This is a genomic window from Sphingobium sp. 3R8, assembly GCF_020166615.1.
In the GTDB taxonomy this organism is placed as follows: Bacteria; Pseudomonadota; Alphaproteobacteria; order Sphingomonadales; family Sphingomonadaceae; genus Sphingobium; species Sphingobium bisphenolicum.
In genome coordinates this window covers 1-53727 of the sequence record NZ_JAIQXR010000021.1, presented here as the reverse complement: position 1 = coordinate 53727, position 53727 = coordinate 1, and the positions used below count along the sequence as shown (strand labels likewise).

Below are 53727 nucleotides of genomic sequence, written 5' to 3'. Positions count from 1 at the left end.
GGATGCGGACCTCATCGGCTTCGCGCCGCTGGGTGGTGAATTTGGAGGTGCCGGGCTTGCGCAGGTCGAGCCAGGGCTGGATGTCCGCTTCGCTTAAGGGGAGGCCGGGAGGGCAGCCATCGACGACTGCGCCGATGGCAGGACCATGGCTTTCGCCCCAGGTGGTGAAGCGGAAGACGCGACCGAAGGAATTGAAGCTCAAAACATCACCAGATTATTCCTGAAAATCTCTTACGGCACCCTTCTGATTCATTAGCGCGTGCTTACCCAGAAATTTGATCAAAATTATTTCGATCTTATCACACATTTCGGGATCAGAAACTGCTAGAAAAGCTCCCCTTACTACCAAAGGATACTTAAACCAGAAACGAGTTTGGTGATCTTTTACTCGGCCTTGAACACTTTTATTGGACTTCCCAACGTAAACAGGACGATCAGTTATATCATAGAACACATATATCCCGCTTTCTGATGGAACTGTTAGCAGATCAGACGGAGTAAAATCTACCCATTCATAACCTGGGATTGGAGTAGATTGCTCAGTCGCTTCTTTTTCGATCTGCTCTGGGACCACCGCACCTAGCGCTAAAGCAATTTTTTCCCGAGTATCTTGCCTCGGTGAGGCAGTATTACCTTTAACAATATTCCAAATACCAGTGTAAGTGATACCTGTACGATCCGCCATTTGCTGGATCGTTACCCCTTTACTTTTCATTTCACGGTCTAGCCAAACTGAGAATGCCTCAATCTCGCGTTCTGTGATTGGCCTTGCAGTGTCTTGTTCGCGTTCAACTTCTTCCATGTCACTTATCCAGCGCGATGTCCGGTGCGTCTTCGGCCTTCATGCCGATGACATTGTAGCCCGCATCGACATGGTGGATTTCGCCGGTCACGCCCGACGCCAGATCCGACAGCAGATAGAGGCCCGCGCCGCCGACATCCTCGATCGTGACATTGCGGCGCAGGGGCGAGTTCAGTTCGTTCCACTTCAAGATGTAGCGGAAGTCGCCGATGCCGCTGGCGGCCAGCGTCTTGATCGGGCCAGCCGAAATCGCGTTGACGCGGATATTTTCCGGGCCGAGGTCCATCGCCAGATATTTGACGCTGGTTTCCAGCGCCGCCTTCGCCACGCCCATGACATTATAATGGGGGATGACCTTTTCCGCGCCATAATAGGACAGGGTCAGGATGCTGCCGCCGTTCGGCATCAGTGCGCGGGCGCGCTTCGTGACTGCCACAAAACTGTAAGCAGAGACGTTCATGGTCAGCAGGAAATTGTCCAGGCTGGTGTCGACATAGAGGCCGCGCAGTTCGTTCTTGTCGGAAAAGCCGATCGCGTGAACCACGAAATCGATCGTGCCCCAGCGCGCTTCCAGCTCGGCGAACGCCGCATCCAGCTTGTCCATGTCGGTGACGTCGCAGTCGATCAGGAAATCCGAGCCGACCTGCTCCGCCAAAGGCCGCACACGCTTGGCCAGCGCGTCGCCCTGATAGGAAAAGGCCAGTTCCGCGCCCTGCGCGTGCAATTGCTGGGCAATGCCCCAGGCGAGCGACTTGTCGTTCGCCAGCCCCATGATGAGCCCGCGCTTTCCTGCCATCAAGCCGTTCATATCGTCGTTCCGTTCCCTTGGTCCTTCGCCGCCGCGTCCAGTTCCTCTTCGGGAAATTCCGCCAGCGCCGCATTCAATTCCGCGCCAATTACCACGCCAAGCCCGACGAGAAAGAAAAAAATGAGGGTGATCATGACACCCGCCAGACTGCCATAGGTCCGGCCATAGCCGCCGAGCAGCGACAGGGTGGGCGGCAAGAGCAGCACGGTGCCGTACCACCAGAGCGATGTCGCGACCGCACCGGGCCATTTGGGAAAGCGGCGCGGCTTATAGGCGGTGGGGGTCAGGGCCGCGAACAGCGACCATAAGGCGAGGCAGGTTATCGCCATCGGCACCAGCCTGGCCGAAGCGACCAGACCGATCGCTTCGTCCGCCCAGGGCAGTATCTGATGGAGAAACTGGTCGAGGCCGGTGATCGCGACCTGCAAAGAAAAAGCGAACATCAGCGCGAAGACGCTGACCAGGGTGATGCCGATCGCGCCCAGCCGATAGCGCCAGAAGGGCTTGGTGCTTTTGGTGCCATAAGCGCGGCGCAGGATGTCGCGGATCGTCTCGATCAGGCTGCCCACCGTCCACAGCCCGACCAGGCCGCCCAGCCACAGCAGCGGGCCGCTGCGCGCGGTCAGCACGTCGCTGATCGGTTGGCGCACCACATCGGCGACGCCGCGCGGCACGGTGTAAAGGAAGGCGTTGACTGCCTGCACCCCGTCCTGCGTGCGACCGAAGATGCTCGCCACCGCCGCCGCGACGATGAAGAAGGGAAAGAGCGTCATCAGCGACAGATAGGCCAGATTGCCGGCATGGATGAAGCCGTCGCTATAGGTGCCGACCGCGACCCGCTTCACCACCTCGAACAATTGGGAACCGGGCCGCACCCGGTCCATCTGCCGATGGAAATGCGCCCGCGCCTCCTGCGCCACCTGGCGGCGGGATTCGGGCGACAGGGGCGATGGCATCGGCATGGGCGGGTTAACGCATCACACGCCCAGATGGGCGCGCACCGGCCGTTCGTCCTGCCAGCTTTCGACCAGCGCCTTGATCGCCGGGTCGTCGGACGGCACGTCGATCTGGATCGTCACCAACTGGTCGCCGCGCTGGCCGTCCTTGCCGGTAAAGCCCTTGCCGCGCAGGCGCAGCGTCTTGCCGGAGGATGCGCCTGCGGTCACGCCCAGCATGACCGGTCCGTCGACGGTCGGCACCTTGACCTTGCCGCCCTTCACCGCTTCGTCGAGCGTGATGGGCAGGTCGAGCAGCACATTGTCGCCGTCGCGGGTGAAGAAGGGGTGCGACTTGACCTCGATCGTGACGATCGCGTCGCCCGCACCGCCCGGCCCGGCCTGCCCCTTGCCCGACAGGCGCATCTGGGTGCCGCTTTCGACCCCGGCGGGCAGCTTCAGGTCGATGGTCTTGCCGTCCTGCAAGGTGATCCGCTGCGGCGCGAGGGTCGCCGCGTCGGTGAACTGGACCGCCAGGCGATAGGCGACATTTGCGCCCTTTTGCGGCGGCGCCTGTCGGCCGAATCCGCCACCAAAGCCGCCGCCCCCGCCCGCGCGGCGACCGGCGCCGCCGAACAGCCCTTCGAAGATATCGCCGAAGTCTGCCCCGCCCTGATCGAAGCCGCCACCCGGCTGGCCGCGAAAACCGCCGCCGCCCCCGCCGCCATAGCCGAAGGGCGCGGCCGGATTGCCGTCGCCGTCAATCTCCCCCCGGTCGAAACGGGCGCGCTTGTCCTTGTCGGACAGCAGATCATAGGCGTTGGTGACGGCGGAGAATTTGTCCGCCGCCTGTGGGTTATCCTTGTTCTTGTCGGGGTGAAGCTCCTTGGCGAGCTTGCGATAGGCGGATTTGATCTCCGCATCGGTCGCGCTGCGCGTCACACCCAGAAGGGAATAGGGATCGGCCATCATTCTACCTGTTGCACAAAAGCATCACTTGCCGACTATGTGGACGATGCCGCGCCGACATTCAAGCCGTGCGTGGCTTTGATGCCGTCGGATACCCCTGCCGGGGTATGTGCGCGAAAAATCGCGCTGCTAGCGGCAGGCAGTCCGCCCCGGGGTGGCGGACCTATCATTTGGGGGTTGTAAAACATGCATAAATTCGGATGGAGCGCGGTTGGCGCGATGGCCGCGCTATGGGCGATGGCGCCCGTCGCACAGGCGCAGGTCGGGCCGCCGCCGCCTTCGCCGCAACAGCTGGACGGCATCCAGAGCCTGTTCCGTATCGGCGTGACGCTGGGCGTGGGCGGCGGGGTGACGATCACCGACAGCTATGGCCTGGACATCGCCAATGACGGGCAGGATTTCATGAATCCGCAGCGACTGCGCGAACGCTATGGCGCGCGCTATAACGACCTGCTGCCGGTCAGCGGCCTGATCGATTTCCGGGGGCTGCCCATCTATGGCTATTATGACGTGAACAGTTCGGTGTTCCGTATCTCGATCCCGGCGCTCGACGCCGCGGGCGAAGTCTATCAGAATCGCTTCAACGGCACGTCGCGACAGGCCTCCTACGACCTGTTCGACAGCTATCTCAACGATATCGATAATGCAGAGGCCGAACGGCTGGTCCGCCTGCTGCTCAAGTCGCTGGCGCGCTATTCGCCGGTCGATCCGCTCGCGGGCAATCCGGGATCGGTGCAGAGCGGCCTCATTCGGTCGAGCCTCGACCTGACGTCGGGCGATTCGGCGATCGAACAGGATGCGGCCAGCGGCGGCACCAACACGGCGGGCGATCCGTGGATCATGGGCGCCAGCTATAATGGGGGGTCTTCGAACGGCGGTCGTTACGACTTCATGCGGATCGACGGGCGCGTCGCCCGCAGCTTCCGCCTGACCGAAGGCGGCCGCGCGCTGCTGAAATTCGACCTGCCGGTCAGCTATTCCGAAGTGAACGGCGCGCGCGCCGCCACCGCCCAGTTCGGCGTCGGCGTCGAATTTCCGGTCATCGCCCGCCGCTGGTCGCTGGAACCGCGCGTCGGTTACGGCATCACGGCGTCGGACCAGCTCGGATCGGTCGGCAACATGCTGTCCACCACCATCGCCAGCCGTTACGTGTTCGACGGCCTGGGTCGCGGCCGGCTCGTGATCGGCAACATGGTGGGCTATACCACCACGCTGAGCACCGGCATCACCGGCTATAACGTCAATCCGGGCTTGAAGAACTGGGCGTTCCGCAACGGCATCGCCTATGACCTGCCGCTCAAGTTCCGGGGGCTGGGGCGCAACACGTCGGCGCGGGTCAGCTATGCCATGACCAATTATGCGGGCGACAAGCTCTATTACAACACATTCCATGAAGTGACGCTGTCGCTGGGCCTGCGCGGTCGCGAGGAAAGCGCGCGCAACGCCCGCGACCTCGTCCGCCTGAACATGAACCTGATCAAGGCGGGCAGCTATACCAGCTGGTCGGCGGGCCTGGGCTTCCGCTTCTGATCCACCCACGCGATCCGGGGCGGCCATGCGCCGCCCCGGATCCTGCTTCCCCTTATCGACAGCGGCGTATCGACAGGGGCGGGGCCGCCGCTTAAGGATCGGGCATGACCGATCCCTTCGCCCTGTTCGACGAGTGGTACGCCCAAGCGCGCGATACCGAAATCAACGATAGCAACGCCATGGCGCTGGCCACCGCCGATGCGCGCGGGCGGCCGGCCGTCCGCATGGTCCTGCTCAAGGGCCATGGGCCGGACGGCTTCGTGTTCTACACCAATTTCGAGGGGCGCAAGGCGGGCGAGTTGCTGGAAAACCCGCATGCCGCCCTGCTCTTCCACTGGAAATCGCTGCGCCGCCAAATTCGCGTCGAGGGCGCGGTCGGCCCGGTCGACGACGCGACCGCCGACGCCTATTTCGCGACCCGCAGCCGCGACAGCCAGCTCGGCGCCTGGGCGTCCGACCAGTCCCGCCCCCTGCCCGACCGGCAGACCTTCATGGACCGTTTCGATACGGTCAGCGCCCGCTTCGCAGAAGGTCCGGTGCCACGCCCGCCGCACTGGTCGGGCTTCCGCCTCACCCCCGAACGGATCGAGTTCTGGCAGGATCGCGAACATAGGCTGCACGAGCGCCGCCTGTTCGAACGGGCCGGCGTCGGCGCGCAAGCGGATTGGCGCGAAGGACTGCTTTACCCCTGAGCGCACACATCCAGGGGCGTGGAAAGGCGGCGCTGCTTCGTCTTCCCTGATGCGCGGGGACGCGCCGCGATTGCGGGTGGCCCATGCGCCTGTTAGGTGTCGGCCTGACAGACGTACAATAGGCGGGGGCTGCGCACGGGCAGCCTAAAGGGATTTGATGCGAAACAGACTGACAGCCTTCATCCTCATCGGCATGGTCCTGGGGGTGTTGACCGGCTTCGTGGCCAATCTTTGGGTCGGCGGCGACGAGACGCTGGCGAAGGATGTGGCGGGCTATTTCCACCTGCTGGCCGACATCTTCCTGCACCTGATAAAGATGATCATCGCGCCTCTGGTCTTTTCCACGCTGGTCGCGGGCATAGCCCATATGGGCGACAGCGCGGCGCTGGGGCGGATCGGCGGGCGCGCGCTCGCCTGGTTCATCATCGCCAGCCTGATTTCGCTGACGCTGGGCCTGATCTTCGTCAATTTCTTCGCGCCGGGCGAGGGCCTGAACCTGGTCCGGTCCGGTGCGGACGCGGGCGTCAGCACCGAAGCGCTCAACTTCCGCGACTTCATCCTCCATGTCTTCCCGACCTCCATGATCGGGGCGATGGCGGACAACCAGATCCTCCAGATCGTCGTCTTCTCGCTGTTCGTGGGCGTTGCGCTGACCGCCATCGGCGACAAGGGCAAGCCGATCATCACCGTCATCGAATCGATGGTCGAACTGATGCTGCAGGTGACGGGCTATGTCATGCGCGTCGCGCCGTTCGCGGTGTTCGGCGCGCTGGCGTCGTCGGTGACCGTGCAGGGGCTGGGCGTCCTTAAAACCTACGGCGCGCTGGTCGGCGAATTCTACATTGCGCTCTTCTGCCTGTGGCTGCTGCTGTTCGGTGCGGGATCGATTTTCCTGGGCAAGCGGATGTTCAAACTGATCCGCTATGTCCGCGAACCGATCCTGATCGCTTTCTCCACCGCGTCGTCCGAAGCCGCTTACCCCAAGATGCTGGAGCAGCTCGACCGCTTCGGCATTCCGCGCCGCATCTACAGCTTCGTGCTGCCGCTGGGCTATAGCTTCAACCTCGACGGGTCGATGATGTATTCGACCTTCGCCACCATCTTCATCGCCCAGGCCTATGGCATCGACCTGCCGATCGCGACGCAGATCACCATATTGCTGGTGCTGATGGTCACCAGCAAGGGCATCGCCGCGGTGCCGCGCGCGAGCCTCGTGGTGGTCGCCGCGACGCTGGGCCAGTTCGACCTGCCGGTGGAGGGCATCGCCTTCATCCTGGCGGTCGATCACTTCATGGACATGGGCCGCACCGCGACCAACGTGCTGGGCAACGCCATCGCGACATCCGTCATCACCAAATGGGAAGGGATGCTGGAGGTCGAGGAACCGATCGACGTAGAACATCCCAAGGCACCGGCGCATGGCGCGGCCCATGGTCGCGGGGGACTGGAACTGGCGCCGGACATGGTGGACGACGGGCAGAAGGGGTAAGCAGAGGCTGGCGTGTTCCCGCGCAGGCGGGAAAACGAGCCTCCTTCACCACAACACGCCGCGCACCGGCTGCGCCGGTTCGGGCGCGGGGTCGCCGATCGACTGGAGCAGGTCGATCTCGATCGTCCGGCACATCGCCGACAGCGGGACGTCATGCACGCTGTTGTCGAAGGGATCGACCAGATCGTCGCCGATCCGCAACACCGCCAGGAACATCAGGCCCGCCACCGTCGATCCCAGCGGGGTCGCGAAACCCAGCGATTCGACCAGACCGATCGGCAGCAATATGCAGAAGATATGGGCGAACAGCGTCGGCAAGAACCGATATTGCATCGGCAACGGCGTGTTCTTGATCCGCTCCATCCCGCCTTGCGCATTGGCGATATCGACCAGCACCGCCTCCATCTGCGCCTGCTGGATGGTGTCGATCCAGCCTTCGCGTCGGGCGATGTCGATGCGCCGGCCGGTGCTGTCGAGCAGGCCGTTGGCGGGATTGGCGCGGGCCAGCGCCTTGCCCCTGTCCTCTTCCCGCAGGAAACTGGTCACATCCTCGCTGATCGGCTGGCGGCGCAACTGGCAACGCAGCGCGTTCACATAAGCGATCTGGCGCATCACGATCTCGCGCTTCAGGTCGCGGGCCTGCGGATCGGGCAGGAAGTTGCGAGCCGCACGGGCCAGGCTGCGCGACGCATTGATCATCGCGCCCCATAATATCCGCCCTTCCCACCAGCGCTGATAGGCGCTGTTGGATCGGAAGCCCAGGAACAGCGCGAGCGCCGACCCGAAGATGGTCAGCGGCAACGAGGGCGCCTTGAAGGGCAACACATAATAAGTGATCGTGACCGCGCAGTCCCAGACGAACAACAGGGTCAGCGGCTTCCAGACTTCGGCGGCCAGCCGGCGCAGGCTGGGAACGGGATCGACGATCATGCAGGTCTCCGGAAACAATCGACTGCGGTAACGCCAGCGTCGCGGAAATGCTCCCTTGATGCCATAGCGAAACGAAATATCGGGGCCGACGCAACTCGCGCCGCCGCGACTCGTTGAATTGGGGATCCAGCGGAGAAGCCTGTGACCAGCGACGCGTCCGACAGCAGCGGCAAGAAGGCGGCGCTATCGCTCCAGTGGCAGATGCTGGCCGGGTTCCTGACCGGCCTGATCCTGGGCCTGGCCGTCTATATGACGGCCCCTGAGGCGCGCTGGGTCGATATCGTCACCACCTATGTCACCGGGCCGATCGGGCAGGTCTTCCTGCGGCTGCTGTTCATGCTCGTCATCCCGCTGCTCGTGTCGGCGCTGATCGTAGGCATCGCCGAAATGGGGGAGATGCGATCGTTGCGGCGGATCGGGGTGCGCACCCTCCTCTATACGCTGGTCGTATCGGGCATCGCCGTCGTCATCAACCTGCTGCTCGTCGACCTGCTGCGGCCGGGCGGCGGGGTCGACCCGGCGCAGGCGCAGGCGATGCTGGCCGATGCGGGTTCAGGCGCCAAGGCGATCCTGGCCCGCAGCGGCGACACGCCGAGCGGCATGCAGGCGCTGATCGCGATCATTCCCGACAATATCATCGGCGCGATGGCCGATAACGACATATTGGCGGTGATGGTCTTCGCCCTCTTCTTCGGCATTGGCCTCGTGCTCGTGCAGACCGAACAGTCGAAGATATTGCTGACCGCGATGGAGGGGCTGTTCAAGGTGACGATGCGGCTGATCGGCATCGTCATCCGCCTCGCCCCGATCGCCATCGCCTGCTTCATGTTCAATCTCGCCGCGCAGTTCGGCTGGGACTTGCTGATCCGCCTGTCCGCCTATGTCGGGGTCGTGCTGCTGGCGCTCGTGATCCAGATGTTCGTCATCTATCCGCTGCTGATCGCCTTTCTGGCGAAGCGGTCGCCGCTCCGCTTCTTCGCCGCGGTGCAGGAGGCGAGCGTCATGGCCTTCGCCACCGCCTCCTCCAACGCCACCCTGCCCACCGCGATCCGGGTGGCGGAGGACAAGCTGCGCCTGCCGCGCCGCATTTCGCGCTTCGTCCTCACCATCGGCGCCACCGCCAACCAGAATGGCACGGCGATGTTCGAAGGCATCACCGTGTTGTTCCTCGCCCAGTTTTTCGGTGTCGACCTTAGCCTGACGCAGCAATTTATGGTGATGCTGGTGTGCATATTGGGTGGGGTCGGCACTGCAGGCGTGCCCGCCGGATCGCTGCCGGTGGTGGCGATGATCCTGGGCATGGTCGGCGTTCCGCCCGAAGGGATCGGGTTGGTGCTGGGAGTCGATCGTTTCCTCGACATGTGCCGCACCGCGCTTAATGTGGCCGGCGATCTGGTGGCCGCGACCGTGATTGCGGCAGGCGAAGAGGATGAACGGGGGAGGATCGCCACATGACCGGCTATCGTATCGGCGCAGCGATCGTCATGCTGGTCAGCCTGACCGGGCTGGCGGTGCAGTTCGACGCCACGCTGGCGCAGACCGGATCGATCGGCGAGACGCTGTGGACCATCCTGCGCTTCTTCACCATCTGGGCCAATATCCTCGTCGTGCTGACGCTGGGCGCGATCGCGCTGGGGCGCAGCGTGTCGTCCCGGCTGGTCGGCGGGATGCTGCTGTCGATCCTGCTGGTCGGGATCATCTATGGCCTGCTGCTGCGCGGTCTGTTGTCGCTCAGCGGCGGGGCGTTGCTGGCGGATACGCTGCTGCATAAGGTGACGCCGGTGCTGGTGCCGCTCTGGTGGATCGGCTTCGCGCCCAAGGGGCAGTTGGGCTGGGGTGATCCGTGGATCTGGGCGATCTTTCCCGCGCTATACCTGCCCTATGCCCTGCTGCGCGGGATGGCGGAAGGCAGCTACGCCTATCCCTTCATCAATGTGACGAAATTCGGCGTGGGGCAGGTCGCGATCAACGCGGTGCTGATCGCGATCGGCTTCGTCGTGGCGGGCTATGCGCTGGTGTGGATCGACCGGCGGTTCAGCGCTTCGCCTGCGCCGCCTCCGCCCACCAGATGAGGCTTTTCGCGAAACCGGCGAAACCGCGCGCCAGCGCCGCGCCGCCGTCGCCCTGCGGCTGCGCATTTTCATCCAGCGTCTGGCCGATCTGGCCGACGCTCAGGCGCTCCGGCACCACCGCCATACCCATGGCCGACAGCGTCACCGTCCAGTCGGCATGGCTGTTGACCCCGGCGAAGCGGCCCATCGAATAGCTGGCGATGGCGGCCGGGCGGCGGTCGAATTCCTTGAGATAATGATCGACCAGATTTTTGAGGCCCGGCTGCATCCCGCGATTATATTCGCCCGCGACGACGATGAAGGCATCGGCCGCGGTCAGGCGATCGGCCAGTTGGGCCATGGCGGCGGGCGCTTCACCGGCGGGATAGTCGCTGTAGCGCAGGTCGAGCATGGGCAGATCGACCGCTTTTGCGTCGATCAACTCGGCCTTGTGGCCGAGCGCTTCGATTTCCCGGACGATATAGTCGGCGAGGCGGATGCCCAGCCTGCCGCGTCGATAGGAGCCGTAGAGAACGAGAATGTCGAGCGCCATGCGAGGCCTTCCCTGTTGGTGCGGGGCGGTCTTCGCATGACTGTTCGATAGCGTCCAGACGCGAAGCGCATGCTATCCGTTTCTCGACTTCGCTCGAAACGAACGGATGGTTTTCACCGCAGCTTGGCGATGTTCAGGCTGTCTTCCTTGGCGCGGGCCTTGACCGATTCCTCGGTGCGGGTCAGCGCCTTGGCGATGGCCTTGAGGCCCATGCCCTTCTTCGCGAGCGTGTGCAGCTTCTGGATTTCGTCCTGGGTCCAGGCCTGCTTGTGGCGTTCGAAACGTTGCTCGGCCATGCCCTTTAATCCGCGAAGGGATCGCGGACGAGGATCGTGTCGTCGCGTTCCGGGGACGTGGACACGAGCGTGACCGGGCAACCGATCAGTTCTTCGATCCGGCGGATATATTTGATCGCCTGCGCCGGAAGGTCCGCCCAGCTGCGCGCGCCGGCCGTCGTGTCGTGCCAGCCCTCGATCGTTTCGTAGATCGGCTGCGCCTTGGCCTGGTCCTGCGCATGGGCGGGGAGGTAGTCGAACCTCTGGTCGCCGATCTGATAGCCGACGCAGATCTTCAGTTCATCGAAGCCGTCCAGCACGTCCAGCTTGGTGAGCGCGATGCCGGTAACGCCCGACACGGCGACCGACTGGCGCACCAGCACCGCGTCGAACCAGCCGCAGCGGCGCTTGCGGCCGGTGACGGTGCCAAATTCATGGCCCCGCTCGCCGAGCCGCTGGCCGGTGGCGTCCTCCAGCTCGGTCGGAAACGGGCCGGAGCCGACGCGGGTGGTGTAAGCCTTGACGATGCCCAGCACGAAGCCGGCCGCATTGGGACCAAGGCCGGTGCCGCTCGCCGCCGTGCCCGCCACCGTGTTGGACGAGGTGACGAACGGATAGGTGCCGTGATCGATGTCGAGCAAGGTGCCCTGCGCGCCTTCGAACAGGATGCGCTTGCCCGCCGCCTTGGCCTTGTTCAGCGTCAGCCAGACCGGCTTGACGAAGGGCAGGATGAAATCGGCGATTTCGGTGAGATCGGCCATCAACTGGGCGCGGTCGATCGGCGCTTCGTTGAAGCCGGCGCGCAGCGCGTCGTGATGGGCGGTCAACCGGTCGATCTGGAGGTCGAGGTCGTCCAGATGGGCGAGGTCGCACACGCGGATGGCGCGGCGGCCGACCTTGTCCTCATAGGCCGGGCCGATGCCGCGGCGGGTGGTGCCGATCTTGCCCGCGCCCGATGCGTCTTCGCGCAGGCCATCGAGGTCGCGGTGGAAGGGCAGGATCAGCGGGCAGGTTTCCGCGATCTGGAGATTGTCGGGCGTGATGGTGACGCCCTGCCCCTTGAGCTTGGCGACCTCGTCGCGGAAATGCCAGGGATCCAGCACCACGCCATTGCCGATGACCGACAGCGTGCCGCGCACGATGCCCGACGGCAGCAGCGAGAGCTTATAGACCTTCTCGCCCACGACCAGCGTGTGACCGGCATTATGGCCGCCCTGGAAACGGGCGACGACGTCGGCGCGCTCCGACAGCCAGTCGACGATCTTGCCCTTGCCTTCGTCGCCCCACTGAGCGCCGATCACCGTTACATTTGCCACAGATACAGTCCTCCGCCCGCCGCGCGGACCGGCCATGCCCTTCGACGGGACTCGGCATGCCGGTGGGATCAAGCGGGCGCATGTCACGCCCCGTTCGGGGCGCGCGTTAGCCGCGCTGCCCCGGCGAAGTCAAGTCAGTAGGCGCGCGGGCCTGTTCCGTCCAGCCAGTGCGAGCAGCGTTGCGCCGCGCCATCCTCGTCCCCGGACAAGGCGGCGACGGTGTGCCAGCCTTGTGCGCGCAGCTCTGTCGCGCGCGTGGCGTCATGGCCGAGCGGCAGGAACAGCCGCTTAGGGCTTTCGCCGCCGAAGCCCGCGTCGATCAGCGGGTCGGGATAAAGGGAGAAGCCCATGGCCGGTTCATCCGCTCCGTCGGCGCGGGCGATGGCGTAGCTGCCGCCGCGACCGATCTCACCGATGAACCCTTCGGCGAAGATCGAGAAGCCGAACCAGTTCTGAAATTCGAAACCATGCCGCTCGGTGGGGTCGAGCGTCAGCGTGATGTCCCAGCCGATCGGCTTGGCGATCGCGCGCAGGCCGGCAATGCGGCTGTCGATCGCGCCGCCCAATTGTGCGCTGAACGCCTCCAGTCGCTCCATAGCGGCGTGGAAAGGCCCGGTCGCTTCGATAAGCGGCAGATAGGCGGCGGCCGCGGGGCTGATCGCAGCCAACGCGCCGGCGTCCTTGGCATCCAGTTCGGCGCGGACCGCCTCGATCTCCTGCGGATCGAGCGGCAGCGGGCCAGCGGCCAATGCATCGATCAGATCGGGCAGGGTGAAGTCGATGGTGATGCCGGTGACGCCCGCGGCGGTCAGCGCCTCGATCGCGATATTGACGATCTCCACCGCGGCGGCGGCGCTGTCGCTGCCGATCAGTTCGGCGCCAAGCTGCATCTTTTCGCGCTCAGGGCGGAGCTGGCTGGCCTTCTGGCGGATCACCGGCCCGGCATAGGAGAGGCGCAACGGGCGCGGCGCGGCGCGCAGCCGGGTGGCGGCGATGCGGCCGACCTGCGCGGTCATGTCCGGGCGGAACGCCAGGCTACGCTGCGACACCGGATCGACGGCGCGGACCAGATCCTGCGCGCGCATGGACTTGAGACGCTGGGTCAGCGTGTCCTCGAACTCGGCGAGCGGCGGCATGACGCGCTCATAGCCATGGGTCGCGACCGTATCGAGCACGCGGCGCGCCAGCCGCGCGGAGGCTTCGGCCTGCGGCGGCAGGCGATCGGACAGGCCCTCGGGGAGGAGGCTTGGCGGGATGGTGGTCATGGGACAGGCCCTTTAGCGGAAATTTTGGGCTAGGCCATCCCCATCCGCTGTTCGGTTCGAGCTTGTCGAGACCTGTTCTCGACGACGCTTCTCGACTTCGCTCGAAGCTGCCCGAACCGAACGGTTTCCGTTCCGACTTAGATCAGGCAAAGCGCAGCAGCTTCACCTGCTTCACGCCGGTCAGGTTGCAGATTTCCCAGCGCAGCGGTTCGGTGACGGTGCCGTCGACCGACAGCAGCAGCACGGCTTCGCCGCCCTGGTTGCGACGGCCAAGGTGGAAAGTGCCGATATTGACGTCCGATTCGCCCAGCTTGCTGCCCAGTCGACCGATGAAGCCCGGCGCGTCCTGATTGACGATGTAGAGCATGGTGCCGTCGAGATCGGCCTCCACCTTGATGCCGAACAGTTCGACCAGGCGCGGCTGGGCGTGGCCGAACAGCGTGCCCGCGACCGAGCGCTCGCCATTTTCGGTGGTCACGGTGACGCGCACCAGCGTCTGGTAATCGCCTTCGCGGTCGTGGCGGACCTCACGGACGTCCAGGCCGCGCTCCTTCGCCAGGAAGGGCGCGTTGACCATGTTCACCGTGTCCGAATAGACGCGCATCAGGCCGGCCAGCACGGCCGCGGTGATCGGCTTCTGGTTGAGTTCGGCCGCATGGCCTTCCACCTCCACTGCGACGCCGGTGATCTGGTCGCCTTCCAACTGGCCCACGAGGCTGCCCAGCTTCTCCGCGATCGCCATATAGGGCTTGAGCTTGGGCGCTTCCTCGGCCGACAGCGACGGCACGTTGAGGGCATTGGTGATGCCGCCGTCGAGCAGATAGTCAGAGAGCTGATCGGCGACCTGGAGCGCCACATTGACCTGCGCTTCGTCGGTCGACGCGCCCAGATGCGGGGTGCAGATGAAGTTGGGCGTGCCGAACAAGGGCGATTCCTTGGCCGGTTCCTGCACGAACACGTCGAGCGCGGCACCCGCGACATGGCCCGAATCCATCGCCTCCTTGAGCGCGGCTTCGTCGATCAGCCCGCCGCGCGCGCAGTTAATGATGCGCACGCCCTTCTTGGTCTTGGCGAGATTGTCCTTGCTCAGAATGTTGCGGGTCTGGTCGGTCAGCGGCGTGTGCAGCGTGATGAAGTCGGCCTTGGCCAGCAGCGTGTCGAGATCGGCCTTTTCCACGCCCATTTCGATGGCGCGTTCGGGCGTCAGGAACGGATCGAAGGCGACGACCTTCATCTTGAGGCCCAGCGCGCGGCTGGCGACGATCGATCCGATATTGCCCGCGCCGATCAGGCCCAGCGTCTTGCCGGTGACTTCCACGCCCATGAAGCCGTTCTTGGGCCACAGGCCCTGCTGCGTCTGGGCATTGGCCTCTGGCAACTGGCGGGCCAGTGCGAACATCAGCGCGATGGCATGTTCGGCGGTGGTGATGGAGTTGCCGAACGGCGTGTTCATGACGATCACGCCCTTGGCCGAGGCATAGGGGATGTCGACATTGTCGACGCCGATGCCGGCGCGGCCGATGACCTTGAGGTTGGTGGCGGCGTCGAGGATCGCCTTCGTCACCTTGGTCGAGCTGCGGATGGCGAGTCCGTCATAGTCGCCGATGATGGCGATCAGCTCTTCCGGCGTCTTGCCGGTGATCTCGTCGACTTCCACGCCGCGCTCACGGAAGATCGCGGCTGCGCGGGGGTCCATCTTGTCGGAAATAAGGACTTTGGGCATGTGTGTTTCCTTTGGAAATATATCCGTCATCCCCGCGAAGGCGGGGATCCATCTCCCGACATTGCCTATGTCGATAGGACCGGAGATGGATTCCCGCCTTCGCGGGAATGACGGTAAAAATAGAAGTTAAGCAGCAGCCTTGGTCTGGGCGTAGGCCCAGTCGAGCCATGGGCCGAGCGCCTCGATATCCGCCGTTTCGACGGTCGCGCCGCACCAGATGCGCAGGCCGGCCGGGGCATCGCGATAACCGGCGATGTCATAGGCGGTGCCTTCCTTTTCGAGGAGGGCGGCGAAAGCCTTGATGAAGGCTTCGTCGGCGCCTTCGACGGTCAGGCAGACGCTGGTCTTCGACCGCGACGCTTCGTCGACGGCGAGATGGCCGAGCCAGTCGCGCTCCGCGACGATCTTGCTGAGCGCCGCCGCATTGGCGTCGCTGCGCGCGATCAGGCCGGCCGAACCGCCCAGCGACTTGCCCCATTCCAGCGCGAAAATCGCGTCTTCGACCGCCAGCATGGACGGCGTGTTGATGGTTTCGCCCTTGAACACGCCTTCGGCCAGCTTGCCCTTCGCCATCAGGCGGAACACCTTGGGCAGCGGCCATGCGGGGGTGTGGGTTTCCAGACGCTCGACGGCACGGGGGCCGAGAATCAGCACGCCATGGCCGCCCTCGCCGCCCAGCACCTTCTGCCAGGAGAAGGTGGCGACGTCGATCTTCGCCCAGTCGATGTCATAGGCGAACACCGCGCTGGTCGCGTCGGCGAAGGTCAGGCCCTCGCGGTCGGCCGGAATCCAGTCGGCATTCGGCACGCGCACGCCCGAGGTGGTGCCGTTCCAGGTGAACAGCACGTCATTGCTGAAATCGACCTGCGTCAGGTCAGGCAACTGGCCATAATCGGCGCGGATGACGGTGGGGTCGAGCTTTAGCTGCTTGGCGGCGTCCGTCACCCAGCCTTCGCCGAAGCTTTCCCAGGCCAGCGTGGTGACGGGGCGGGCGCCCAGCATCGTCCACATCGCCATTTCGAAAGCGCCGGTGTCGCTGCCCGGCACGATGCCGATGCGGTGCGTGTCGGGCAGGTTCAGCAGCTCGCGCATCAGGTCGATGCTGTAGGCAAGGCGGGTCTTGCCGATCTTGGCGCGGTGCGAACGGCCAAGCGACTCGGTCGCCAGCTTGGCAGCATCCCAGCCCGGAGGCTTGGCGCAGGGACCGGAAGAGAAAAAGGGGCGGGCCGGACGGGTTGCGGGCTTTGCGGCAGGCGCAAGGGTGGCGTCAACGGCAGTCAGATCAGTCATGTAGCGTCTCCTTACAGAGAGCAGCGCGGCGTTGGGACCGCGTGGCCCGTCGGCGGCACTAGAGATTTCGACACGGCTGTCAAGCGACACATGAAAATCGGACGAAGCGAATGCGCCGTTAACCTTCGTAAAGATTCTGCCTGTTAGCATCCCGACTCATGAGCGAGTGGGCGACAAGGATAGGGACGGCGCACGGCGTCGCGCTGGCCGCGCTGTTGGCGCTGGGATTGAGCGGATGCAGCGGCGACCTGGTGCCGCGCGGTCGGGTGGCGCGCATGCCGACGCCCCCGTCCCAGCCGGTGCGTGCGCCCGCACAACCGGCGCTGGAAACGCGCCAATGTTTCGCGAAACTGCAATCGCAGGCGGTCGCTTTCACCCCCCTGCCCGACCGGAATTTCGGGGGCGGATGCAGCGCGGTGAACAGCGTGAAGCTGATCGACATCGGCGTGCCCGCGACCAATCTGGGCGCGATGACCTGTAACCTGGCCGCCAATTTCGCCGCCTGGGCGCGCTATGGCGTGCAACCGGCCGCACGGGTGATCTTCGGCGCGGAGATCGAGAAGATCGAGACGTTCGGCACCTATAATTGCCGTCCGATCGCGGGCAGCGGCAAATTGTCCGAACATGCGCACAGCAATGCGATCGACGTATCCGCCTTCGTCCTGTCCGACGGGCGGCGCATCAGCATCCAGAAGGACTGGGACGGCGACAGACAGACCCGCCAGTTCCTGCAACTGGTCCACGCCAGCGCCTGCAAGCGGTTCAACACCGTCCTTAGCCCCGACTACAACGCCGCCCATCATGACCATTTCCATTTTGACATGGGCGGCCGCGGCGGCTTTTGCCGCTAACGGATTATGGGGTCGAGCATTGCGTCCGAACCAAGCAGACTTGGATTTGTCATTGCGGCACACTAAGTTGGTGCAAATGACGAAAAAAGAAATCGAAGAACGCAAATTCCGTCCGGCCCGCGAAGAGGCCCATGACGCCAGGAAGCAGCTCGACACGCCCCAGACCCAGAGCGCGGCCTACAAGCTGGCCTTCCAGGATACCGAATTCCTGCTGCGCGAAGATCTGCGCCCGGTGCGCTTCCAGCTCGAGCTGCTGAAACCCCAATTGCTGATGGACGAAGCGAAAATCGAATCGACCTTCGTCTTCTACGGTTCGGCGCGCATCCCCGAACCGGATCAGGTCCAGGCGCGGATCGACGCCGCGACGACGCCGGAGCAAAAGCGAATCGCGGAGAAGCTGGGCGCCAAGGCGCGCTATTATGAAGAAGCGCGCCGTCTGGCCCGGATCGCCGCGCAATATCCGGTGAACGCGGCGGGATGCCGCCATTTCGTCGTCTGCTCGGGCGGCGGCCCCTCGATCATGGAAGCCGCCAATCGCGGTGCGCAGGATGCCGGCCAGACCACGATCGGCATGAACATCGTCCTGCCGCACGAACAGGCGCCCAACCGCTTCGTGACCCCGGAGCTGAGCTTCCAGTTCCACTATTTCGCGCTGCGCAAGATGCATTTCCTGCTGCGCGCCCGCGCCCTGGCGGTCTTCCCCGGCGGCTTCGGCACGTTCGACGAGATGTTCGAGCTGCTGACCCTGATCCAGACCGGCAAGATGAAACCGATCCCGATCCTGCTGTTCGGCAAGGATTTCTGGAACCGCGTCGTCGATTTCGAGGCACTGGCGGATGAGGGCGTAATTTCGCACAGCGACCTCAATCTGCTGACCTGGGTGGAGACGGCGGAGGATGCGTGGGATGCGGTGCAGGCTTTCTATCAGGACAGCGAAGCGCTGGGATGTTGAGGAGATAGGATATAGGCCCGTCCATTTCCGCGAAGGCGGGAATCCATCTCCAGACCTTGCGGCGGGATTACAGGGTGGGAGATGAATCCCCGCCTGCGCGGCGATGACGATAAGGGCGTATGGGGAGAAGGGTTAGAGGCCTTGCCCTTCCCCCCGCACCGGACTAGGGCGCGGCCATGCGCGCGGATATGGCCCATATCGATAGCTGGATCTTCGATCTGGACAATACGCTCTACCCGGCGAAGGCGGACCTGTTCGCGCTGATCGACGTGAAGATGGGCGAATTTATCCAGGGGCTGCTCGGTTGCGACCCGGTGATCGCACGGGAAACGCAGAAGCGCTATTTCATGGAGCATGGCACCACGCTGGCGGGCCTGATGCATCATCATGGCATCGAACCGCACGCCTATCTCGACTATGTCCACGACATATCGATGGACCGGCTGGAGGTCGACCCGGCGCTCAACGCCCATATCGCCGCCCTGCCCGGTCGCCGCCTGATCTTCACCAATGGCGATGCGGCCTATGCGCGGCGGGTGCTGGACCGGCTGGGCCTGGGCGACGCGTTCGAACTGATTCACGACGTCCATGCTTGCCAATATGTGCCCAAGCCCGATCCGTCGGGCTATGCCACGCTGTGCCGCGTCCATGGCGTCGATCCGACCCGCGCCGCCTTTTTCGAGGATATGGCCCGCAACCTCAAGCCCGCCAAGGCGATCGGCATGACCACCATCTGGGTCAATAATGGCTCGGAAGCGGGCAATCACGACCATCATCCCGATTTCATCGATTATGAAACCGACCATCTGACGCCATTTCTGGCCGCCATCATTGGGGAGCATCCATGAGCCAAGACCTGCAAGCCACTATCGACGCCGCGTGGGACGACCGCGCCAATGTCAGCCTGACCACGCAGGGCGCGGTGCGCGATGCGGTCAATGAAGCGCTCGCCCTGCTCGACAGCGGCAAGGGCCGCGTCGCCGAGCCGACCGCCGATGGCTGGCAGGTCAACCAGTGGCTCAAGAAAGCGGTGCTGCTGTCCTTCCGCCTCAACGATAATGCGCTGATCGACAACGGCCCGGGCGGCGGTTTCTGGTGGGACAAGGTACCCAGCAAGTTCGCGGGCTGGGGCGAGGCCGAGTTCCGCGCCGCCGGTTTCCGCGCGGTCCCCGGCGCCTTCGCCCGCGCCGGCGCGCATATCGCGAAGAACGCGATCCTGATGCCCAGCTTCGTCAATATCGGCGCCTTCGTCGATGAAGGCACGATGGTCGACGCCTGGGTCACTGTGGGAAGCTGCGCGCAGATCGGCAAGAATGTCCATCTGTCGGGCGGCGTCGGCATCGGCGGCGTACTGGAGCCGCTCCAGGCCGATCCGGTCATCATCGAGGATGACTGTTTCATCGGCGCGCGATCCGAAGTGGTCGAAGGCGTGCGTATCGGCAAGGGGTCAGTCCTGTCGATGGGCGTGTTCATCGGCCAGTCGACCAAGATCATCGACCGCGCCACCGGGGAGGTCTTCATGGGCGAAGTACCCCCCTATTCGGTGATCGTCCCGGGCTCGCTCCCCGGCAAGCCGCTGCCCGACGGCACGCCCGGCCCCAGCCTCTATTGCGCCGTGATCGTCAAGCGCGTGGATGCTCAGACCCGGTCCAAGACCGGCATCAACGAGCTGCTGCGCGACTAAACCCTATCGGCCGGGCAGCGTTCATGACGCTGCCCGGCCGTTACGTCGCGCGAATGTTGCAAGCCGTCCACGCCCTGACGCATGCTGAAATTCCTCCGCGATAAAAGTCCGCCATCCCTCCATTCGGGTCTGATCGAATGGAGTTTATCATGGGACGCGACTGGTTCGACCGGAGCGATGCTGCGGCGTTGGCCCCGCCACAACGGCTGTGCTTCTTCAACGCGCAAATCCACCAGCTATTCCACGCCCTGCCGGTCGCGATCGAACTGTCGCGCGACCCCGCCTTCGCCGTGGACGTCATGGCCGCGACCGACGACCATCTGGCGCTGGCGCGCGACATCGCCGCCACCCGCGGGGCCGGGGCGATCCGCTTCCTGCGGTGCGGCGGGCGCTGGCTGGACGCGCTGGCCAGGCTGACCGGCGGGACGATCCCGCCCAAACTGGCCGTCCTGCTCGCCGCACGGGGCAAGCTTGCCGATTATGACGCGATCGTCGTGCCCGAACGCACATCGCTGCTGCTCAAGCGGCTGGGCCTGTCGCGCACCCGCTTCATCCATACCTGTCACGGCGCGGGCGACCGGGCGGTCGGCTATGACCTGCGCATCGCCCGGTTCGACTTCGTCCTGCTGGCGGGCGAAAAGCAGCGGCGGCGGATGCTGGACGAAGGGCTGATCCGCGAAGGCCATTACGCCATCACCGGCTACAGCAAGTTCGACCTGACCGGTCCCAAAAGCGACCGCCAGCGCCTGTTCGCACAGGACCGGCCGGTCATTCTCTACAATCCGCATTTCTCGCCCCGCCTCTCCTCCTGGCCGGCCATGGGGGAGGATGTCATCCGCCAGTTCGCGCAGGACGACCGGTTCAACCTGATCGTCGCGCCGCACATCCGCCTGTTCGACAATCGGCGACGCCGCGCCACGATGGAGCGCCGCCTCGCCGACCTCGCGCGCCTGCCCCATGTCCATATCGACCTGGGCAGCCGGGCCAGCATCGACATGCGCTATGTCCATATGGCCTCGCTCTATCTGGGCGACGTCTCCAGCCAGATCTACGAATATCTCGCCCGCCCACGCCCCTGCCTGTTCCTGAACGGCCATCGCGCCGACTGGCAGGAGGACCGCAGCTATGGCCATTGGCGCTATGGCCCGGTGCTGGAGTCGGCGCAGGGCATCGCCGATGCGGCGGCCGACGCCATCGCCAGCCATACAGCCTATGCGGAGGCGCAGCAGCAGGGCCTCGCCCGCACATTCGACGCTCTTGGCGACACCGCCAGCGTCCGGGCGGCGCGCGCGCTCACCCAATATCTCGCGCGCAGCCAGTCGGCGGCGCGCCCCGCCCTCAATGGCCTCCCACGGCTGGAGCGGGTCGCCCATGTCTGAAGCGCCCCCATCGCTCTGGCTCGTCGCCCGCGTATATGCCCCCGATGAGGGCGGTGTGCAGACCTATGCGCGCGAAGTCGCCCGCGCCTATGCCGCGCAGGGTCGCCGCATCACCGTCTTCGCCAAATCTTCCGCCGGCCCGCGCCGGGTGCGACAGGATAGCGTCGATCTGATCGACGTCGGCGCGGCGGCCATGCTGGTGGTCTATGCGCGACTGTTCCGGGCGATGCTGGGCGCCTGGCTGGGCGGCGATCGCCCGGCGCTGATCCATGCCTGCACCTGGCGCGCGGCGCTGCCCGCCCTGCTCTTCCCGCGTCCGCTGGTCATCACCGTCCATGGCCGGGAGGTCGGGCGGCCACGCGGAATCGCGCTGCTGCTGTTGCGACTGGCGCTGCGCCGTGCGCGGCGGATCGTCGCGGTCAGCGAGGTGACACGCATGCTGCTGCTCGATCGCCTGCCGCATCTGGCAGGCCGCACCTTCACCGCCTGGAACGGCGTAATCATGCCGGCCGATCGCGCACCGACCGCCTTCGCGCGGGGCGCGGGCGGCGCGCAACTGCTCACCGTCTGCCGCCTCGTCGCGCGCAAGAATATCGCCGCCGCCGTGCGGGCCGTCGCCGGCTGTTTCCAGGACGGCGCGCATCTGCGCCATGTTATCATCGGCCGCGGCGTCGATTCGGTACGGGTGCGCGAGACGATCCGCCATTGCGGCCTCGACGGCGTGGTCACCATGGCCGGCTATGTGTCGACCGCCGACCTGGCCGACGCCTATGCCGCCGCCGACATCTTCCTCCACCCGCAGATTACGATGGAGGACGGCGCGGAGATCGAGGGCTTCGGCCTGTCGGTCGCCGACGCCATGGCGCAGGGGCTGGTGTGCATCGTCGGGCGCGATGGCGGCCCGGCCGAATTCGTCCGCGACGGCGTGACCGGCTTCATCGTCGATGGCCAGTCGATCGACGCGATCCGCACCGCGCTCGACCTGCTGGTCGCCGACCCGGCCTTGTGCCGCCGCATCGGCGACAGGGCGCGGGCCTGGGCGGCGGAAAGCCTCTCATGGGACCGGCATTGCCGCCTTTGCCTGGGCGAAAGCGATGCGGATGTGGCCATGTCTGCAACCCTGGCGAAGGCCGCCTGATGGCCGCGATCGTCCATATCGGCTATCACAAGACCGGCACGACCTGGTTTCAGGACAGCTTCTACCCCGCCATCCGCAACCGCCGCTATATTCCGCGCGCGACCGTGCGCGCCGCCTTCCTCGACGCGGGGGCGCTGCATTTCGATCCGGCGGCGGCGCGGCGACGGCTGGGCGACGCGCCTGACGATATGATCCTGTGCGAGGAAAATCTGACCGGCGGGCTGCATAATGGCGGCCTGGCCGGCAACCTCAGCAAGGATGTCGCCGATCGCATCCGCCGTACCCTGCCCGACGCGCAGATCGTCATCTTCGTGCGCGATCCGCTGTCGGCGATCGTGTCGGCCTGGCTGCAATATGTGAAGGGCGGCGGCACCTTCGGCCTGCGTCGCTATCTGTTCGGCCGCGATTCGCTCAGCCCGGTGGCGCCTGAACGCGACGAGGCGCCGGGCTTCCGCCTCGACCATTTCGACACGATCCGCCTGATCGCCCATTATGACGCCCTGTTCGGGCCGGACCGGGTCCATGTCTTCCGCTATGAGGATTTCCGCGCTGACCCGCGCGGCTTCGTCGCCGCCTATGCCGCACGCTTCGGGCTGGACGTCGACCTCGCTTATATCGACTGGAGCGCGCGCAATCCTTCGCTCAGCCGCCCGCTGCTCTGGCTGGCGCGGGCGATGAACCTCTTCACCCGCCGCGCGGTCGCCGACAAGAGCTGGCTGGTCGATATCCCCGGCTGGTACGGCGTCAGCCGTCGCCTGCTGCGCCGCGCCAACGCGTCCGGCCGGTTCGGCCGCCCGCTGGCGACGCGCGACCTGCTCGACGACGCGCTGGCCAGCCAGCTACGCGCCCATTACGCTGCGGGCGAACGCCTGCTGACGGCGCGGCTGCAATGGCAGGCGCGCATGGACAAGCGAGACGGGACGGTTTTGCGCTGGCGGCAGCGTCATTGCGAGCATGACGATCTCGCACAGTCGCCTTCTCATCGTCGATAACGACAGCGCCCAGCTCGCCCAGCTGGCTGACAATTTCGCCCGCTACGGCCTGATCGTAGAGGGCGCCGAATCGCCACTGCAGATGCGCACGGCGCTGGCGCAGCATGATTATGCGCTGGTGGTGCTCGACCCCGCCATCGCCCCGGAACAGGGGGCGGCGCTGCTGCGCGAACTGGCGATCGAGCGCCGCCTGCCGGTGATCGTGCATAGCGCCGCCTGCGGCGAAGCGGACCGGATCGCCGCGCTGGAGCTGGGCGCGGAGGATTGCCTGTGCAAGCCCGCCAACCCGCGCGAACTGCTGGCCCGCATCCGCGCCGCGCTGCGCGGCCGGATGGCACCGGGCGCGCGCCTGGACGCCGCCGCCGCGCGCAGCTTCGCCTCGTTCGAAGGCTGGCGCGTGGACATGACCACCGGCCAGCTATTCGATCCGAAAGGGACGGCCGTCTCCCTGTCGGACGGCGAATTTCAACTGCTGCGCGTCTTCGTCGAACATCCGCGCCAGGTCCTGGACCGCAGCCGCCTGCTCGACCGTGTCCATGGCGCGACCGCCGACCATTATGACCGGTCGATCGACGTCCAGCTCTGCCGCCTGCGTCGCAAGCTGTCCGCCTGCGGCCTCAAAGGCCCGGTCATCCGCACCATTCGCAACGAAGGCTATATGTTCGTCCATTCGGTCACGAACTAGCGCTTACTCCAGCGCCAGCAGGGCGAAGGTGGCGAGCCAATGTTCGCCCATATAGTCGCCCGCGACATGGGGCAGGCTGGCGGCGACATGGACCTGCGCGGCGTCGCGCGCCAAGGTGGCGACTGCATCGTCCGGCCCCAGCGCGGCGGCGATCGCGCGCCAGCACCAGCCCCGGCTCAAATTTAGCCCGTCGAGATGCGCGATCTTGCCGTCGCTGCGATCCGACACGCTGGCCGGCGTGAACAAGGTCGCAGGTTCGCCCCGCGCCAGATCGGGCAGGAAGGCGTGGAACCAGTCGGCAAAGGCCGCGCGGTCCAGCAGCCGGCTCATCAACAGCGCTTCGCATAGAGCGGGCGAGAGAAATTCGTCACCGCCCGGCTCCCACGCCTGGCATCCCCGATCCTGCCCGAACCAGCCGATCGCCTTGTCGCGGATCAGCGCCACCAGCGCCGGATCGCGCGTCTGCGCCCAGTCCAGCGTCAGGGTGAGCGCAAAGGCGATGTTGAAATGGGTGCCGACCCGCAGCGGATAGGTCAGCTTGGGCAGGAAAGCGTGGAACCGCGCCGCCAAGGCGTCCGCCAGCGGGGCGAAGGCCGCCGCCCAGGGCGCATCGTGCCGCGCCAGTTCGGCATCCAGCGCCAGCGCCCAGGCCCAGCCATAGGGCCGCTCGAACCCGGCGCTCAAGGGCCGGTGCAGATAGGCGAGTTCGCCCGCCACCTTGTCCGGCACCAGCATCGCGTCGGCCCGCGCCCGGATTTCGCCGGCCTGCGCCATGTCGGGGAAGAGGCGCATCAGCCGCATCACCTGCCACCAGCCATGGACGCAGCTATGCCAGTCGAAACTGCCGTGGAAGATCGGGTGATGATCCTCCGGCGGGCGTGCATCCTCCGGCCCGCCCAGCACCAGGTCCATCTTGTAGGGATAGCGCCGCCCCAGATGCGACAGGGTCAGCGCGGCGAAACGGTTCGCGATATCGGGCGTCAGAAGCGTCATGGGAAAGCCAGCCAGTAGATGAGCGCGATGTTGACGATCAGCAGCGGGACGGCGGTGCCGACCTGCCGCTTGATGACGCCATGCTTGTCCTTCAGTTCCAGCAGGGCGGCCGGGACCAGGTTGAAATTGGCGGCCATCGGCGTCAGCAGGGTGCCGCAGAAGCCCGCCAGCATCCCGATGGCGCACACGATGGCGGGGTCACCATGATAGGTGCGGATCAAGAGCGGAATACCGATCGCCGCCGTCATCACAGGAAAGGCGGCGAAGGCGTTGCCCATGACCATGGTGAACAGAGCCATGCCGAGGCCATAGGCGATCACCGCGCCGATCAGGCTGCCCTGCGGGATCGCCTGTTGTACGATGGCGCCCACGACATCGCCCACCCCCGCCAGCGCGAACACCGCGCCCAGGCTGGCCAGCATCTGCGGCAGGATCGCGGCCCAGCCGACACAATCCATCAGCCGCCGCCCCTGCTGCAACGGCACGCTCGCTCCGGCGCGCAGCCACAGGCACCCCGCCGTCATCGCGATCAGCACGCCCAGCGCCAGCGCGATCAGCGTCGCCTGCTTCGGGTCGAACCAGCCGGGCGCGGCCTTGAACAGGAAGGTGCCGGCCAGCGCCGTCACCGGAATGATGAGCGCGATGGCGAACAGCCGGTTGCCGAAGCGATCGGCCCGCGCCTGCCGCACCTCCGCCGGCACGCCGCCGTCGCCCCGGCCCAGCCCCAGCGCACCCAGCGCGACCAGGCCCAGCACCAGTACGCCATTGCCCAGGTCGCCCAGCGCGTCGCCCGCCCACATGGATGTCGCGAGCAAGGCCCAGAAGGCGGCCGTCGTCCAGCGGCGCGGGTTGCCGCGGTCCGCCACGCCCAGCAGCGCGAAGGCGGCGAACACCGCGCCCGCCAGCGCATAAACCCAGTGCAGCGTGATCATGGCGCGCGCTCCGCCCGGATGCGCGCCAGCCGCTTGTCGAGCCGCCACAGGCGAAAACCATGGATCAGCAGCGCGGCGATCGCGGTCGGGATCGCCCAGACCGATAGCTGGAACGGCTCCAGGCTGATGCCATATTGCTCCAGCAGCCCCTTGATCAGCAGGATCGATCCGATGGCCAAAAAGATATCCTCGCCGAAGAACAGCCCGACATTGTCGGTCGCCGCGGCCCAGGCCTTGATCTCTTCGCGCGCATCCTCGTCCAGCTCGCCCGCCTGCGTTTCGGCTGCCGCCTCGGCGATCGGCGCGACCAGCGGACGCACCGTCTGCGGATGCCCGGCGACCGACGTCAGCCCGACCGCAGCCAGCATCTGCCGCAGGATCAGGTAGAAGGTCAGGAAGCGCCCGACCGTCGCCCCGCGCATCGTCGCGATCAGGCCGCGCGCCCGTTCCTGCAACCCATGCGCCTCCAGCAGGCCGACGACCGGCAGCACGATCCAGATGATGCTGACATAACGCGCCTCGTTGAACGCCTTGCCGAAGGCGGCGAGGATCGCCAGCGGATCGAGCCCCGCGGCCAGCCCGGTGACGATCGCCGACGCCAGGATCACCAGCAGCGGATGGAAGCGCAGCAGGAATCCCGCCACGATGATCGCAATGCCCAGCAGCACCATCAGCGACGCGCCCCCGCCATGCTAAAGCCCCGCCTCGATCGCCAGCCTGATGCCCTCCGCCGCGGTGCGCACGTTCAGCGCGCGCAGCATCGCCGCACGGTGCATCTTCACCGTGCGTTCGGTCAGGCCCAGATCATAGGCGATCTGCTTGTTGAGGCGGCCTTGCGCCATGCCGACCAGCACCGCGCGCTGGCGCTCGGTCAACGTGGCGATCAGCGCGGCGGCGTCGTCCGCCCGCTGCGTCGCCGCATCCCCGACCGCCATCTGGGAACCGAGAAAATAGTCCGGCGCCCCGTCCGTTCCGAAAATCGGCGCGATCATCACCGCATTGCGGAACGGTGTACCGTCCTTCCGATAATTGAGCAGTTCGACCAGCACCGGCCGCCGGTCACGCAGCGCGGCGCGGATGGCGTCGATCCCCGCCGCCTCCGTATGCGCGCCGGACAGGAAACGGCAATTGCGCCCGACGACTTCCGCCTGCCGGTATCCGGTCAGCGCCACGAAGGCGTCGTTGCACGCGACGATCGGATTATCGGGCAGTCGGGGATTGGTGAGGACCGCGGCGACGGCGCTTCCGGCGATCATTTCGGACAGGGACATGAACGACAGGCACTCGTGGTGGCGAAGACGCGCCGCCGCTGCGACGCCCTTGGCCATCCTGCCCCAGATCGCCCCCCCACCGCAAGGCGGGGGAGCACCATCGGAGATCAGCCCGCGAAACTGCCCGCATGGGCGAAGGCTTCGACCGGCTTGCGGTCGCTGGGCGCTTCACGCGCCTGCAATGCTTCGGGCAGTATCGCCTTGTCGCCCTGCCGGCCGATCGCGACCGCCGCTTCGATACGAAAGCGTTCGGGCACCGCCAGTTCGGCGCGCGCCTTGTCGAAATCGACGCCCGTCATGCCGTGGGTGTGATAGCCCAGCCGCGTCGCCTGCAGCGCCAGCAACGCCCAGGCCGCGCCCGCGTCGAAGCTGTGGCTGTACGACGGCTTGAAATCGTCGGACCCCGGCGGCGCCATCAGCGTGTCGGACAGGATGAACACGATCGCGCCGGCATTCTGCACCCAGCCCTGGTTGAAGGGCAGCAGCACGTCCAGGAAGCGCGACCAGTCGGCGCCGTCACGATGCGCATAGAGGAAGCGCCAGGGCTGATAGTTGAACGCCGACGGCGCCCAGCGCGCAGCATCGAAGATCGTGTCCAGATCCTCTTGCGGAATCGCCGAGGAATCGAAGGCGCGGGGCGACCAGCGCTCCAGAAACAGGTTGTCGACGGCGCGCGTGACGGCGCGGGGATTGGTGGCCATGCTATCTCCTGAAAAATGGGGCGATGGGAAATGAGGTGCCCGATCTAGGCAATGTTTCGCGATGGCGAAATGATCGTTCCGTCAATTCACCGTTTCGCGCGGCGGCAGGCAAGCCTCGTCCGGGAGAGTAAAGGGAAACAGCGCGTCGGCGTCCCGCTCGATCAACACGACGGACGGTTCGCGCAACAAGGCCTGCGCCAGCCGCGCGCGCCAGCGCCCGAACAGGCCCTCGGGGCCGTAACCATCCTGCTCCTGTCCGTCCTGCATAGACACTCCGCGCCGACTCATGCGGCTTATCTATCGATCTTATAGAGAAGCCTCCTACAAGCAATGCTCGTTCGGACGACAGAAAATTTTGCCGGATACCCGGCGCGGCGGTCCGCCCTGAACCACATGGTATAGGCCGCGCCATCAGTCCGTGACGACCCAGCCTTCGACCAGCGCCACCGGCCACGCGCCGAGCGACTGGCCGACGCAGGGACCGCCGACGCACCGGCCATCCTGCCTGTCGAACAACGCGCCGTGCCAACTACAGGCGATGAAGCGTCCATCGGGTGTCAGATAGTCGTCCAGCTTTTGCGCCAGCGGCAGGCCGGCATGAGGGCAGCGATCGACAAAGCCCGACAGATGATCGCCATCGCGCACGACGAAGCCGTGGAAACGGCCCGCGCGCATCTGCAACACGAAATTGCGGGCGGCGCCGTCTTCCAGGCTATCGAGCGGGCACAATCGGACTCCCGCCGGCGTCGCCGCCACCCGCCCTTCGCTCATGCGTCGGCGTCCGGCTGCATCTCGGGATGCGCCGCGGCAACGAGCGGCAAGGCGGCGGCCTTGTCACCGGCCGCCACCAGCGCGGGATAAGGCGTCAGGTCGACGCCGGAGCGCCGGGCGTTGAAAAGCTGCGGCACGAGATAACAGTCCGCCAGCGTCGGCGCGTCGCCGAACGCATGGCCGGCCCCATGGCGCGCGACCATCTGTTCGAGAGCAGCGAAGCCCGCGCCGATCCAGCGATGGCTCCAGCCATCGATCTGCGCCTGATCCGCGCCGAAATCCTGCTTCAGCGCCCGGAGGACGCGCAGATTGTTGAGCGGATGAATGTCGCACGCGATCAGCGCCGCCATCGACCGGACGATCGCCCTGTCGTCCTCATCCTGCGGCAGCAAAGCCGGTTCCAGCCACCGGGCGTCGATCCATTCGAGAATGGCCGGGCTTTCGATCAGCACCGTATCGCCGACCTGCAACGCGGGCACCAGTCCATGCGGCGCGATCGCCAGATAGGCGTCGTCGCGCTGGGCGCCTATGCGCAGGTCGTGATTGACCTGCGCATAGGCGACGCCCTTGAGGTTGAGCGCGATCCGCACGCGATAGGCAGCCGACGATCGCCAATAGCCATGCAGGACGACCTCCCTCATGGCGCTGGCATCACCATCGCCCGGCATTCGCCCAGACCGATGGACACGCGCCCCGGCGCCGACGCATGGGCGCGCAGGATGATCTCGTCGCCATCCTCCACGAAGGCGCGGGTTTCGCCATTGGGCAGGGTGATCGGTTCCTTGCCGCCGATGCTCAGCTCCATCAGGCTGCCGAAACCGTCGCTTGTGGGCGCGGAAATGGTGCCCGTCCCCAGCAGGTCGCCCGGATTGAGGTTGCAGCCATTGGACGCATGATGGGCGACGATCTGCTGCACGGTCCAGTACATGCTGGTCGCAGGACCGCGGCTGAGGCGAACGGGCGCGCCCCCCGCCTCCCGCATCCTCGCGGTCAGCAGCCAGGCTTCCAGCGTGAGGGCGAGCGCGCCATGCGCCTGATCGCCCGGGTCCAGCAGATAGGGCAACGGCTGCGGATCGCCCTGCGGCCGCGCGGGCTGGGCCATGCGGAAAGGCGCCATCGCCTCGGCTGTGACGATCCACGGCGAGATGGTCGACTGGAAATTCTTGGCCAGGAAGGGGCCGAGCGGCTGATATTCCCACGCCTGAAAATCGCGCGCGGACCAGTCGTTGAGCAGGCAGAAGCCGGCGACATGATCGGCGGCCTGCGCGATCGGAATGGGGGTGCCGAGCGCATTGCCCGGCCCGATCCATACGCCCAGCTCCAGCTCATAGTCGAGGCGGGTGGTCGGTCCGACGACCGGCGCATCGGCCTCGGGCGGCTTGCGCTGGCCCAGCGGTCGCCGCAGCGGCACGCCCGATCCCCGGATCGAGGAGGCGCGACCATGATAGCCGATCGGCACATATTTATAATTGGGCAACAGCGGATTGTCGGGCCGGAACTGGCGGCCGACATTATTGGCGTGATGGATGCCGACATAGAAGTCGGTATAGTCGCCGATCCGCGCGGGGACGTGCAGGGTGCAGTCCGCCGCGGCATGCAAAAAGGCCGCCGCCGCCGACCGATGCGCCGGATCGGACAACAATCCGCTCACGCCATGGCGCAGCGCCCGCCGCCGGTCGGCCGGCAAGCCGAGCAGGTCGTTCACCAGGCTGCCGCGGCAGGCGGCCGCCAGATCGTCGGGCAGCAACCCCGCATCCGCGCAGGCCCGCAGGTCGAGAATGCGGTCGCCGATCGCGACGCCAATGCGCGGCGCCAGACCGGATGGGGAGAACAGCCCGATCGGCAGATTCTGGATCGGGAAATCGGCATGGCCCTGCGCGCTTTCGACCCAGCTGGTCAGCGCCGGGTCATGCGTCGCGTCGGTCGTCCACCAGTCCGCCATCACGAATTCCCCTTTGCGACCGGCAATTGCGCCTTGCGGAAGCCCGCCCAGCAGGCATCATAGTCGGATTGCAGCAGCGGCGTGTCCATCGCCCAGGCGGTCGGCCGTATCATGTGGCGGCTCTCGAACATGAAGGCCATCGTCCCCTCGATCCGCTGCGGCGCCAGCGCTGCGGCGACCGCCTTGTCATGGCTCGCCACGTCCGGCCCGTGACCGGACATGGCATTGTGCAGGCTGGCGCCGCCCGGTGCGAAGCCGCCGGCCTTGGCGTCATATTCGCCCTCGATCAGCCCCATATATTCGCTCATGACGTTGCGGTGGAACCAGGGCGGGCGGAACGTGTCCTCCGCCACCATCCAGCGCGGCGGAAAGATCACGAAGTCGATATTGGCCGTGCCGGGCGTGTCGCTGGGCGATGTCAGCACGGTGAAGATGGACGGATCGGGATGGTCGTAGCTGACCGTGTTGATCGTGTTGAAACGCGTCAGATCGTAGCGATAGGGCGCGACCGTGCCGTGCCAGGCGACCACATCGAAGGGACTGTGGTCGATGGTCGTCGCCCACAGCCTGCCGCCGAATTTCTGGACGATCTGGGTCGGCCGCTCGACATCCTCGAACGCCGCGACCGGCGCTTCGAAATCGCGCGGATTGGCCAGGCCGTTGGACCCGATCGGGCCAAGGTCCGGCAGGCGGAACAGCGCACCATAATTTTCGCAGACATAGCCGCGCGCAGGCCCGCCCGGCAGTTCCACCCGGAAACGGATGCCGCGCGGGATCAGCGCGATCTGCAACGGCGCAACGGTCAGGACGCCCATCTCCGTCACGATCCGCAACGTACCGACCTGCGGCACGATCAGCAGTTCGCCATCGGCGCAAAAAAAGGCGCGATCGACCATCGACCGGTTCGCGGCATAGAGATGGATGCCGCAACCGCCCCCCGCCGCGACATCTCCATTGCCGGCATAAGTGACCAGGCCATCGACAAAATCCGTGGGTTCCACCGGCATGTCCAGCGGGTTCCAGCGCAGGCGATTGGGCGAGGCGGGCCTTTCGGCAAAGGGACCGGACCGCAGCAGGCTGTCGCGATCATAGGCCAGGAACGGGCCGTGACCGGCGCTCGGCCGCATACGGTAGAGCCAGCTACGCCGGTTTTCGTGCCGCGGCGCAGTGAAGGCGGTCGCCGAAAACTGCTCGGCATAAAGGCCGAAAGGCACGCGCTGCGGCGAATTGCGCGCCACCGGCAGCGCGCCGGCAACGGCCTCGGTCGCATGATGGTTGCCAAAGCCGGTCAGGAACAGGTCCGTCATTCGTCCACCGTGATGACGCCGCGCCGGATCTGGTCCAGCTCGATGCTTTCGAACAGCGCCTGGAAATTGCCGTTGCCGAAACCCTCATTGCCCTTGCGCTGGATGATCTCGAAGAAGATCGGGCCGAACATATTCTCGGTGAAGATCTGCAGCAATATGCCTTCGCTCTCCACATCGCCGTCGATAAGGATACGGTTCGCGCGCAGCCGCTCCAGATCCTCGCCATGGCCGGGCACCCGTTTGTCGACCAGCTCATAATAGGTTTCGATCGTGTCCTGCAACGTCACCCCGCGCCCGCGCAGCCGCTCGACCGTGTCGTAGATATCGGCGGTGGTGAGCGCCAGATGCTGGATACCCTCGCCATTATATTGGCGGATGAACTCCTCGATCTGGCTCCTGTCGTCCTGGCTTTCGTTCAGCGGAATACGGATCGCCTTGTCCGGCGCGATCATCGCCTGGCTGAACAGGCCGGTGGCCTGTCCCTTGATATCGAAATATTTCTGCTCTTCGAAATTGAACAGCGTGCGGTAGAATTCGCTCCACACCCGCATCTGGCCGCGCCGGACATTGTGGGTCAGATGGTCGAGCAGGTCGAGGCCGACATTGTTTCGCGCTTCCGCTTCGCGCCAGCCGGGGAACGCCGCCCAGTCGGCATAGAGATCGGCATCGTCCGCCACGAAATAGAGGTAGGAGCCGCCGATGCCCTGGATCACGGTGTCATCCTCGTCGGTGCGCTTGGCGCCATGGTCCAGCGCCCAGCGCATCGCCGCCTGCGGGTCGTTGACGCGGAACGCCATGGCGCTGGCGGATGCGCCATGCTCGCCCCGAAACGCCGCGACGCGACCGGCATCGTCGCGGTTGAGCATCAGGTTGATGCGACCCTGCTTGTAACGGGTGATGTTCTTCACCGGATGGCGATGCGTCGCGGTAAAGCCAAGCTGCTCGAACTGCGCGGCCATGCCGTCCGGATCGGGCGAGGTGAACTCGACGAATTCGAAACCGTTGAGGCCGAGCGGATTGTCGGTCGTAGGCTCCGCTGCAGGGCTGGCGTGGGTGGCCATGGGCAAATCCTCTCTCTTTATGTCAGTCATGAAACAGGGCCGGCGTCTTCAGCGCTCTCATGCACCGGCCGCCGCCCGGCTGTGGGCATAGGCCTGCGTTCCGCGGGTGAAGACCCGGTCGCCCGGCAACAGCGCGTCGGTGGCAAGGTCGGGCTGACCGTCCAGTTCCGCATAAAGCGGCGCGAAATCCGTCTGGGCCGTCTGGCGCAGAAGGTCTTCGAAACTGTCGATCACGAAATAGCTCTGCTGATAATCGTCGATTTTGTAGTTGGTCCGCATCAGCCGCCTCAGATCGAACCCGAGCCGATGGGGCGACGGATCGTCCAGTGCGAACAGGGATTCGCCATAGGAGGAGACGATGCCGGCACCATAGACCTTGAGCCCGTCGTCCTGGCGGATCAGGCCGAATTCGACCGTATACCAGTAAAGCCGCGCCAGCCGCTCGATCGCGCCCAGGCCGTCGGCGCGCAGCCCGCCCTGCCCATAGGCCTGCATGTAATCGGCGAATACCGGGTTCGCGAGCAGCGGCACATGGCCGAACACGTCATGGAAGATGTCCGGCTCCTCCAGATAATCGATCTGGTCGGGGGTCCGGATGAAACGCCCCGCGACGAAGCGACGGTTGGCGAGATGGTCGAAAAATACGGCGTCGGGGACCAGCCCGGGCACCGCGACGACTTGCCACCCCGTCGCCTTCATCAACCGTTCCGACAGCGCATCGAAATTGGGAATGCCCGGCTTGTCCATGCGCAATATGTCGAGGCCCGCCATAAATTCCGGCACGACGCGGCCGGGCAGCATCTTCCCCTGCCGTTCGAACAGGCGGTCCCACATCGCATGTTCCGCCGCGGTATAACGGCCCCAGTCCTGGGCAATGGTCCAGTCCTCGGCAGCGCCCTTCGGTCGTTCGTGCATATCCTGTCCCATGCCGACCTTATCGCATGGAAAAGCCGAAATCCTGTTTCAATATATGCGGGTTATCGCCATAAATTGAACCACAGGTTTCACAATATGAGGGAATATGAAACATGATCGATCTGGACGCCGTCGATCGGCGCATTCTCGACCAGCTGCAATCGGACGCCACGCTCAGCAATGCGGAACTGGCCGATCGGGTCGGCAGTTCCGCCGCGTCCTGCTGGCGGCGGGTCAAGGCGCTGGAGGCGGCGGGGGTGCTAGGCCCGGCGGTCCGATTGCTGAATGCCGTGGCGATCGACCGGAAGGTCAATGTCTTCTGCAACATCCGCGTGCGCAGCCATGCGCGCGAGGTGCGGGCGCCGTTCGAGGCGTTCGTGCGCGAGCGGCGGGAGATCATCGAATGCTATTCCATGTCGGGGGACTGGGATTATCTGCTGCGCGTGGTCGCGGCGGACGTCGAGGATTATGAGCGCTTCCTGATGCGCGTCCTGCTGGAACATCCTGCCGTCGGCGGCGCATCGTCGCATTTCGCGCTGTCGCTCACCAAATATACGACCGCCTTGCCAGTATAGGGAAATTGGGGTGATCCTGGTTATCCGGGGCCGGTCGACATTCCGTTTGACGGCCTGCAAATGTCCTAAAGCACATGAATGGCATCTTCCCGCTTTTCCGGCCGGATATAAATGGACGTCAGCTCCGGCATGGCGCGCTTGAGTTCGGCTTCGATCGCTTCGATCAGGGTTTCGCCCTCGCCCATGGTCAGCGCATCCTCGAAATCCGCACTGATCGCGACGAAGACCGCATCGGGCGCGGTGTGGATGGTCCTGACATGATTGACCGCCACGATCTCCGGCCGACGCTCGACCGCACGCCACACCTGTTCGATCAAAGCCGGGTCGGCGCTTTCCCCGATCAGCAGGCCCTTGGCTTCGCGCGCGAGCATGATGGCGACGAAGGCCAGCACCAGGCCGATGAGGATCGATGCGACCCCATCGATCCGGGCATCGCCATAATGATGGCTCGCCCAGATGCCGACGCCCGCGATGAGGAGGCCGATCAGGGCCGCGCTGTCCTCGAACAGGACGATGAAGCCCGCGGGATCTTTCGATCGCCGCACCGACTGCCACCAGCTCGCCGCACCGCGTTTGCGATCGAAGTCGCGCATCGCGATCAGCCAGGACGCGCCCTCCATCGCAAAGGCGATGCCCAGGACGATATAGTTGATCGCGGGGTCGCGCAGCGGCTCGGGCGCCTGGATATGCGCCCAGCCCTCGTAGATCGATACACCCGCGCCCACGGCGAAGATCAGGATCGCGACGACGAACGCCCAGAAATACAGTTCGCGGCCATAGCCGAAGGGATGGGCGCGATCGGCGGGGCGGCGTGCGCGCTTCTGGCCGTAAAGCAGCAGCAACTGGTTGCCGCTGTCCACCAGCGAATGAAAGCCTTCGGTTAGCATCGACGACGATCCGGTGATCGCAGCCGCCACGAACTTGGCGACCGCGATCCCCATATTGGCCGCCAGCGCGCCATAGAGGACGATGTTGGCCCGGATATGGGCGGTCCACCCCGGATCGCTCATTCAAACGGCGCCGCTGGCTGGCCTGTATGGGACGTCACGCATCATCCTTTGGTCGGCAGGGCCCAGGCGATCACCTGATCCCCGATCGGGGTCTTCATGAAATGATGGCCGCCGGTCATCAGCACCACATATTGACGGCCATTCTGTTCATAGACCATCGGCGTCGCCTGTCCGCCAGCGGGCAGCGCCGTCTGCCACATGATCTTGCCGGTCCTGAGGTCGATCGCCTTGAACAGGTCGTTGGTGGCCGCCGCGATGAAGATCAGGCCGCCCGCCGTCACCACCGAGCCGCCATTATTGGGCGTGCCGATGGTGAAGGGCAGATAGCTGGGGATACCGAACGGGCCATTCTTGCGCGCCGATCCGAACGGGCGGTCCCAGATCGTCTTGCCGGTGGCGATGTTGATCGCGCGGATACCGCCATAGGGGGGCTGTTTGCACAGCATACCGGTGAAGGGCATCTGCCATCCGGCATTCACATCGATCGCATAGGGGGTTTCCGCCTGCGGATCGCCCGCGCCCTCGGCATGGGGCTTGCCACCCCGGCTGGCGTTGCCGCCCTTGTCCTGCCTGGCCATGTCGGCTTTCTGCTCGCGGGTGAACCAGCCCTTTTTGTCGGCTTCGGCGCGGGGCACGAGGCGGACATAATTGGGCATGTCGTTATAGTTGGCGACGATGACGCCCCGCGCAGGATCGACGGCGACGCTGCCCCAGTCCGTCCCGCCATTATAGCCGGGATATTCGATCGAATGGCGGGTCGTTTCAGGGGGCGTGAAGAAGCCGTTATAACTCGCCCGGCGGAAATTGATGCGACAGATCATCTGGTCGATCGGCGACATGCCCCACATGTCGGATTCCGTCAGCGGCGCCTTGCGCAGCGTCTGCCACAGCGAGACGATCTGCGTCGGCGCGCGCTGGCTGGGTTCGACGCCGCCGCCCGGCGCCCTGATCGTGCCGATCGGCGTCAGCGGCCGGCCGGTCGCCCGGTCCAGCACATAGATGTCGCCCTGCTTGGACGACACCAGCAGGGCGGCCTTGCCCTTATAATCGATCAGCGTGGGCTGGCTGCCGAAATCATAGTCCCATACGTCGTTCTTGACCGCCTGGAACGTCCAGCGCGGCTTGCCCGTCGTCACGTCCAGCGCGACGATCGAGGTGGCGAAGCTGTTTTCCACCGGCGAACGCATCGTGCTCCAATAATCGACCGTGCTGTTGCCCATCGGCAGATAGACCAGCCCCAACGCCTCGTCGCCGCTGGCGATCGTCCACATATTGGGCGTGCCGCGCGACCATTGCTGGCCTTCGGGCGGATAGCTATTCCATTCGGGATGCTTCATGTCCCAGGCGAAGCGCAGCTTGCCGGTGACCGCGTCGAAACCCTGGATCACGCCCGACGGCTCCCAGCGCTGCTGCCCGTCCAGCGTCTGGTGCCCGGTCACCGCGATACCGCGAATGATGACCGGCGGCGAGTTGATCGAGACGAGGCCGGGGAAGACCTTGCCCATGCCGATCTTGGCATCGACCTGGCCGTTGGTTCCGAAATCAGAGCAGGGACGCCCGGTTTCGGCATCGACCGCGATCAGGCGCGCGTCCAGCGTCCCTTCGATCAGCCGCCTGGCGCAGAGCGATCCGGGCGCGGCGTTCGGGACGGCATAATAGCTCACGCCGCGGCAGGCGGCCGTGTAGGGAATCCAGGCGTTCGGCACCTTGGGGTCAAAGCGCCAGCGCTCCTTGCCAGTGGCCGCGTCGAGCGAGATCATGATATTCTTGGCGGAGCAGAGGTAGAGCGCATTGCCGACCTTCAGCGGCGTCGTTTCGGCGCCATATTGGGCGGCGGCGGCCGCATCGCTCGGCATGTCGCCGGTATGCGCCAGCCAGACCTGCTTGAGCTGCGCAACATTGCCGGCATTGATCTGGGTCAGCGGCGAATAGCGCCGCGCCGCGCCGGTACCGCCATAAGCGGGCCAGTCCGCGCCCGTCGCCATGCCCGACGGGTCCATCATCCCTATCGAATTTGGCGCAGGCAGCGCCGCGACCGAAACGTCGCGCGTACCCAGGAAGGTAAACAACAGCGCCGTCGCCACGACCGCAACGCCGACGCCCGCGCCCGCCAGCTTCCAGCGATTGGCCGCCCGCGTCAGCGTCGGCATGACCAGGAAGGTCGCGACCAGCAGCACGACCGGCGCGATGATGCGCGGCACCAGCGCCCAGACGAGATTGCTGCTGGCATCGAAAAAGGCCCAGAGCACGGTGGCCGCCACGACGGCGATATAGGCGTAGGCGCCCAGCATCCGACTGCGCATCAGCATCACGCCGGCGAAGAGCATCGCTACCCCGGCCAGCCCATAATAAAGCGAGCCGCCTAATGTAGCGAGCCATATGCCCCCGCCTGTCAAAACCACGCCTATGGCGGCGATGACGAAACCCAGGATGATGGCTGGCCAGCTACGACGTTCGGGCAATTGGAAATTCCTCGTCTCGATGGTCGATGGCGCCCGCCACCGAACGGGCAGGTCCCCGCCGCGCAGGGGCTAAAATTCTGACAAATGTTTCTGTTCCGGTTCTCAATCGAAACTTACCGTTTCCAAGGTCCGGTATCGGCCGCTGCCGGAAAGATTGCCCTGGGACGGGGCCACGGCATCGCCGCCTCCCGGCGACAATCGGTCGATCTTGCGCGAACTCCGTCCCAAAATGCGCCGGTCGGACTACGGCAGACAGCGGCTTTCCGACACCGACGCAGCGACGCCCCATAATCCGGCAATGGAAGGACATCATGACGGCAGCACATCGGTTGACATGTCATGTAGCGCGGCTATCCCATTCTCCTCATAGCGTGAAGTGGAGAGATAACATGCAGTCCCTACCGTTAGCGTCTGTGTTTTCACACAAATACGACAAGGATGTTTCGGATTGGGGTGGCCATTCGGGCAGCGGATCAAGCCCGTATCACACCATGGCATACCGTATGTTTCTTGAGCAATTCATCGCCCTGAACAATATTCGTTCGGTGACAGACGTCGGCTGCGGCGACTGGCAGTTTTCGAAGTTCATCAATTACGACGGCGTATCCTATCAGGGATATGATGTCGTTCCCACCATAGTCGCTCAAAATATCGCGCTTCACTCATCGGATGACGCGAATTTCGACGTCATGCCGGACGATGTCATGGATGTCAGAGGCGGCGATTTGCTGATCATGAAAGACGTGCTTCAGCATCTGCCCGATGACGTCATCATGGGATTTGCCGCAAAGCTTTTCCCCAAATTCAAATATTGTCTGCTGACAAATTCCTATCGGAAGCTGGATACGCCCCAAAATATCGACATCGAGGCAGGGGGCTTTCGCTGCCTGGACCTCACAGAGGCGCCCTATAATGTCGCGGGGACATATGTTCTGCAATTCAACAGTCCGCTTTGGGAGGAATTGAGGGTTCTGCTCGTCAGCAATCATTGATCGCCGCGGGGCGGACCGAAGGCCGTCCTTCGGACAAGATTCTGCTCCAGGGCCCGGATTTCGCGCCCTCCAGACCGGGAGTGGCGGCAAGGCGCGTTGCGCGCCAGCGCGTCGTCACTATCGATGACACGAACCGGATCGACATATCGCACGCCGCCCCGCGTCATGCCGCGCGATCCCATATTGGCCGTCAAGAGAAAGAGGCGTGAAGCGACACGTACAGCCGCCCTTTTCGAGAGCGACGAAAACAGATTTCGTGGAGAAACTGGCGGAGAACGGCTTCCCACCCTCTCCGCCACGACTTTCCTAAGTGATTGTCGTTACTTAACCTTCTGACAAAGCGTCGCTTTCCACCGCCTCGGTGCTACAAAGTGGTGAGCGTTCCCGGGTGCGGGGACGCCCGGTTCACCGATCCACCGACATTGAACCTTGGCAGCGGTTGACCGCCCGAGCCAAGACATCGATCGGCCACTCACCGTAGGTCTCACCGATGCTACGAGGCGCGTGGCCTTGGATCGCGTCGCGCACCTCGGGCTCCATGCCCGCTCGGCGGGCGAGGGTCTTGTAAAGGTGCCGCCACCCATGGTTGGGCTGGACATGCGGGTCATTGATGCCGAGGTCGCGCACCCATGCGGCCAACCGTTCACCGACCTTCCGATAATGGGCGTTGCCAGCAGACCCGCCTCGACCACGCGCGGGGTCGTAGAAGATTGGTCCGTCGCCAGCCTGTTCCGCTACCCTCAGCAACCCCTGCTCAACCAGATGCGGGTGAAGCGGCACGATCCGCGCTTGCCCGCTCTTGGTCGACCCGGCCTCCGGCGTGATCCGCATCGCCCAGATGCCCTCCACCTCAATGATGTCCCGGCCTCGCATCTGAGCAATCTCGCCGACGCGCGCGCCGCTGTAGGCGCACATCCATGGTATCCACCGTCGAGCCAGAGCGTGCTCTCGGCTGATCTTGCCCTGATCCCTTGAGAGCGATGCCGACAGGATCGTGCGCGCCTCGGCCGAGGTGAAGCTCGGCCCACGCGGGCGGTGCCGCTTCGGCACCCGCACGGAGACGCCAGCGGCGGGGTTGGCGTCCAGCTTCCGATTCTCGACGCCCCATGCGAACACCACCTTGGCGGCAGCGAGATAGACTTCGCGGATCGTCCGCCCACTCGCGCCTTGACGGGCCAGCGCCTCCTTCCAGCCAATGATGTCATCGGCGCTGATGCTGCGCGGCTCGTCATGCCCGAGATGATCGACGAGATGGGTGATCACCGGACGCCACCGTTTGATCGTTGCAGGCGACGGCTGCCGTTCGCGCAGATACCCGTCGAAGATTGCCATCAGTTTCGGTGAGGAAGCCTGCCGAGGATAAGGCCTCGAAGGCTGGGGCAAGGTGGCGACGGCAACAGGCACAGGGGATGGATCGTCGAGCGGTCCTACCTTTGCTCGCTCAATGAGATCGTGGAACTGCTGGATGACCGGCGCGGCCAGACGATTGGCATCCGATTTCGAGAGCCGCCCGAGGCGTCGGGTCAGGTTCGTTTTTCCAATCGTGGAGCGAAGGCCCACGGGGACCACGATGCGGACTTCGAATCCGCCATCACTCGACCTTCGAACATGCGTCATCAACCGCATTTTGTAGCACCACTTTGTAGCACCGAGGCGGTGGAAAGCGACGCTTTGTCAGAAGGTTAAGTAACGACAATCACTTAGGAAAGTCGTGGCGGAGAGGGTGCCCGTCGAAATATGGGGCATAAGTGACGTATTTATGCGGTTTTACGACGACGTCGTAAAACCCATACCCCGACTTATACCCCCGTCCCGTTTTTGCTCGAATAGAGGTTGTTCGCTTCCCATGTTTCGTAGCGAACCGAATCGCCGCCGCCCGCCGGTCCGTGCAGTTCCATGAACTTCGGCATCCCCCGAAGCGCCTCGTTGAGATGCGGCATGTCCTCGTAACCAGTGAGAGTCCAGCCATGTGCCGGCGCCGCCGCGACCATGTCCTCGCCGCTAGCGAATTCGTGAATTGGCTCTGAAGGCATCCCGACGACCATAATCTTCATTGCGCAGCACCTTCCATAGAACCGGACCATCCCATCGGGTCAGCCACCCATGCATTGATATCCGATTCGTACCACGCGACCAAGCCGTCGCTGATGCGGTGCGATGCAGGGAACGTCCCCTTCCCTATCTTCCGGTAGATCGTGGCGCTGGACAGCGTAGTGCGGGCCTTCACCTCCGCGATGCGCAGAAGGTTGTCGCGGCTGCGATCGTTCATCGGACGATCCTCCGCTTTAGTTTCATGGTGGTCGGATCAGTATTATATTCTGGTAAGAGCCTATCCAGATAGGCTCGTTCCGCCGCATCGAGGCTCTCGGCATCGCACCGCATGAAGCCCACAGCGTCGAAGGCCATAGCGGAATTAGCAAGGTGGCTGGCGATGCGGAGATATCCCGTCCTTGTCTGGCCCACATAGACCACGGTATCGCCCCGCCAGAGGAAATAGATGCCGGTTCCGCCGTGCATTAAATCCTCGACCGGCACAGCAAAGGAGCGGAGCCTGTCGGCGTTCATGTGGCGCCCATTATATTGAGGCGCTTGCCGGACCAGCGCGGCCTCATTGATGCAGAAACCTTTAGGGACGCGCGGGTGAGCATCGGAAAAAGCCTTCGCCGGGATCGGCTGGTCGATCATCCAAGCATTCACTTCGCCCGCGCTCCACTTGGGGCGCCGCGGACCAGAAAAGAAGTGTTTGGGGAACGCCCCCGCATCCTCCCTCGCCTTGATGCCAGCGGCGGTCAGGCACGTCATGCGCATCACGTCCTGAAGCGAAATGAGGCGATCCGGATTACTTGCCATCGAACGCCTCCACCCCAGTCGGGCCACAGACCTGCTTGCCATCCGACCCCAGCCGAGGCGACAGCGCCCCGCCCTTCGTCTCCAGATATTGGCAGCCGGTGCCGTTGTCGGTACGCAAGCGCATCCCACTGCGAGGGCCGGACGGTGGGTCGGTCGCGTCGCGCGCGGGAGGTGATATCCATTGCCAGGCCGCCAAGCACAGCGCAGCGATGATCACCCATTTCCCGATCGCGCTGAGCGCGCCTTCGGTCAGTTGCTTGCCGATTTTCTCGACAGGTGTCATTGGTTCGCCTCCGCCGCAACGGCCGCCATAGCCTGCCATACCTCCGCGACGCCAAGGCCGGGACCGAGCCGCTTGATACCGCCGGCCAACTTCGCTTTATCGATTACGTCCCACGCTGCTGCGATCATTTCGAGCGTTGGAAGGTGCGGCAGTGCGTACGAATTTCGTACGCACTCATCTTCGACCTTCGCGATAATGTCGCGGATCAGCTTGTCCGAAACCGGATTCATGCCCGCAAACATTAGGAGGCTTGCGACCTGGGCGCGAAGGCCTTCATTTTCGGCGATGGTCATTGCACTTCCTCTCGCACACACGGCACGATGCCCTTCATATCGCTGGCGCAAACGGCGCAGTCGCACGTCCGCGCCAGCGCGCGTCCGCGTCTGATCCCGGCAAGCGTCGCCCGGACCTTGTGCCCGCGATCCCACTGGCCCGCGTCGATCTCGGTCCGGCAATGGCAGGCCTTGTGGCTCTGCGGGTCGAGGGTCGCCTTCACGATGTCGCGGGCTTCGATAAGGTCGGGATCGGTCATTGGCGGGTCACCGGAGGCAGCATGGCAACGACCTTCTGATCGAGCGACACGGTGACGACTGGCAGGCCGAATTTATCGCGCCACTTTATCGCACGCGCTTGCGCCTGATCGATGGTCGCATAATGCCAAAGTTCGCGGTAATCATCTATCGAGCCATCTGGCTTCTCGATGTACACTTCCCAGCGCCAAGGCACTTCGGCCGGCTGGCCGTTGATCTTCCAGCCTTTACCTGTGATCTCCGCGATTTTGATGATCCCGCTGGCCGGTGCCCATCCAGTCGGCGTCGGCTGCGGGTCCGGCAGTGGAAGCCATTCGATGGGTTCATGTTGGCCTCCATCGTCCTCGGCCCAGCCTTCGTCCCCCCACGTGAGTATGACCCACGGATGATTATACGGATACGGGGCATTCTTCGGAACGTGACCCAAAATCCACCCGCCATTCTTCAGCGCGGTATCGATCGGCTGGGGCTTGGGTGCGGCATGGCGATGGTCCAATTCGGCCCGCAACTTCGCTGCCTCGCTCTCCGCGCCAGCGGCGCGCACCCGCATCAAGTCCTCGCAAGCCGAGATTTCAGCATCGCTCAGGTCGAGGAAGTTTTCCCAGTCAGGATGCTTGTAAAAGGGGGGATCGGTCGGGATCGTCTCCAGCCAGTCGGCCATAGCGATCACGCGATCTTCTCGGATTTTCTTCATGGCTGGGCATCCTCGATCAAACAGGGGTAATCCGGGCGGCCGGTCTGGCAGGACAGGCAGTCGCAGGGGGTGGTGCTGGCATGGGTAACCGGCCGGGTAAAACGGCTGATTTGTGGGGCTTTCGGCTGGTGCTGAGCGCTGAAACCGGCAGGGTGATTCCACCGAGTTGCTTTCGGACCGAATCCACCCCTAAAGGCCCAGATTTCTGCGGGTTTCGGGCCGATTTCCTATGCGATTCCGCTGTGTTCGGATCCAGTGCCCAATTCTTGCGGTTCAGCATCGCCATGGCGAGTCTGCCCAGCCTCACGCCGTGGCGCGGATCGGGCTGGCCGATGGTCCGCGATCCGTCGGGATGGTGGTAGACGGGGACTTCGAGGATCATCTCAGACCGCCCAGCCGCTCGGCGCGACGTTCGAGAATGCCCGCCACTCTGCTGAACCCGCCCGCCCGCGCGCGGCGCTCGCGATTGACCTTCGCAGGAACAGTGCGGTTCGCGGTGTCCTTTTCCTCATCGGCCAGCCGCCTGAGAAGACCGGCTGCTTCCAGAAGCCCAAGCCGACGAGTGTCCCAATGGGCGCAGTCCATCACACACCACCTTTCGAGCCGGGCGACATCGGGGGAATGTCGCCCGGCCCTCCCGACCGCCTGGGGGCATTAGCGGCCGGAATAGGGTCGGCTTCGGCTTTCACGCGAAGCACTTCTTGAAATACGATCATGACCCGGCCCGGCGCGGCGGCGGCTTCCGCCTCCGCATCGGTCGCGGCTTCGTCGAGGGTCAGATATCGCCGCCGCGGCAATGTGCTGCCGGGGCGCGCGGTGCGGCCTTTACGCGCCACCATGAAGGCGGGCATATTCGGCACGGTGAGGCGGACGTTCGTCATTCGCCGTCTGCCTTGGCGACACCGGCGCGCAGCAGCTTCGCGGCGTCCTCCAGCAGGGTTATACAGGCGCTGTGATTGTCCCTGTCGCCCGGCTTGCAATAGTCCAGCGAACCAATGTTGAGAATGCCCAGCAGCATAGAATAGGCACTGCGGATCACCTCGTTGGCAGACGCGAGTTCTGAGGCTAGCGTTGTGACCGTCGCGATGTCAGCGGGCGAACGAGTGCCGCGGCCGAAGTCCATTCCTGCGGCTTCGCTGAAGCGCTTCAACGCGCGATCGGCCGCTAAAGCGGCGTCCATCTTCTCGCGCGTCGTCGCTCCGGGGCGTGCGCAGATGATGTTGTGTTCCGCGATTGCGCTTAAATAAGCTTCGTAGGCGGTGACCTCGGCGGCGGTGTAGTCGCGCGCGGTAGTGTCGGCGGTAGGCATCGGGCTATGCTCCTATGCGGCGATCGGCGTGCGCCGGATCGGGAAGATTTTACGGACGCGGTCGAGGCTGGGATGCGGCTCGCCCTCATCGGGGCCGTCGTCATCGGGGCCGTCAACGTCTGGGTCGGGGTCGCGCAGCGGCTGATCGAAGTCAGCGCAGGACCGGCTGAAGTGGACGATCGGCTGGAACGCAACTAGCTCGCCGTCGCGCTCGAACAGCGCGGCCGGTGCCATTTCACAGGCCCCCACGTCCGATCCGATATCCTCCAGCGCGGGCTGGCGCATGTCGGCGGGAACGCCCTGCCGCCAATGGCGACAGTTGCGACATATGGCGTAGCGTTTCAGCATAGTGGGCTTTCCTCCCATGGGCCGCTGTCCGACCACTCGCCGCAGCGGTGGTCCATGTGGACGGCAGGGAAATTGAAGCTACCGCTGTCCTCATCGGGATCGGCCGGAAGCCAGATAGGTGGGTGCCGTCGGCACAAGCCGACATCATCGTTGCGCACCACGTCGCTGGGTGGGCGGTTGCTGCCGTTGGTGCCACCGCGCAGGAAGTGGACGCATTTGGAACAGCGGCTCATAGCGTCACGCCCTCCAGAAATTCGGGGTTCAGCGCTTTCAGCTTTGTGCCGCGCGCGATGCCGGCGTCGAGAATTTCGGTCGCCTCGTTCATGATTTCCCTGACCGGGCAGTCATCGCGAGTAGCGCCATCAAGGTCGGCGAGGTTCAGCTTGACGATAATGTCGGACATGTTCCGCGCGGGCAGTGCCCACACCGCACCAAGGGCTTCTGACAGCGCGGCGCCTGCGCTGTTGGCTTCGTCATTGGTGTAGTCTTCGCCCAACGCCTCGAACATGTCTTCCGCCGCCTGAACGGCCTCCAACGCGACGCCCCAAAGGTTATCCAGCGGGTGCGGCTGAGTTATGATGATGTAGGTCATGGGCGCGCATCCATCGCTTCGAGGCTCTGGATCGAGGACCAGAGCGCCTGATTGACGGCGTCCTCCATGTCGAGCTTGGCGACGAGGTCGGGCACGTCGGCACCCAGAGCCAGCGCTCGAAGCCACTGCGTCGTCGCATTCAGATAAAGCGCGTAACGGAGCTTGCCAGCGACGCCCAGCGGCGACGCAGCGGTGCAATCCGCCAGCAACCGTTCGCCAGCGCGAGCTTGTTCGGTTCCGGCACGGTCGCTGTCGTCCTTCCATGCGTCATCAGCGAAATGCAGCCATGCCTGCCATGTCGGGTTGTCAGCGCATGCCGCGCTGGGGGGCGCGATCTGAGACGTTGCCAGCGCTGCGACATCGCGCTTGAGCGCTTTCCAGTCGACATCGGGGATTGCCTCGCAATCAACGATGTACCTTTCATCAATCATGGTCATCTTTTCGAGCAAATCAGCGCTGCTCGTTGCGGGAGCCTGAAGGACCGCGTCCCACTTGTCATAGTGGGCGTTGGTAAAAGCCTCATCTTCATCGACTGTCATGCCGGTGAAATCCGCCGCATTATACGCCGCGAGACTGACAAGGTAATTGATGCGCGCGATGGCATAGCTGAGCTGGGTCATGTCACTTTTCCTTGGGAAAGCGCGTGAACGCGATGAGGATTTGGAGGCCGAACCATTCGAACATGAAGAACCCGCCATCGCCGCCGCGTTCGTCTTTCAGCGACGCGCCGCCATGAGGACCCCAGTGATACCAAGGCTCGATCGCGGCTATGATCTTGCGGAGGCGGGTCATCGACGCGCGGCCTTCTCGATAAATTCGGCTACTTTGATAAGCGCGTGAGCGGCGTCCAAAGCCTCGGCGTGGACCGACCACGACATGGCGGAAAATTCGCCAGAGTCGCCATGGTCGACCGCCATCTTGTGTTCGGTTTCCATCGCTGCGCCTTGGCTGGCGATGATGGCCTTCGCCCACGTCAGCGCCCGTGCGGGACTGTCGCCGAAGATGGCTTGAATGTCGGGATTGAGGGCCATGTCAGCGGCCCTCGCTGTCGAGGCCGTGGTTATGCTCGTTGATCGTGAACACGTCGTCCATATGGCGGGCGAGGCCGAGCAGCGATTGAACGCCCTCCATGGCGAGGCCAAGCGTGTGACCACGGGCATCCGCCAACGTTGTAAAACGGTCCCTGCCGTCGGCACCTGCCAACTTTTGGTTTACGATCTCATCCGAGGCGCTGAAGGAGGTTTTCAGCACTTCCAGCAGCGCATAGGCCTGCTCGATATACGGCTCGCCAGAGCTATAGAAAACGTGCGTATGCCCGTGATCCATAGTTGTGTCGGAAAGCGCTGGGATCTGGAGGCGCGGGGGTGCTGTTCGCGAAGCGTCAACGCTCCGCGCCGTGGTGGCGTCGGCCATGTTCGGGGTCTCCTGTCTGAACGACAGGGTTGGCCCATGCGGACGCCCTGCCTGCGCCCTCTGAGATTTTTAAACTCTCAGCTGGCGAAGACAGAGTTAGTACGGGCAATAGCCCGCGTCAACGGGCTATTGCCCGCATCTCAAAGCGAAAGAAGTTGATTTTGCGTTAACACTTTGTATCTTTTGGAAATTAAATCTGCAGGAACCTTGAACTGGACCGGCGGTGTAAACTGCTCGACAAGGTGAGATACCTGAAAGGGATTTTCATCGTCCCGCAGAACTGGCGTGTTGTTGACGAGGCGCTTGAGCATCATCCACCGACCTGGCGCGCCAGAGCGGTCGGTGACATCGCCTTTTAAAGCCAAGAAAACATAGTCGCCGTCACGCCCCATGTCGGGCTCGAGGTATAGGATATCTGCCTCTTCAAACCTCGGATATGCGGAGGTGCCGAATACGGAGATAGCGATAATGTCATCTCGGAGCGCCAGACGGGGCGGGCGTCGGCAGTAGTCTATCGGTTTAGAAAGGTCATACTTTAGGACCTCGATACCCTTGGCGCCGTCGAAATCCATCGCGCCGATACCACCGTCATCGGCAATTCCATAAACCGGTATATTCCGCGGAAGCTCTATTACGCCCTCGATCGGAAGGGCTGATTGCGTTGTGGTTCTCCAAAATGCCTGGCTCTGATGCTCGACGTGCCCGGACAGATAGTCGGGCGTTGTTTCCAACGCATTTGCCAACTGAATGAACCGGTCGCTGCTCGGCCTTTTACCGCGCCGAATCTCGCGAATCGCATCCGGATAACCCGTTGCTCGAATGGACGCTTGACGGTCGCTAAGGCCAAGCTCCTTTAAGCGCTCATCAATGCGCTCAAGCGTCAGTTCCAATGGCGGCACGATTATCTCCCACCGGCCCTTCTTTTTCTCTTCAGTCATAAGTTCCTCCTAAACGGGCCATAGCCCGAACGGACAATAAAATCATGCGGGCGATAGCCCTTGACTAATGCGGGCTGTAGCCCGTATTAAAACCTCGGAGTTAACGAGGTGTGTAGATGGACCTTATCGGCAACTTGAAATGGATCAGTGGTCGTTGGGTTGACGCCCATGCCCCTAGCCGACCGTCGGTATCGCTGAAGACGCTGTCCTCAAGGGCAATCAACGACGGTAAGCTGTTCGATAGGATCGAGGCAGGTCGGCCCATTGAAATCCCCACGTATGAGCGCTGCATTCGATTTCTTTCATTGGCGTGTAATTGGCCAAATGACACGATCCCGATAGACGTTTTGCAGCACTTGGCTCTGCAAAACGCGACGTTTGTGGCTCGCGACGTCATCGAGGCTGAGTGACCGCCATGGCGGGGGACTGGCACATAGCCGTCGCGGACTTCATCGGCGCGATGGAGATGGAGGGCGTAAAGCCGACTGAGCCAATCGCCCAGCGATTGGCGTCTGGCGAGCTGATCCGCTTTCACTGTGATGGAGACGGCAAGGGCCGGCAGAACGGCTGGGCAACCCTTTATCTGGACGATCGTCCGGCGGGCGCATTCGGTAACTACCGCCTTGGCATAAGCCGGAAATGGCGCATCGATCGCGACCTGTCTCTTACACCAGAGGAAAAGCGGCAGCTTCAGGTGGAATGGGCCGCGGCGAAGCTGCGACGGCAGGAGGAACGCGAGCGCAGCGAAAGCGAGGCCGCGCAGGATGCCCGTGAGCTATGGCGCAGAGCGGGGCCAGTCGGGCTTGACCACGTCTATTTGCTGAAGAAGCGCTTGGACCCTTTCCTGTTCCGCCAGGATGCCGGGAAGCTGTTGGTGCCGATGTATGACGGCGCAGGCTCGCTTTGGAACCTGCAACGCATATCAGGCGACGGGACAAAGCGATTCCTGCGCGGTGGCAAGACCGATGGCTTGTTCTTCCTTATGGGTGAGCTATCGCGCCAAGGCGAAACCGTCGGGATCGGTGAAGGCGTCGCGACCATGGCGGCAGTATGTCGCGCGACCGGATATCCTTGCATCGCTGCCTTTTCGGCCAAGAACATCGCCGCCGTCGCACGCCTTTGGAACAACGCCCGCCCTGACCTCAATTATATAATCTGCGGTGACGACGACAGCCACCTCCCCACCAACATCGACAAGGAAGCGGCGGAAGCGGCGGCATTGGAGATCGGCGCCAAGGTAGCTTTCCCGTTGAGGCGCGCAGCATGACGGTCGCGCGCGACTTCGAAGATGATGAACGCGAATTTGGCGGGGCATCTGTACGGGCAGCGCTGGACGCGGCCAGGTGGCCTGGGCCTGAGAGGCCGCCATCCAATTATGGCATGGAGACATCCCCTGCTGCGATCGTCAGCGCCACCCCTTTCACATGGCGAGAACCATCCAGCATTCCGCGCCGGCAATTTCTGTACGGATATGAATTGCGGCGCAAGCAGGTGTCGGCTGTTATCGCGCCCGGCGCTGCTGGCAAAACCACCTATAAGGTCGGGCGCGCGCTTTGCATCGCAACAGGCCGAAATCTTCTTAACACGACGGTCTGGAACGGCCCTCACCGGGTTTGGCTCTGGAACCTCGAAGATGAGATGGAAGAGGTCGAGAAGACTGTTCACGCCTTTATGAAGGCGTGGGACATTACCCCCGATGACTTGGGCGACCGCCTTTTCCTCGACGGCGTCGATAGCGCTTCATCGGGGACGCTGAAGCTGGCGGTAGAGGAAAAGACTGGCGGGTTCACGGTCAGGAAGCCTGTAGCCGAGGCTGTCATAGAAGAAATGAAGCGCAACAAGGTCGACTATCTGGACATCGACCCGTTCGTTTCCAGCCACTCGGTCGATGAAAACAATAATGGCGCGATCGATGCCGTTACCAAGGAGTGGGTTAGAATCGCGCACGAGACGAACAGCGCGGTGAGCTTAGCCCATCACGTTCGCAAGCCCAACGGATCAGAGGCATCGGCCTTCGATGCCCGTGGCGCAGTATCGATGATCAACGCGGCCCGATCATGCCTCGTATTTCAGAAAATGACAAAGGAGGTGGCGGAAGAATTTCGCATACCAGAATGCGACCGGAAGCGGTTCTTCTCGGTCTACGACGACAAGAACAACAAGGCTCCGGCTCCATCGGCAGCGAACTGGTTTCAGTTCGTCGGCGTGGGGCTTGGGAATGGGGATGATACTGGCCCCGAGGACAATATTGGCGCGATAGAGTGCTGGGAAGCACCAGACACGTTCGCGGGCGTTACGGCCCGGCAACTCTATCATATTCAGCGTGAAATCGATGCAGCCCCAGGGTCTTCGCGGAAGCATTCCGCGTCGACGCTATGGGCCGGTAAGCTGGTCGCCAAGGTCTTGGACGTCGATCCCCATGACGACGCTGAGAAGCGCCGGATTAACAAGATGATTACAGTGTGGATAAGGGAGGGCGCTCTCAAGGTCGTAGAGCGCAAAACTGGCCATGACCAGATGAAAGAGTTCGTGGAGGTGGGCCGATGGCTGCAACTCTGAGGGACGATTGCCTCTGGTCCCGGAGGTTCCGGAGGTTGCCGGAAGCTGTGGTTCCGGAGGTTCCGGGAGGGTTCCCCCTCGCGTGCTTGCGCGCGCCTGCGCACCTGCCCGCGCACTGTACGGGATACCCCCCTGAAAGGGGGGATATCCCTACAGGTAATATTATAACTCAACACCGCGCGTGCGCGCGACCCACGCAGGAGGATTTCCATGTTCGGTGAAAATCGAGAGGCCGCCAATGCGTACCAGTTGGTGCCAATCTCAGAATTTCGGGGTGGGCGGGAACGGTACGCACATCTCCACCGCTGGGGGCCGTGGCTGCTCGACGCTGAGCGGATTGTGCTCTGCCGGTGCCCCAACCACGACGATCCGCTGCGCGCGAAGTACGAGGTCGACATTGAGCGGGTCGAGACTGCCCAGGACTTGCTGTTCTGGATCAGCCATATTGCTGAGAAGGCCTGGGGCGACGCCTTGACGGTGGGGCATCTCGCAATCGCTATGGATGCCCTGTTTCGGCCGCGTACCTTGCTTCTTGATGGCCAGCGCCCCGTTGCGCGGGACATCCTGAAGCTCACCATCGAAAGGAATTGGGGATGATGTCGGCGCATGAAAATATCGCGAAAGTCGCTGAGCAGGTCGCGGCGCTTTGCGAGGAAATCCGGGCGGAGGCGATGGGTGAAGCGCTGCCCGCTGTGACCTCGTCCACGCGGGTCGATGGGCGACTTTCCGGGTTGCTGTTTGCCATCCATCATATCGGCGCGACGCTGGATATCCTGGGCGGCCAGAGCCTTGTCAGCAAGGTCATTCTGGCGGTGGAAGAGCGGCTGGATGACGTGAACGTCTCGGTCTTTTTGAACCGGCGCTGGGATGGCTATCCGCGATCGGGGGCCCGTTTGCTGACTGGCGACGAAGCGGAGGGCGACGATGAAGCTGAGCTGTGACACCTGCCGCTTCTGGAACCAATTGAAGTTCGGCGAGGTCAGCGCGTTCGAAGACGGAAACTATACCGTGGACGACTACGGCACCGGCGAATGTCGGTTCAATCCGCCGATCGGCATTCGAAACCCGGAGGCGATGGCCCTTGGTGCCAACAGCATGGACGCTGCTCAGAACGCTCATTGGCCCGTCACATGGGATCAACATTGGTGCGGGCAGCATAAGCTGCGGCTTGCTGTGATTGATGGAGGCGCAGCGTGACAGGAACCGGGGCACTAACGAGGGCTGAGAGGATTGCGCAGGCGCGGGCAGCCCTGTCAGCGGCATATGCCGCCGATCCGGCTGGCGTGGAGCGTTTCAATGCCCGCATGGCGCGGCTGGCGGCGGCGCGGAAGCGCGAGCAGCAGCGCATCGATCATCTGGTGTTGGGTCGGTCGCGCCCGGTCGAGAAGGTGACCGAAGGTAAGCGAAAGGGCCGGAAGAAGCCCAAGCTGGTCGAGCGGCCGGTCGTGCTGGAGCCGGGTATCGAGGAGGCGGTGCAGGTCCGCGAACTATGGTCGCACAAGGCCTATGGCACGCCCGAGACGTGGGACCGATCGCTCCGCACCCATGATGACGCGCTGATCCAGCTTCACCGCAACGGCACGCTCGACAAGGAGCAGCTTGAATGGGCCGCCCAGATCGGCAACGTCTATCGCAGCCTGGAGGCCGACGTCGGTATCAAGGTTGCCAGCCTTGAGGCGCGCGTCGACCAGTCGCGCGGCGGCGGCCGGACGGCTGAGCATGTCATGCGCGTCCGCACCCATCTGGCCTATGGCTACTGGCGCGACGCGTTGCCGACGCCGAAGCAGATGGTGCTGGACATGATCGTGGGCGACGCGGTCGGATACACGGTCGCGGCCAGGCGGTATCGCGTCCACAACCGCAAGGCCAAGCGCCTGCTGCTGGAAGCCATCAACCGGTGGCCGGTCTGTATCGCATATGCCTTTTCCGCTGTGGACCAAGATACCGTCGATATGGCCGAAGCGGGATGGGCAACGGAACCTGTCTGGCTTGCGCGCTGGGTGAAGCCACCGCCGCGCCCTGCTGCGTCTGCAACGCCCGCCACGGTGGATACACGGCGACGCCTGCCGCCGGTCGACCCCGCTTTCCTGAACGACAGCGGACATCTGCGGGAGTGGTCTGAGATTGCCGCGATCATCCGCGATCGGCTAGATGAAGAAGAGGACGAGGCAGCTTAAGTTTTCGCTTGCAAGTGGCCACGAAAACGCCCAAAAAAGCCGCAAGGCGAGATGCGTCTAACAAAGGCCCGGCGGCAACGCTCGGGCCTTTCCCGTTTCAAATCTTCGACGCTTTTTCCTGCATTTCAGCCCTTACGTTCCTCCGCTGGGACATTATACTGCGCTAGCTCAATGGGATGCATGAGCTTGTCCATCGCGCGGGCCGCTTTCTCCGCATATTGCGCTGCCAGCCTCCGATGCGTTTCTCGAACTGCTTCTGACGGGGCGTTTTGTGCCATCTCACGATGCTTTTTGCACCGCGACGAATAGAAGATGAACCAGGTGCTTTTCATTCTCGCCTTTTGGCTAGCTTGAGCGGGAATGCGTCAACACCCCTCTAGCCTCGGCAGACGGGCCGCGTCTAGTTGATTGGTCCACCGGACTTTGTCTCAGCTTCAGCCGCATGAATTTGAGCCGCTTGCTCCGCCAAAGAGCGGTAGTAGGCTGCGCGCTGAAGGTGAGACGCAACCAATGCATAGTCTTCATGGCGAGACTCGGCTTCTTCCGCCTCCTGCTGATGCTCCACTGCGAGGCGCAGATAGCGTGCGTAATCAGGTGACCGACCCATATTGCTCCCCATAGTTGTGGACCAGGGAGCCAGAACGGACGAGCTGTCGCCTTGTTTCATTAATGATGACAAATGCTGTTAGCGATGGGCGAAGCGGGCAGTCCGTCGAGACGACGCCGTCTCCGCCAATCCAACCAGTCATCGGAGCGCCCATGCAGCAGCGCCCTCACCCCGCAGACCAGATGG

Annotated in this window: 66 protein-coding genes (1 of these 66 only partly in view); 22 read left to right on the top strand and 44 right to left on the bottom strand. The window is 64.0% G+C overall.

Features of this window, described 5'->3' with window-relative positions; genetic code table 11:
- The 5 genes in view from aroC to K9B33_RS18115 are tightly spaced (at most 15 nt apart) and all read right to left on the bottom strand, a layout consistent with a single transcriptional unit that may run on beyond the window.
- Positions 1-202, bottom strand: the 5' end (the start) of a protein-coding gene (gene aroC / locus K9B33_RS18135; protein ID WP_224550477.1) for a chorismate synthase. Its footprint begins 908 nt before the window's first position; the window shows 202 of its 1110 coding nt (coding positions 1-202); its start codon is at positions 200-202; its stop codon lies beyond the left edge, outside the window.
- 12 nt (positions 203-214) lie between these two features.
- Positions 215-802 (bottom strand): hypothetical protein, encoded by a 588-nt coding sequence (locus tag K9B33_RS18130; protein WP_224550476.1) that lies wholly within the window; start codon positions 800-802, stop codon positions 215-217.
- A gap of 1 nt (position 803) precedes the next feature.
- Positions 804-1610, bottom strand: a complete 807-nt coding sequence (fabI, locus tag K9B33_RS18125; protein WP_224550475.1) for an enoyl-ACP reductase FabI — start codon at positions 1608-1610, stop codon at positions 804-806.
- Positions 1607-2572 carry a YihY/virulence factor BrkB family protein gene (locus K9B33_RS18120; RefSeq protein WP_224550474.1) on the bottom strand — a complete coding sequence of 322 codons (966 nt, stop codon included), beginning with the start codon at positions 2570-2572 and terminating at the stop codon, positions 1607-1609. The genes fabI and K9B33_RS18120 overlap by 4 nt, the downstream gene beginning before the upstream one ends.
- A 15-nt stretch (positions 2573-2587) precedes the next feature.
- The gene (locus tag K9B33_RS18115; RefSeq protein WP_224550518.1) at positions 2588-3514 is read right to left on the bottom strand and encodes a DnaJ C-terminal domain-containing protein; all 927 of its coding nucleotides are present in this window, start codon (positions 3512-3514) and stop codon (positions 2588-2590) included.
- A 186-nt stretch (positions 3515-3700) separates the two neighbouring features.
- On the opposite strand from K9B33_RS18115, the gene K9B33_RS18110 reads away from it, so the two are divergent.
- The 3 genes from K9B33_RS18110 (at position 3701) to K9B33_RS18100 (ending at position 7225) form a co-directional block, all read left to right on the top strand.
- A complete protein-coding gene (locus K9B33_RS18110; RefSeq protein ID WP_224550473.1) occupies positions 3701-5044 on the top strand; it encodes a hypothetical protein in 1344 nt (447 codons plus the stop codon).
- A 104-nt stretch (positions 5045-5148) separates the two neighbouring features.
- A complete protein-coding gene (gene pdxH / locus K9B33_RS18105; RefSeq protein WP_224550472.1) occupies positions 5149-5736 on the top strand; it encodes a pyridoxamine 5'-phosphate oxidase in 588 nt (195 codons plus the stop codon).
- A gap of 157 nt (positions 5737-5893) precedes the next feature.
- The gene (locus K9B33_RS18100; RefSeq protein WP_224550471.1) at positions 5894-7225 is read left to right on the top strand and encodes a dicarboxylate/amino acid:cation symporter; all 1332 of its coding nucleotides are present in this window, start codon (positions 5894-5896) and stop codon (positions 7223-7225) included.
- 45 nt (positions 7226-7270) lie between these two features.
- On the opposite strand, the gene K9B33_RS18095 is transcribed toward K9B33_RS18100, so the two are convergent.
- Positions 7271-8155, bottom strand: a complete 885-nt coding sequence (locus K9B33_RS18095; protein ID WP_224550470.1) for a bestrophin family protein — start codon at positions 8153-8155, stop codon at positions 7271-7273.
- A gap of 201 nt (positions 8156-8356) precedes the next feature.
- On the opposite strand from K9B33_RS18095, the gene K9B33_RS18090 reads away from it, so the two are divergent.
- Positions 8357-9610 (top strand): dicarboxylate/amino acid:cation symporter, encoded by a 1254-nt coding sequence (locus tag K9B33_RS18090; protein ID WP_224550517.1) that lies wholly within the window; start codon positions 8357-8359, stop codon positions 9608-9610.
- On the top strand, positions 9607-10227 hold the full coding sequence (locus K9B33_RS18085) for a Pr6Pr family membrane protein (RefSeq protein WP_224550469.1): 621 nt from the start codon (positions 9607-9609) through the stop codon (positions 10225-10227). Before K9B33_RS18090 ends, K9B33_RS18085 begins: the two co-directional genes overlap by 4 nt.
- Here the strand turns inward: K9B33_RS18085 and K9B33_RS18080 are convergent.
- The 6 genes from K9B33_RS18080 to K9B33_RS18055 all read right to left on the bottom strand — a co-directional run bounded on the left by K9B33_RS18080 (position 10190) and on the right by K9B33_RS18055 (position 16628).
- Entirely contained in the window at positions 10190-10759 is a 570-nt protein-coding gene (locus K9B33_RS18080; RefSeq protein WP_224550468.1) for an NADPH-dependent FMN reductase, read from the bottom strand. The genes K9B33_RS18085 and K9B33_RS18080 overlap by 38 nt on opposite strands.
- Before the next feature lie 113 nt (positions 10760-10872).
- Entirely contained in the window at positions 10873-11055 is a 183-nt protein-coding gene (locus K9B33_RS18075) for a hypothetical protein (RefSeq protein ID WP_088185239.1), read from the bottom strand.
- Between the two features lie 5 nt (positions 11056-11060).
- A complete protein-coding gene (locus tag K9B33_RS18070; RefSeq protein WP_224550467.1) occupies positions 11061-12350 on the bottom strand; it encodes an adenylosuccinate synthase in 1290 nt (429 codons plus the stop codon).
- A gap of 134 nt (positions 12351-12484) precedes the next feature.
- Positions 12485-13615, bottom strand: a complete 1131-nt coding sequence (locus tag K9B33_RS18065; protein ID WP_224550466.1) for an ATP phosphoribosyltransferase regulatory subunit — start codon at positions 13613-13615, stop codon at positions 12485-12487.
- Between the two features lie 142 nt (positions 13616-13757).
- Positions 13758-15338, bottom strand: coding sequence for a phosphoglycerate dehydrogenase (serA, locus tag K9B33_RS18060; protein WP_224550465.1), 1581 nt, complete (start codon positions 15336-15338; stop codon positions 13758-13760).
- A gap of 126 nt (positions 15339-15464) precedes the next feature.
- Positions 15465-16628 carry a phosphoserine transaminase gene (locus K9B33_RS18055; protein WP_224550464.1) on the bottom strand — a complete coding sequence of 388 codons (1164 nt, stop codon included), beginning with the start codon at positions 16626-16628 and terminating at the stop codon, positions 15465-15467.
- 158 nt (positions 16629-16786) lie between these two features.
- Between K9B33_RS18055 and K9B33_RS18050 the strand changes: the two genes are divergently transcribed.
- From K9B33_RS18050 to K9B33_RS18015, 8 genes are all read left to right on the top strand, one after another.
- Positions 16787-17479 carry an extensin family protein gene (locus tag K9B33_RS18050; RefSeq protein WP_224550463.1) on the top strand — a complete coding sequence of 231 codons (693 nt, stop codon included), beginning with the start codon at positions 16787-16789 and terminating at the stop codon, positions 17477-17479.
- A gap of 76 nt (positions 17480-17555) precedes the next feature.
- Entirely contained in the window at positions 17556-18431 is an 876-nt protein-coding gene (locus K9B33_RS18045) for a TIGR00730 family Rossman fold protein (protein ID WP_224550462.1), read from the top strand.
- A 176-nt stretch (positions 18432-18607) separates the two neighbouring features.
- Positions 18608-19279, top strand: coding sequence for a pyrimidine 5'-nucleotidase (locus K9B33_RS18040; RefSeq protein ID WP_224550461.1), 672 nt, complete (start codon positions 18608-18610; stop codon positions 19277-19279).
- Positions 19276-20115: a 2,3,4,5-tetrahydropyridine-2,6-dicarboxylate N-succinyltransferase gene (gene dapD, locus K9B33_RS18035; RefSeq protein ID WP_224550460.1), complete on the top strand. Its 840-nt coding sequence runs from the start codon at positions 19276-19278 to the stop codon at positions 20113-20115. The genes K9B33_RS18040 and dapD overlap by 4 nt, the downstream gene beginning before the upstream one ends.
- A gap of 149 nt (positions 20116-20264) precedes the next feature.
- Positions 20265-21494, top strand: coding sequence for a glycosyl transferase (locus K9B33_RS18030; protein WP_224550459.1), 1230 nt, complete (start codon positions 20265-20267; stop codon positions 21492-21494).
- Positions 21487-22632 carry a glycosyltransferase family 4 protein gene (locus K9B33_RS18025; protein WP_224550458.1) on the top strand — a complete coding sequence of 382 codons (1146 nt, stop codon included), beginning with the start codon at positions 21487-21489 and terminating at the stop codon, positions 22630-22632. The genes K9B33_RS18030 and K9B33_RS18025 overlap by 8 nt, the downstream gene beginning before the upstream one ends.
- Complete coding sequence (locus tag K9B33_RS18020; RefSeq protein ID WP_224550457.1) at positions 22632-23624, top strand: sulfotransferase; 993 nt, start codon at positions 22632-22634, stop codon at positions 23622-23624. The genes K9B33_RS18025 and K9B33_RS18020 overlap by 1 nt, the downstream gene beginning before the upstream one ends.
- Positions 23587-24309 carry a winged helix-turn-helix domain-containing protein gene (locus tag K9B33_RS18015; RefSeq protein ID WP_224550456.1) on the top strand — a complete coding sequence of 241 codons (723 nt, stop codon included), beginning with the start codon at positions 23587-23589 and terminating at the stop codon, positions 24307-24309. The genes K9B33_RS18020 and K9B33_RS18015 overlap by 38 nt, the downstream gene beginning before the upstream one ends.
- Positions 24310-24312: 3 nt before the next feature.
- Here K9B33_RS18015 and K9B33_RS18010 read toward each other — a convergent pair whose 3' ends face one another.
- The 12 genes from K9B33_RS18010 to phhA form a co-directional block, all read right to left on the bottom strand.
- Positions 24313-25302 carry a DUF2891 domain-containing protein gene (locus K9B33_RS18010; RefSeq protein WP_224550455.1) on the bottom strand — a complete coding sequence of 330 codons (990 nt, stop codon included), beginning with the start codon at positions 25300-25302 and terminating at the stop codon, positions 24313-24315.
- The gene (locus K9B33_RS18005) at positions 25299-26234 is read right to left on the bottom strand and encodes a DUF979 domain-containing protein (protein ID WP_224550454.1); all 936 of its coding nucleotides are present in this window, start codon (positions 26232-26234) and stop codon (positions 25299-25301) included. The genes K9B33_RS18010 and K9B33_RS18005 overlap by 4 nt, the downstream gene beginning before the upstream one ends.
- A complete protein-coding gene (locus tag K9B33_RS18000; RefSeq protein ID WP_224550516.1) occupies positions 26231-26908 on the bottom strand; it encodes a DUF969 domain-containing protein in 678 nt (225 codons plus the stop codon). The genes K9B33_RS18005 and K9B33_RS18000 overlap by 4 nt, the downstream gene beginning before the upstream one ends.
- 18 nt (positions 26909-26926) lie before the next feature.
- Positions 26927-27505: a PAS domain-containing protein gene (locus tag K9B33_RS17995; protein ID WP_224550453.1), complete on the bottom strand. Its 579-nt coding sequence runs from the start codon at positions 27503-27505 to the stop codon at positions 26927-26929.
- Between the two features lie 107 nt (positions 27506-27612).
- Positions 27613-28206, bottom strand: coding sequence for a nitroreductase family protein (locus K9B33_RS17990; RefSeq protein ID WP_224550452.1), 594 nt, complete (start codon positions 28204-28206; stop codon positions 27613-27615).
- Positions 28207-28287: 81 nt separating this feature from the next.
- A complete protein-coding gene (locus tag K9B33_RS17985; protein WP_224550451.1) occupies positions 28288-28473 on the bottom strand; it encodes a hypothetical protein in 186 nt (61 codons plus the stop codon).
- A 144-nt stretch (positions 28474-28617) separates the two neighbouring features.
- Positions 28618-28977, bottom strand: coding sequence for a Rieske (2Fe-2S) protein (locus K9B33_RS17980; protein ID WP_224550450.1), 360 nt, complete (start codon positions 28975-28977; stop codon positions 28618-28620).
- Positions 28974-29618: a maleylacetoacetate isomerase gene (gene maiA / locus K9B33_RS17975; protein ID WP_224550449.1), complete on the bottom strand. Its 645-nt coding sequence runs from the start codon at positions 29616-29618 to the stop codon at positions 28974-28976. Before maiA ends, K9B33_RS17980 begins: the two co-directional genes overlap by 4 nt.
- A complete protein-coding gene (gene fahA / locus K9B33_RS17970) occupies positions 29615-30919 on the bottom strand; it encodes a fumarylacetoacetase (protein ID WP_224550448.1) in 1305 nt (434 codons plus the stop codon). The genes maiA and fahA overlap by 4 nt, the downstream gene beginning before the upstream one ends.
- Positions 30919-32226, bottom strand: a complete 1308-nt coding sequence (gene hmgA, locus K9B33_RS17965) for a homogentisate 1,2-dioxygenase (protein ID WP_224550447.1) — start codon at positions 32224-32226, stop codon at positions 30919-30921. The genes fahA and hmgA overlap by 1 nt, the downstream gene beginning before the upstream one ends.
- Positions 32223-33287: a 4-hydroxyphenylpyruvate dioxygenase gene (gene hppD, locus K9B33_RS17960; RefSeq protein WP_224550446.1), complete on the bottom strand. Its 1065-nt coding sequence runs from the start codon at positions 33285-33287 to the stop codon at positions 32223-32225. Before hppD ends, hmgA begins: the two co-directional genes overlap by 4 nt.
- Before the next feature lie 57 nt (positions 33288-33344).
- Complete coding sequence (gene phhA / locus K9B33_RS17955) at positions 33345-34202, bottom strand: phenylalanine 4-monooxygenase (protein WP_411974040.1); 858 nt, start codon at positions 34200-34202, stop codon at positions 33345-33347.
- Between the two features lie 113 nt (positions 34203-34315).
- Here phhA and K9B33_RS17950 point away from each other — a divergent pair, with 113 nt between their 5' ends.
- On the top strand, positions 34316-34777 hold the full coding sequence (locus tag K9B33_RS17950; RefSeq protein ID WP_224550444.1) for an Lrp/AsnC family transcriptional regulator: 462 nt from the start codon (positions 34316-34318) through the stop codon (positions 34775-34777).
- A 65-nt stretch (positions 34778-34842) separates the two neighbouring features.
- Here the strand turns inward: K9B33_RS17950 and K9B33_RS17945 are convergent, their stop codons facing one another.
- The gene (locus K9B33_RS17945; RefSeq protein ID WP_224550443.1) at positions 34843-35787 is read right to left on the bottom strand and encodes a cation diffusion facilitator family transporter; all 945 of its coding nucleotides are present in this window, start codon (positions 35785-35787) and stop codon (positions 34843-34845) included.
- Between the two features lie 41 nt (positions 35788-35828).
- A complete protein-coding gene (locus tag K9B33_RS17940; protein ID WP_224550442.1) occupies positions 35829-38249 on the bottom strand; it encodes a membrane-bound PQQ-dependent dehydrogenase, glucose/quinate/shikimate family in 2421 nt (806 codons plus the stop codon).
- 389 nt (positions 38250-38638) lie between these two features.
- Between K9B33_RS17940 and K9B33_RS17935 the strand changes: the two genes are divergently transcribed.
- Positions 38639-39241: a hypothetical protein gene (locus K9B33_RS17935; protein ID WP_224550441.1), complete on the top strand. Its 603-nt coding sequence runs from the start codon at positions 38639-38641 to the stop codon at positions 39239-39241.
- A gap of 405 nt (positions 39242-39646) precedes the next feature.
- Here the strand turns inward: K9B33_RS17935 and K9B33_RS17930 are convergent, their stop codons facing one another.
- The 18 genes from K9B33_RS17930 to K9B33_RS17845 all read right to left on the bottom strand — a co-directional run bounded on the left by K9B33_RS17930 (position 39647) and on the right by K9B33_RS17845 (position 48198).
- Complete coding sequence (locus tag K9B33_RS17930) at positions 39647-40867, bottom strand: site-specific integrase (RefSeq protein WP_224550440.1); 1221 nt, start codon at positions 40865-40867, stop codon at positions 39647-39649.
- Between the two features lie 173 nt (positions 40868-41040).
- Positions 41041-41295: a hypothetical protein gene (locus K9B33_RS17925; protein ID WP_224550439.1), complete on the bottom strand. Its 255-nt coding sequence runs from the start codon at positions 41293-41295 to the stop codon at positions 41041-41043.
- Positions 41292-41510, bottom strand: coding sequence for a helix-turn-helix transcriptional regulator (locus K9B33_RS17920; protein WP_224550438.1), 219 nt, complete (start codon positions 41508-41510; stop codon positions 41292-41294). The genes K9B33_RS17925 and K9B33_RS17920 overlap by 4 nt, the downstream gene beginning before the upstream one ends.
- Positions 41507-42043 (bottom strand): hypothetical protein, encoded by a 537-nt coding sequence (locus K9B33_RS17915; RefSeq protein WP_224550437.1) that lies wholly within the window; start codon positions 42041-42043, stop codon positions 41507-41509. The genes K9B33_RS17920 and K9B33_RS17915 overlap by 4 nt, the downstream gene beginning before the upstream one ends.
- A gap of 37 nt (positions 42044-42080) precedes the next feature.
- Positions 42081-42374, bottom strand: a complete 294-nt coding sequence (locus K9B33_RS17910; RefSeq protein WP_224550436.1) for a hypothetical protein — start codon at positions 42372-42374, stop codon at positions 42081-42083.
- Positions 42371-42667: a hypothetical protein gene (locus K9B33_RS17905; protein WP_224550435.1), complete on the bottom strand. Its 297-nt coding sequence runs from the start codon at positions 42665-42667 to the stop codon at positions 42371-42373. The genes K9B33_RS17910 and K9B33_RS17905 overlap by 4 nt, the downstream gene beginning before the upstream one ends.
- The gene (locus K9B33_RS17900; protein WP_224550434.1) at positions 42664-42906 is read right to left on the bottom strand and encodes a hypothetical protein; all 243 of its coding nucleotides are present in this window, start codon (positions 42904-42906) and stop codon (positions 42664-42666) included. The genes K9B33_RS17905 and K9B33_RS17900 overlap by 4 nt, the downstream gene beginning before the upstream one ends.
- Positions 42903-43598, bottom strand: coding sequence for a hypothetical protein (locus K9B33_RS17895; protein ID WP_224550433.1), 696 nt, complete (start codon positions 43596-43598; stop codon positions 42903-42905). Before K9B33_RS17895 ends, K9B33_RS17900 begins: the two co-directional genes overlap by 4 nt.
- Before the next feature lie 378 nt (positions 43599-43976).
- Positions 43977-44183, bottom strand: coding sequence for a hypothetical protein (locus K9B33_RS17890; protein WP_224550432.1), 207 nt, complete (start codon positions 44181-44183; stop codon positions 43977-43979).
- Positions 44183-44479: a hypothetical protein gene (locus K9B33_RS17885; RefSeq protein ID WP_224550431.1), complete on the bottom strand. Its 297-nt coding sequence runs from the start codon at positions 44477-44479 to the stop codon at positions 44183-44185. The genes K9B33_RS17890 and K9B33_RS17885 overlap by 1 nt, the downstream gene beginning before the upstream one ends.
- Complete coding sequence (locus K9B33_RS17880; protein ID WP_224550430.1) at positions 44476-44907, bottom strand: hypothetical protein; 432 nt, start codon at positions 44905-44907, stop codon at positions 44476-44478. The genes K9B33_RS17885 and K9B33_RS17880 overlap by 4 nt, the downstream gene beginning before the upstream one ends.
- 12 nt (positions 44908-44919) lie before the next feature.
- Positions 44920-45255 (bottom strand): hypothetical protein, encoded by a 336-nt coding sequence (locus tag K9B33_RS17875; RefSeq protein WP_224550429.1) that lies wholly within the window; start codon positions 45253-45255, stop codon positions 44920-44922.
- Between the two features lie 229 nt (positions 45256-45484).
- Positions 45485-45847, bottom strand: coding sequence for a hypothetical protein (locus K9B33_RS17870; RefSeq protein ID WP_224550428.1), 363 nt, complete (start codon positions 45845-45847; stop codon positions 45485-45487).
- A complete protein-coding gene (locus tag K9B33_RS17865; protein WP_224550427.1) occupies positions 45844-46467 on the bottom strand; it encodes a hypothetical protein in 624 nt (207 codons plus the stop codon). Before K9B33_RS17865 ends, K9B33_RS17870 begins: the two co-directional genes overlap by 4 nt.
- 1 nt (position 46468) lies before the next feature.
- Complete coding sequence (locus tag K9B33_RS17860; protein ID WP_224550426.1) at positions 46469-46639, bottom strand: hypothetical protein; 171 nt, start codon at positions 46637-46639, stop codon at positions 46469-46471.
- Positions 46636-46878 carry a hypothetical protein gene (locus K9B33_RS17855; protein WP_224550425.1) on the bottom strand — a complete coding sequence of 81 codons (243 nt, stop codon included), beginning with the start codon at positions 46876-46878 and terminating at the stop codon, positions 46636-46638. Before K9B33_RS17855 ends, K9B33_RS17860 begins: the two co-directional genes overlap by 4 nt.
- A gap of 1 nt (position 46879) precedes the next feature.
- On the bottom strand, positions 46880-47260 hold the full coding sequence (locus tag K9B33_RS17850; RefSeq protein ID WP_224550424.1) for a hypothetical protein: 381 nt from the start codon (positions 47258-47260) through the stop codon (positions 46880-46882).
- A 140-nt stretch (positions 47261-47400) separates the two neighbouring features.
- Entirely contained in the window at positions 47401-48198 is a 798-nt protein-coding gene (locus K9B33_RS17845) for a helix-turn-helix domain-containing protein (protein ID WP_224550423.1), read from the bottom strand.
- A gap of 116 nt (positions 48199-48314) precedes the next feature.
- Between K9B33_RS17845 and K9B33_RS17840 the strand changes: the two genes are divergently transcribed.
- From K9B33_RS17840 to K9B33_RS17810, 7 genes are all read left to right on the top strand, one after another.
- Positions 48315-48608 carry a hypothetical protein gene (locus tag K9B33_RS17840; RefSeq protein ID WP_224550422.1) on the top strand — a complete coding sequence of 98 codons (294 nt, stop codon included), beginning with the start codon at positions 48315-48317 and terminating at the stop codon, positions 48606-48608.
- Positions 48609-48658: 50 nt separating this feature from the next.
- Entirely contained in the window at positions 48659-49465 is an 807-nt protein-coding gene (locus K9B33_RS17835) for a toprim domain-containing protein (protein WP_224550421.1), read from the top strand.
- Positions 49462-50757, top strand: a complete 1296-nt coding sequence (locus K9B33_RS17830) for an AAA family ATPase (protein WP_224550420.1) — start codon at positions 49462-49464, stop codon at positions 50755-50757. Before K9B33_RS17835 ends, K9B33_RS17830 begins: the two co-directional genes overlap by 4 nt.
- Positions 50758-50967: 210 nt before the next feature.
- A complete protein-coding gene (locus K9B33_RS17825) occupies positions 50968-51354 on the top strand; it encodes a hypothetical protein (RefSeq protein ID WP_224550419.1) in 387 nt (128 codons plus the stop codon).
- Positions 51351-51698: a hypothetical protein gene (locus K9B33_RS17820; RefSeq protein ID WP_224550418.1), complete on the top strand. Its 348-nt coding sequence runs from the start codon at positions 51351-51353 to the stop codon at positions 51696-51698. Before K9B33_RS17825 ends, K9B33_RS17820 begins: the two co-directional genes overlap by 4 nt.
- The gene (locus K9B33_RS17815) at positions 51682-51954 is read left to right on the top strand and encodes a hypothetical protein (protein WP_224550417.1); all 273 of its coding nucleotides are present in this window, start codon (positions 51682-51684) and stop codon (positions 51952-51954) included. Before K9B33_RS17820 ends, K9B33_RS17815 begins: the two co-directional genes overlap by 17 nt.
- Entirely contained in the window at positions 51951-52934 is a 984-nt protein-coding gene (locus K9B33_RS17810) for a hypothetical protein (protein ID WP_224550416.1), read from the top strand. Before K9B33_RS17815 ends, K9B33_RS17810 begins: the two co-directional genes overlap by 4 nt.
- Positions 52935-53727 lie beyond the last annotated feature (793 nt).

Excerpts from the sequence above, each read along its gene's own strand:
- fabI (WP_224550475.1), bottom strand. The coding sequence starts at position 1,610 with ATGAACGGCTTGATGGCAGGAAAGCGCGGGCTCATCATGGGGCTGGCG.
- phhA (WP_411974040.1), bottom strand. The coding sequence starts at position 34,202 with ATGCACGAACGACCGAAGGGCGCTGCCGAGGACTGGACCATTGCCCAG.
- K9B33_RS17835 (WP_224550421.1), top strand. The coding sequence starts at position 48,659 with ATGGAGATGGAGGGCGTAAAGCCGACTGAGCCAATCGCCCAGCGATTG.
- K9B33_RS17920 (WP_224550438.1), bottom strand. The coding sequence starts at position 41,510 with ATGAACGATCGCAGCCGCGACAACCTTCTGCGCATCGCGGAGGTGAAG.
- K9B33_RS18110 (WP_224550473.1), top strand. The coding sequence starts at position 3,701 with ATGCATAAATTCGGATGGAGCGCGGTTGGCGCGATGGCCGCGCTATGG.
- K9B33_RS17890 (WP_224550432.1), bottom strand. The coding sequence starts at position 44,183 with ATGGACTGCGCCCATTGGGACACTCGTCGGCTTGGGCTTCTGGAAGCA.
- maiA (WP_224550449.1), bottom strand. The coding sequence starts at position 29,618 with ATGAGGGAGGTCGTCCTGCATGGCTATTGGCGATCGTCGGCTGCCTAT.
- K9B33_RS17830 (WP_224550420.1), top strand. The coding sequence starts at position 49,462 with ATGACGGTCGCGCGCGACTTCGAAGATGATGAACGCGAATTTGGCGGG.
- K9B33_RS18095 (WP_224550470.1), bottom strand. The coding sequence starts at position 8,155 with ATGATCGTCGATCCCGTTCCCAGCCTGCGCCGGCTGGCCGCCGAAGTC.
- K9B33_RS18045 (WP_224550462.1), top strand. The coding sequence starts at position 17,556 with ATGACGAAAAAAGAAATCGAAGAACGCAAATTCCGTCCGGCCCGCGAA.
- K9B33_RS18040 (WP_224550461.1), top strand. The coding sequence starts at position 18,608 with ATGCGCGCGGATATGGCCCATATCGATAGCTGGATCTTCGATCTGGAC.
- K9B33_RS18130 (WP_224550476.1), bottom strand. The coding sequence starts at position 802 with ATGGAAGAAGTTGAACGCGAACAAGACACTGCAAGGCCAATCACAGAA.
- K9B33_RS18090 (WP_224550517.1), top strand. The coding sequence starts at position 8,357 with ATGCTGGCCGGGTTCCTGACCGGCCTGATCCTGGGCCTGGCCGTCTAT.
- K9B33_RS17820 (WP_224550418.1), top strand. The coding sequence starts at position 51,351 with ATGATGTCGGCGCATGAAAATATCGCGAAAGTCGCTGAGCAGGTCGCG.
- K9B33_RS18055 (WP_224550464.1), bottom strand. The coding sequence starts at position 16,628 with ATGACTGATCTGACTGCCGTTGACGCCACCCTTGCGCCTGCCGCAAAG.
- K9B33_RS17825 (WP_224550419.1), top strand. The coding sequence starts at position 50,968 with ATGTTCGGTGAAAATCGAGAGGCCGCCAATGCGTACCAGTTGGTGCCA.
- K9B33_RS17950 (WP_224550444.1), top strand. The coding sequence starts at position 34,316 with ATGATCGATCTGGACGCCGTCGATCGGCGCATTCTCGACCAGCTGCAA.
- K9B33_RS17895 (WP_224550433.1), bottom strand. The coding sequence starts at position 43,598 with ATGAAGAAAATCCGAGAAGATCGCGTGATCGCTATGGCCGACTGGCTG.
- K9B33_RS18085 (WP_224550469.1), top strand. The coding sequence starts at position 9,607 with ATGACCGGCTATCGTATCGGCGCAGCGATCGTCATGCTGGTCAGCCTG.
- K9B33_RS18075 (WP_088185239.1), bottom strand. The coding sequence starts at position 11,055 with ATGGCCGAGCAACGTTTCGAACGCCACAAGCAGGCCTGGACCCAGGAC.
- K9B33_RS17905 (WP_224550435.1), bottom strand. The coding sequence starts at position 42,667 with ATGACCATCGCCGAAAATGAAGGCCTTCGCGCCCAGGTCGCAAGCCTC.
- K9B33_RS18115 (WP_224550518.1), bottom strand. The coding sequence starts at position 3,514 with ATGGCCGATCCCTATTCCCTTCTGGGTGTGACGCGCAGCGCGACCGAT.
- K9B33_RS17925 (WP_224550439.1), bottom strand. The coding sequence starts at position 41,295 with ATGAAGATTATGGTCGTCGGGATGCCTTCAGAGCCAATTCACGAATTC.
- K9B33_RS17840 (WP_224550422.1), top strand. The coding sequence starts at position 48,315 with ATGGACCTTATCGGCAACTTGAAATGGATCAGTGGTCGTTGGGTTGAC.
- hppD (WP_224550446.1), bottom strand. The coding sequence starts at position 33,287 with ATGGCCACCCACGCCAGCCCTGCAGCGGAGCCTACGACCGACAATCCG.
- K9B33_RS17935 (WP_224550441.1), top strand. The coding sequence starts at position 38,639 with ATGCAGTCCCTACCGTTAGCGTCTGTGTTTTCACACAAATACGACAAG.
- K9B33_RS17875 (WP_224550429.1), bottom strand. The coding sequence starts at position 45,255 with ATGCTGAAACGCTACGCCATATGTCGCAACTGTCGCCATTGGCGGCAG.
- K9B33_RS17860 (WP_224550426.1), bottom strand. The coding sequence starts at position 46,639 with ATGACCCGCCTCCGCAAGATCATAGCCGCGATCGAGCCTTGGTATCAC.
- pdxH (WP_224550472.1), top strand. The coding sequence starts at position 5,149 with ATGACCGATCCCTTCGCCCTGTTCGACGAGTGGTACGCCCAAGCGCGC.
- K9B33_RS17990 (WP_224550452.1), bottom strand. The coding sequence starts at position 28,206 with ATGGCCACCAATCCCCGCGCCGTCACGCGCGCCGTCGACAACCTGTTT.
- K9B33_RS18020 (WP_224550457.1), top strand. The coding sequence starts at position 22,632 with ATGGCCGCGATCGTCCATATCGGCTATCACAAGACCGGCACGACCTGG.
- K9B33_RS18100 (WP_224550471.1), top strand. The coding sequence starts at position 5,894 with ATGCGAAACAGACTGACAGCCTTCATCCTCATCGGCATGGTCCTGGGG.
- K9B33_RS17995 (WP_224550453.1), bottom strand. The coding sequence starts at position 27,505 with ATGTCCCTGTCCGAAATGATCGCCGGAAGCGCCGTCGCCGCGGTCCTC.
- dapD (WP_224550460.1), top strand. The coding sequence starts at position 19,276 with ATGAGCCAAGACCTGCAAGCCACTATCGACGCCGCGTGGGACGACCGC.
- K9B33_RS17865 (WP_224550427.1), bottom strand. The coding sequence starts at position 46,467 with ATGACCCAGCTCAGCTATGCCATCGCGCGCATCAATTACCTTGTCAGT.
- K9B33_RS18030 (WP_224550459.1), top strand. The coding sequence starts at position 20,265 with ATGGGACGCGACTGGTTCGACCGGAGCGATGCTGCGGCGTTGGCCCCG.
- K9B33_RS17880 (WP_224550430.1), bottom strand. The coding sequence starts at position 44,907 with ATGCCTACCGCCGACACTACCGCGCGCGACTACACCGCCGCCGAGGTC.
- K9B33_RS18065 (WP_224550466.1), bottom strand. The coding sequence starts at position 13,615 with ATGACCACCATCCCGCCAAGCCTCCTCCCCGAGGGCCTGTCCGATCGC.
- K9B33_RS18025 (WP_224550458.1), top strand. The coding sequence starts at position 21,487 with ATGTCTGAAGCGCCCCCATCGCTCTGGCTCGTCGCCCGCGTATATGCC.
- hmgA (WP_224550447.1), bottom strand. The coding sequence starts at position 32,226 with ATGACGGACCTGTTCCTGACCGGCTTTGGCAACCATCATGCGACCGAG.
- K9B33_RS17930 (WP_224550440.1), bottom strand. The coding sequence starts at position 40,867 with ATGCGGTTGATGACGCATGTTCGAAGGTCGAGTGATGGCGGATTCGAA.
- K9B33_RS18050 (WP_224550463.1), top strand. The coding sequence starts at position 16,787 with ATGAGCGAGTGGGCGACAAGGATAGGGACGGCGCACGGCGTCGCGCTG.
- K9B33_RS17900 (WP_224550434.1), bottom strand. The coding sequence starts at position 42,906 with ATGACCGATCCCGACCTTATCGAAGCCCGCGACATCGTGAAGGCGACC.
- K9B33_RS17870 (WP_224550428.1), bottom strand. The coding sequence starts at position 45,847 with ATGACCTACATCATCATAACTCAGCCGCACCCGCTGGATAACCTTTGG.
- K9B33_RS17845 (WP_224550423.1), bottom strand. The coding sequence starts at position 48,198 with ATGACTGAAGAGAAAAAGAAGGGCCGGTGGGAGATAATCGTGCCGCCA.
- fahA (WP_224550448.1), bottom strand. The coding sequence starts at position 30,919 with ATGGCGGACTGGTGGACGACCGACGCGACGCATGACCCGGCGCTGACC.
- K9B33_RS18010 (WP_224550455.1), bottom strand. The coding sequence starts at position 25,302 with ATGACGCTTCTGACGCCCGATATCGCGAACCGTTTCGCCGCGCTGACC.
- K9B33_RS17910 (WP_224550436.1), bottom strand. The coding sequence starts at position 42,374 with ATGACACCTGTCGAGAAAATCGGCAAGCAACTGACCGAAGGCGCGCTC.
- K9B33_RS17985 (WP_224550451.1), bottom strand. The coding sequence starts at position 28,473 with ATGCAGGACGGACAGGAGCAGGATGGTTACGGCCCCGAGGGCCTGTTC.
- serA (WP_224550465.1), bottom strand. The coding sequence starts at position 15,338 with ATGCCCAAAGTCCTTATTTCCGACAAGATGGACCCCCGCGCAGCCGCG.
- K9B33_RS17815 (WP_224550417.1), top strand. The coding sequence starts at position 51,682 with ATGAAGCTGAGCTGTGACACCTGCCGCTTCTGGAACCAATTGAAGTTC.
- K9B33_RS17980 (WP_224550450.1), bottom strand. The coding sequence starts at position 28,977 with ATGAGCGAAGGGCGGGTGGCGGCGACGCCGGCGGGAGTCCGATTGTGC.
- K9B33_RS18080 (WP_224550468.1), bottom strand. The coding sequence starts at position 10,759 with ATGGCGCTCGACATTCTCGTTCTCTACGGCTCCTATCGACGCGGCAGG.
- K9B33_RS18120 (WP_224550474.1), bottom strand. The coding sequence starts at position 2,572 with ATGCCGATGCCATCGCCCCTGTCGCCCGAATCCCGCCGCCAGGTGGCG.
- K9B33_RS17945 (WP_224550443.1), bottom strand. The coding sequence starts at position 35,787 with ATGAGCGATCCGGGGTGGACCGCCCATATCCGGGCCAACATCGTCCTC.
- K9B33_RS17850 (WP_224550424.1), bottom strand. The coding sequence starts at position 47,260 with ATGGCCGACGCCACCACGGCGCGGAGCGTTGACGCTTCGCGAACAGCA.
- K9B33_RS17885 (WP_224550431.1), bottom strand. The coding sequence starts at position 44,479 with ATGACGAACGTCCGCCTCACCGTGCCGAATATGCCCGCCTTCATGGTG.
- K9B33_RS18015 (WP_224550456.1), top strand. The coding sequence starts at position 23,587 with ATGACGATCTCGCACAGTCGCCTTCTCATCGTCGATAACGACAGCGCC.
- K9B33_RS17915 (WP_224550437.1), bottom strand. The coding sequence starts at position 42,043 with ATGACGTGCCTGACCGCCGCTGGCATCAAGGCGAGGGAGGATGCGGGG.
- K9B33_RS17855 (WP_224550425.1), bottom strand. The coding sequence starts at position 46,878 with ATGGCCCTCAATCCCGACATTCAAGCCATCTTCGGCGACAGTCCCGCA.
- K9B33_RS18005 (WP_224550454.1), bottom strand. The coding sequence starts at position 26,234 with ATGATCACGCTGCACTGGGTTTATGCGCTGGCGGGCGCGGTGTTCGCC.